Source organism: Hymenobacter wooponensis (assembly GCF_004745865.1).
GTDB classification, from domain to species: Bacteria; Bacteroidota; Bacteroidia; order Cytophagales; family Hymenobacteraceae; genus Hymenobacter; species Hymenobacter wooponensis.
Map to the genome: position 1 here is coordinate 115,344 of NZ_SRKZ01000004.1, position 57,671 is coordinate 173,014.

40 protein-coding genes (2 of these 40 cut by a window edge) are annotated in these 57,671 nt (G+C 54.1%); 23 read left to right on the plus strand and 17 right to left on the minus strand.

Features of this window, described 5'->3' with window-relative positions; all coding sequences use genetic code 11:
• Both EU557_RS14245 and EU557_RS14250 read left to right on the plus strand, forming a co-directional pair.
• A protein-coding gene (locus EU557_RS14245; RefSeq protein WP_135531137.1) for a UvrD-helicase domain-containing protein crosses the window boundary here: on the plus strand, positions 1-1,309 show its 3' end. 2,117 nt of this gene lie to the left of the window's left edge; the window shows 1,309 of its 3,426 coding nt (coding positions 2,118-3,426); its start codon lies beyond the left edge, outside the window; the stop codon is at positions 1,307-1,309.
• Positions 1,310-1,527: 218 nt separating this feature from the next.
• Complete coding sequence (locus EU557_RS14250) at positions 1,528-2,790, plus strand: TCR/Tet family MFS transporter (RefSeq protein ID WP_135531138.1); 1,263 nt, start codon at positions 1,528-1,530, stop codon at positions 2,788-2,790.
• Positions 2,791-2,876: 86 nt separating this feature from the next.
• Here EU557_RS14250 and EU557_RS14255 read toward each other — a convergent pair whose 3' ends face one another.
• On the minus strand, positions 2,877-3,377 hold the full coding sequence (locus tag EU557_RS14255; protein WP_135531139.1) for a vitamin K epoxide reductase family protein: 501 nt from the start codon (positions 3,375-3,377) through the stop codon (positions 2,877-2,879).
• A gap of 176 nt (positions 3,378-3,553) precedes the next feature.
• On the opposite strand from EU557_RS14255, the gene EU557_RS14260 reads away from it, so the two are divergent.
• The 7 genes from EU557_RS14260 (at position 3,554) to EU557_RS14290 (ending at position 11,498) form a co-directional block, all read left to right on the plus strand.
• Complete coding sequence (locus EU557_RS14260) at positions 3,554-6,583, plus strand: PD-(D/E)XK nuclease family protein (RefSeq protein ID WP_245326277.1); 3,030 nt, start codon at positions 3,554-3,556, stop codon at positions 6,581-6,583.
• Positions 6,584-6,673: 90 nt separating this feature from the next.
• Entirely contained in the window at positions 6,674-7,108 is a 435-nt protein-coding gene (locus EU557_RS14265; protein WP_135531140.1) for a nucleoside deaminase, read from the plus strand.
• Between the two features lie 324 nt (positions 7,109-7,432).
• Complete coding sequence (locus EU557_RS14270; RefSeq protein WP_135531141.1) at positions 7,433-7,738, plus strand: hypothetical protein; 306 nt, start codon at positions 7,433-7,435, stop codon at positions 7,736-7,738.
• Between the two features lie 145 nt (positions 7,739-7,883).
• Positions 7,884-8,195, plus strand: coding sequence for a hypothetical protein (locus tag EU557_RS14275; protein ID WP_135531142.1), 312 nt, complete (start codon positions 7,884-7,886; stop codon positions 8,193-8,195).
• Positions 8,192-8,593, plus strand: coding sequence for a hypothetical protein (locus EU557_RS14280; RefSeq protein WP_135531143.1), 402 nt, complete (start codon positions 8,192-8,194; stop codon positions 8,591-8,593). Before EU557_RS14275 ends, EU557_RS14280 begins: the two co-directional genes overlap by 4 nt.
• A gap of 94 nt (positions 8,594-8,687) precedes the next feature.
• Positions 8,688-9,512: a mechanosensitive ion channel family protein gene (locus tag EU557_RS14285; protein WP_135531144.1), complete on the plus strand. Its 825-nt coding sequence runs from the start codon at positions 8,688-8,690 to the stop codon at positions 9,510-9,512.
• Positions 9,513-9,713: 201 nt separating this feature from the next.
• Positions 9,714-11,498: a chloride channel protein gene (locus EU557_RS14290; RefSeq protein WP_135531145.1), complete on the plus strand. Its 1,785-nt coding sequence runs from the start codon at positions 9,714-9,716 to the stop codon at positions 11,496-11,498.
• A 73-nt stretch (positions 11,499-11,571) separates the two neighbouring features.
• Here EU557_RS14290 and EU557_RS14295 read toward each other — a convergent pair whose 3' ends face one another.
• Positions 11,572-12,762: a cation:proton antiporter domain-containing protein gene (locus EU557_RS14295; RefSeq protein ID WP_135531146.1), complete on the minus strand. Its 1,191-nt coding sequence runs from the start codon at positions 12,760-12,762 to the stop codon at positions 11,572-11,574.
• A gap of 100 nt (positions 12,763-12,862) precedes the next feature.
• On the opposite strand from EU557_RS14295, the gene EU557_RS14300 reads away from it, so the two are divergent.
• A complete protein-coding gene (locus tag EU557_RS14300; protein ID WP_135531147.1) occupies positions 12,863-14,110 on the plus strand; it encodes a BaiN/RdsA family NAD(P)/FAD-dependent oxidoreductase in 1,248 nt (415 codons plus the stop codon).
• Between the two features lie 15 nt (positions 14,111-14,125).
• On the opposite strand, the gene EU557_RS14305 is transcribed toward EU557_RS14300, so the two are convergent.
• Entirely contained in the window at positions 14,126-14,395 is a 270-nt protein-coding gene (locus tag EU557_RS14305; RefSeq protein WP_135531148.1) for a hypothetical protein, read from the minus strand.
• A gap of 226 nt (positions 14,396-14,621) precedes the next feature.
• Between EU557_RS14305 and EU557_RS14310 the strand changes: the two genes are divergently transcribed.
• Entirely contained in the window at positions 14,622-16,070 is a 1,449-nt protein-coding gene (locus EU557_RS14310) for a diadenylate cyclase (RefSeq protein WP_135531149.1), read from the plus strand.
• Positions 16,071-16,206: 136 nt separating this feature from the next.
• Here EU557_RS14310 and EU557_RS14315 read toward each other — a convergent pair whose 3' ends face one another.
• Complete coding sequence (locus tag EU557_RS14315; protein WP_135531150.1) at positions 16,207-17,196, minus strand: aldo/keto reductase; 990 nt, start codon at positions 17,194-17,196, stop codon at positions 16,207-16,209.
• Positions 17,197-17,644: 448 nt separating this feature from the next.
• Here EU557_RS14315 and EU557_RS14320 point away from each other — a divergent pair, with 448 nt between their 5' ends.
• The 9 genes from EU557_RS14320 (at position 17,645) to EU557_RS14360 (ending at position 28,305) form a co-directional block, all read left to right on the plus strand.
• On the plus strand, positions 17,645-18,394 hold the full coding sequence (locus tag EU557_RS14320) for a hypothetical protein (RefSeq protein ID WP_135531151.1): 750 nt from the start codon (positions 17,645-17,647) through the stop codon (positions 18,392-18,394).
• 50 nt (positions 18,395-18,444) lie between these two features.
• Positions 18,445-21,219, plus strand: coding sequence for a TonB-dependent receptor (locus tag EU557_RS14325; protein ID WP_135531152.1), 2,775 nt, complete (start codon positions 18,445-18,447; stop codon positions 21,217-21,219).
• Positions 21,220-21,237: 18 nt separating this feature from the next.
• Positions 21,238-22,371 carry a DUF4249 domain-containing protein gene (locus EU557_RS14330; RefSeq protein ID WP_135531153.1) on the plus strand — a complete coding sequence of 378 codons (1,134 nt, stop codon included), beginning with the start codon at positions 21,238-21,240 and terminating at the stop codon, positions 22,369-22,371.
• A 140-nt stretch (positions 22,372-22,511) separates the two neighbouring features.
• Positions 22,512-24,845 carry a hypothetical protein gene (locus tag EU557_RS14335; RefSeq protein ID WP_135531154.1) on the plus strand — a complete coding sequence of 778 codons (2,334 nt, stop codon included), beginning with the start codon at positions 22,512-22,514 and terminating at the stop codon, positions 24,843-24,845.
• Positions 24,846-25,000: 155 nt separating this feature from the next.
• Positions 25,001-25,483, plus strand: a complete 483-nt coding sequence (locus tag EU557_RS14340) for a DUF4112 domain-containing protein (RefSeq protein ID WP_245326278.1) — start codon at positions 25,001-25,003, stop codon at positions 25,481-25,483.
• A 98-nt stretch (positions 25,484-25,581) separates the two neighbouring features.
• The gene (locus tag EU557_RS14345; protein WP_135531156.1) at positions 25,582-25,974 is read left to right on the plus strand and encodes a hypothetical protein; all 393 of its coding nucleotides are present in this window, start codon (positions 25,582-25,584) and stop codon (positions 25,972-25,974) included.
• Positions 25,975-25,986: 12 nt separating this feature from the next.
• Complete coding sequence (locus tag EU557_RS14350; protein ID WP_135531157.1) at positions 25,987-26,682, plus strand: SCO family protein; 696 nt, start codon at positions 25,987-25,989, stop codon at positions 26,680-26,682.
• Positions 26,679-27,119, plus strand: coding sequence for a c-type cytochrome (locus EU557_RS14355; RefSeq protein ID WP_135531158.1), 441 nt, complete (start codon positions 26,679-26,681; stop codon positions 27,117-27,119). The genes EU557_RS14350 and EU557_RS14355 overlap by 4 nt, the downstream gene beginning before the upstream one ends.
• A 223-nt stretch (positions 27,120-27,342) precedes the next feature.
• On the plus strand, positions 27,343-28,305 hold the full coding sequence (locus tag EU557_RS14360) for an enhanced serine sensitivity protein SseB C-terminal domain-containing protein (RefSeq protein ID WP_135531159.1): 963 nt from the start codon (positions 27,343-27,345) through the stop codon (positions 28,303-28,305).
• A 72-nt stretch (positions 28,306-28,377) separates the two neighbouring features.
• On the opposite strand, the gene EU557_RS14365 is transcribed toward EU557_RS14360, so the two are convergent.
• Positions 28,378-28,896: a DUF2062 domain-containing protein gene (locus tag EU557_RS14365; protein ID WP_135531160.1), complete on the minus strand. Its 519-nt coding sequence runs from the start codon at positions 28,894-28,896 to the stop codon at positions 28,378-28,380.
• Between the two features lie 101 nt (positions 28,897-28,997).
• Between EU557_RS14365 and EU557_RS14370 the strand changes: the two genes are divergently transcribed.
• The 3 genes from EU557_RS14370 (at position 28,998) to EU557_RS14380 (ending at position 33,716) form a co-directional block, all read left to right on the plus strand.
• Positions 28,998-29,933: a YihY/virulence factor BrkB family protein gene (locus EU557_RS14370; RefSeq protein ID WP_135531161.1), complete on the plus strand. Its 936-nt coding sequence runs from the start codon at positions 28,998-29,000 to the stop codon at positions 29,931-29,933.
• A gap of 166 nt (positions 29,934-30,099) precedes the next feature.
• Entirely contained in the window at positions 30,100-31,494 is a 1,395-nt protein-coding gene (locus EU557_RS14375) for a DEAD/DEAH box helicase (RefSeq protein ID WP_135531162.1), read from the plus strand.
• A gap of 827 nt (positions 31,495-32,321) precedes the next feature.
• On the plus strand, positions 32,322-33,716 hold the full coding sequence (locus EU557_RS14380) for a glycoside hydrolase family 30 protein (protein ID WP_210116054.1): 1,395 nt from the start codon (positions 32,322-32,324) through the stop codon (positions 33,714-33,716).
• Positions 33,717-34,252: 536 nt separating this feature from the next.
• Here EU557_RS14380 and EU557_RS14385 read toward each other — a convergent pair.
• The 12 genes from EU557_RS14385 to EU557_RS14440 all read right to left on the minus strand — a co-directional run.
• Positions 34,253-35,116 carry a glycoside hydrolase family 16 protein gene (locus EU557_RS14385; RefSeq protein ID WP_135531164.1) on the minus strand — a complete coding sequence of 288 codons (864 nt, stop codon included), beginning with the start codon at positions 35,114-35,116 and terminating at the stop codon, positions 34,253-34,255.
• A 57-nt stretch (positions 35,117-35,173) separates the two neighbouring features.
• Positions 35,174-35,989: a PKD domain-containing protein gene (locus tag EU557_RS14390; protein ID WP_135531165.1), complete on the minus strand. Its 816-nt coding sequence runs from the start codon at positions 35,987-35,989 to the stop codon at positions 35,174-35,176.
• 31 nt (positions 35,990-36,020) lie between these two features.
• Positions 36,021-37,550, minus strand: a complete 1,530-nt coding sequence (locus tag EU557_RS14395) for a RagB/SusD family nutrient uptake outer membrane protein (protein WP_135531166.1) — start codon at positions 37,548-37,550, stop codon at positions 36,021-36,023.
• 27 nt (positions 37,551-37,577) lie between these two features.
• Positions 37,578-40,712 carry a SusC/RagA family TonB-linked outer membrane protein gene (locus EU557_RS14400; RefSeq protein ID WP_135531167.1) on the minus strand — a complete coding sequence of 1,045 codons (3,135 nt, stop codon included), beginning with the start codon at positions 40,710-40,712 and terminating at the stop codon, positions 37,578-37,580.
• Between the two features lie 784 nt (positions 40,713-41,496).
• Complete coding sequence (locus tag EU557_RS14405; protein WP_167855217.1) at positions 41,497-43,371, minus strand: 7TM diverse intracellular signaling domain-containing protein; 1,875 nt, start codon at positions 43,369-43,371, stop codon at positions 41,497-41,499.
• A gap of 196 nt (positions 43,372-43,567) precedes the next feature.
• Positions 43,568-45,445, minus strand: coding sequence for a cellulase family glycosylhydrolase (locus EU557_RS14410; protein WP_135531169.1), 1,878 nt, complete (start codon positions 45,443-45,445; stop codon positions 43,568-43,570).
• Between the two features lie 988 nt (positions 45,446-46,433).
• A complete protein-coding gene (gene bglX / locus EU557_RS14415; protein WP_210116055.1) occupies positions 46,434-48,749 on the minus strand; it encodes a beta-glucosidase BglX in 2,316 nt (771 codons plus the stop codon).
• A 98-nt stretch (positions 48,750-48,847) separates the two neighbouring features.
• The gene (locus EU557_RS14420; protein ID WP_135531170.1) at positions 48,848-50,605 is read right to left on the minus strand and encodes a family 43 glycosylhydrolase; all 1,758 of its coding nucleotides are present in this window, start codon (positions 50,603-50,605) and stop codon (positions 48,848-48,850) included.
• A gap of 195 nt (positions 50,606-50,800) precedes the next feature.
• Positions 50,801-52,168 carry a glucoamylase family protein gene (locus EU557_RS14425; RefSeq protein WP_135531171.1) on the minus strand — a complete coding sequence of 456 codons (1,368 nt, stop codon included), beginning with the start codon at positions 52,166-52,168 and terminating at the stop codon, positions 50,801-50,803.
• A gap of 74 nt (positions 52,169-52,242) precedes the next feature.
• Positions 52,243-53,727 carry a RagB/SusD family nutrient uptake outer membrane protein gene (locus EU557_RS14430; protein WP_135531172.1) on the minus strand — a complete coding sequence of 495 codons (1,485 nt, stop codon included), beginning with the start codon at positions 53,725-53,727 and terminating at the stop codon, positions 52,243-52,245.
• Positions 53,728-53,747: 20 nt separating this feature from the next.
• Positions 53,748-57,056, minus strand: a complete 3,309-nt coding sequence (locus EU557_RS14435) for a SusC/RagA family TonB-linked outer membrane protein (RefSeq protein WP_135531173.1) — start codon at positions 57,054-57,056, stop codon at positions 53,748-53,750.
• A gap of 167 nt (positions 57,057-57,223) precedes the next feature.
• A protein-coding gene (locus tag EU557_RS14440) for a FecR family protein (protein ID WP_135531174.1) crosses the window boundary here: on the minus strand, positions 57,224-57,671 show its 3' end. Its footprint extends 581 nt past the window's final position; only the last 448 of its 1,029 coding nucleotides appear in the window; its start codon lies off the right edge, out of view — the gene reads right to left on this strand; the stop codon is at positions 57,224-57,226.

Consider the following 57,671-nt stretch of genomic DNA (forward strand, 5'->3'; position numbering starts at 1 on the left):
ACTGCCGTTTTTCGACGAGCTGCGTGTCCTGGGATACGACGTACGGGAGCGGGAAACCGGCAACCTAGGCCTGTATGAGCTGACCGAGCGCCTGATTGGGCTGTTCGGGTTGCTAGACCGGGCCGCCGAGCGAGAGTACTTGTTCCGGTTCCTGGATCTGACGCTGGAGTATAGCCTACGCTTCGGCAACAACCTCAACAACTTCCTGGCCTACTGGGACCAGAAGAAGAGTAGCCTCAGCATCAATGCCCCCGCCGGCCGCGATGCCATTACCATCACTACTGTGCACAAGGCCAAAGGACTGGCCTACGGCGTGGTGATAGTGCCCTTTGCCGATTGGTCGTTGACGCCGTACCGGGGTACGCTGCTCTGGGGCCGCCTGAGCGAAGACTCGGAGAAGCCTGTAGCGCAAATGCCGGGCGTAGCGGTGCTACCTCAAACGCAAGCCCTACTACACACCCCGCTGGCCCAACAGTATACAGAGGAGCTGGAAAAGACCTTCTTGGAGGGCCTGAACATGCTTTATGTGGCATTCACCCGGCCGCGCCACCGGTTGTATGCCATCAGCCGGAAGCCTAGGCCAGTGAAGGCGACTAAGGAAGGTGAAGCTCCTGCCCCGGTGGAGCCCGCCAAAACTGTTGCCGAGATTCTGCATCGTTATCTACTCAGCACCAGCCAGTGGGAGGATGAGCAGATGGCCTACGTAGTGGCCGATGGGCAGCACACGGCTCCTCCCATCAACCCGGCTTCTATCAAGCCCAACCACGACCTGCCCCTGACCAACCTTACCAGCACACCTTGGGAAGAGCGCCTGCGACTGAAGCGCCACGCCAACACCGTATTCGACTTCGATGATCAGCAGGAGCTACGCGAGTGGAACCGCAAGCTCCACTATGCATTGCGTCGTACGCACCTAGCTACCGATGTGGAGCGCGTGGCGGCTATGCTAGTGGCAGAGGGCCTAGTAAGCACCAAGGAACGCCCCGAGCTACTACAGAAGCTGCAGGGCGTAGTAGGCCACCCCGATATGGCGCACTACTTCAGCCCTCAGGTGCAGGCGGAGGCCGAGCGAGAAATACTGGTGGGTGGCACCCGCAAGCAGGACTACAAGCCCGACCGGATCGTGTTCGAAGCTGCGCCCGATGGTCGGCGCCAGCGCGTGACACTTATTGATTTCAAGGTTCCCCCCGCAGAACCGCGTCACCGCCAGCCCCTACTAAAGTACGCCGAGCTCTTCAGGCAGCTTGGGTATCAGGACGTACAATGCGTGCTCTATTACTTTGATACGCAGGAGGTAGTAAAGTTCTGACGTGCGCTGGGAGGTCACTACACTGTCATCCCGGCCACGCCATCCTGACGCAGATAGGACTTTCTTGGGCGTGTACGACTGGCCTAGCGGCTTCTGCTGATGTGACACTAACCTGCACATGCTCTGATGGGCTCTCCTACAGCCTAGCCGGCAGATTTAAAGTGCGGAGCAAGCCTGACTAGGCTACCTTTGCTGAATCACCCAGCCTCTTCTCTCCTATGGCAGCTCCTCGCAAGGCCGCGCTTGGCTTCATCTTCCTGACCTTGCTGCTTGATGTTACGGGCATCGGCATCATTATTCCGGTGGTGCCGCGGCTGATCCAGCACCTGACGGGCGGCACGGTGAGCGATGCGGCACGCTACGGCGGATGGCTGGTATTTGCCTTCGCCGTGATGCAGTTCCTGTTTTCACCCGTAATGGGTAACTTATCAGACCGGTATGGGCGCCGGCCGGTGCTGCTGCTGTCTCTGCTGGGCTTTGGCCTCGATTACATTCTGGTGGCCTTCGCCCCGAGTATTGCCTGGCTATTTGTGGGGCGCCTGATTGCGGGCGTCATGGGCGCCAGCTTCACCACGGCCTCAGCCTACATCGCCGACATTTCAACGCCCGAAACTCGGGCCCAAAACTTCGGAATGATCGGGGCTGCCTTTGGCCTGGGCTTTATCATTGGGCCGCTGCTGGGGGGCTTACTGGGCAAGCATGGCACGCAGCTGCCGTTTCTGGTGGCGGCGGGCCTCACGTTTCTGAACGTGGTGTACGGCTACTTCGTGCTCCCCGAGTCGTTGCCCGCGGAGAAGCGCCGCCCGTTTGAATGGGCCCGCGCCAACCCCATCGGCTCCCTGAGAATGCTGCAGCGCTACCCCGTAATTATGGGGCTGGTGGCCTCGCTGCTGTTTATCTACGTGGCCGCCCACGCGACGCAATCAGCCTGGACGTACTACGTAATGGAGAAGTTCAAGTGGGATGAGACCTGGGTGGGATATTCGCTGGGAACCATTGGGCTATTGGTGGCCCTGGTGCAAGGTGTGCTGATCCGGCGCATCAACCCGGCGCTAGGCCAGAAGCGCTCCGTGTACCTGGGCATGTTGCTGTATGCAGTAGGTTTTGTGCTGTTTGCTTTCGCCACCAAAGGCTGGATGATGTTTGCCTTTTTGGTGCCGTATTGCCTGGGTGGCATTGCGGGGCCGGCGCTGCAGGGCATTATTTCGGGCCAGGTGCCCGGCAACCAGCAAGGTGAGCTGCAGGGTGCCCTCACCAGCCTGATGAGCCTAACCTCCATCATTGGGCCACCCCTGATGACCAACTTGTTTGCTTACTATACTGGCCCCAAAGCTCCGCTGTATTTCCCAGGTGCCCCCTTCTTGCTAGGGGCCGTGTTGATTCTCATTAGCTTAGGCCTAGCAGTTCGTTCACTCTCTTCCTATGTAGCACCTGTAGCACCTGCAGAGGAATCAGAGCCCGCAGTTTCGCTAGGTCACTAGAAGCTTGTTACAAGAGGAGGCCGGAGGTCCTGCTTGTGGCAAGCAGGACCTCCGGCCTCTTCTTGTTGTATTGCAGCCTGTACTGATTAGCGGCGCAGCAAGTTTTTTAGCCCTTTGATAGCCTCAGGCACGGCCAGCGCCAGTGAGGCAATGGAGGCTACCGAGGCCACCTGGCAGTAGAAGCATAAGGCTTTATTTTCCTTCCACTCCTCCTGGCCTAGCTTCAGCGTCGTAACAGTATCGAACAGGGTTTTGAGGCCCATGGCTACCGGAATAGCCGGCTGTTTGCTGGCCCGATGTAGGCCACCCGCCCCGGCCAGGCAGGCCGTGAGGCCATAGGTTACAATCATGGGCAGCGCGTCGGGGGTATCCATGCGCTTGTACCCATAGTCGGAGGCATCTACCTTATCGGAGTCGAAGGGGCCAACGGGTGGGTCGGGCAGGTGGTGGATGATACCGGTCTGGTACATGCTCACAATTTGGCCGGCGGCTACGCCCAGCAGGGAGAGGCCAATAATCCAGCGGCGGCGGTTAAGGTCGGGGCTTTTGCCGTAGCGTAGTTCGAGACTTAGTTGAGTAGGATCCATCAGGAATGAACAGTTGCAGTTGAGTTATAGCCACTGGTACGAGCCGCACAGGCTTCAGGGTTAAGGTGGCGCTTGTGCTAGGCCACTCCGTGAACGGCAGTTTTGGAACCGAGTGCCCTCCCAGATTCTTCTACCACGGCAAGACTACCGCCCACTAGCCGTATCTTTACTTCCCTATGATTTCCTTCCCCGCCGCTCCGCTTACCTCCCCTGCTCCTACCGCTACGCTTCCCGCCGCCACGCCTTTCCTCACGCGTATGGCCCGGGAACTGGTGGCGAAATACGGCCCCACGGACGAGCTGTCGGACCTGGTGGTGGTAGTGCCCACGCGCCGGGCAGTGGTGTATCTGCAGAATGAGCTGAGCCTGGCCGCTGAGGCGGGCCGAGCCGTTTGGAGCCCACGCATTGCAGCCATGGAGGACTACATGGTGGAGCTAGCCGGCGTACAGGTAGAGGAGCCTATTGCCCTGCAGCTGCTGCTGTTTGAGATTCTGCGCGACATCGACCCCAAGCTGGATTTCGACCAGTTTGTGGGCTGGTCGGGGTTGCTGCTGCAGGACTTCTCCAGCCTCGATCAGAACCTAGCCTCCCCCAAAAAGATATTTGAGTACCTGTCGCAGGCCAAGGCGCTGGAACGCTGGGAGCTCAGCAACGAGCCTGCCCCACAGAGCACCACGGCTGCTTACTTCCGTTTCTGGGACGACCTAGAGAAGGTGTACCGCCGCCTGCGTCGCCAAATGGAACGCACCCACCTAGCGTATCCTGGCCTAGCGTATCGCTTGGCCGTCAATAAGATTCAGACCCGCCTGGAGGCCGATGAAACGCTGCCCCAGCATGTGTTTATAGGGCTGGGCTCCCTTTCAAAAGCCGAGGAAAAGCTGATCCGACTGCTTCGGAAGGCCCGGCGGGCCGAGGTGCATTTCGATGGGGACACGTTTTACCTGGAACCCGGCTCACCCAACCGCGCCGGTCAGCACATCCGCCGCTACCAGGATATTTTCGAGCTGCCCAATGAGAACCTGGGTGGTCCGGCCGACCTACTGCGGGGCTTGCCGCGCGACATCCGGTTCGTGGGGGTGGCAAACGCCTCTATGCAGGGAAAGGTGGCGGGCCAGCTACTAGCAGAATCACGGCGCGAAAACCCCAGCGTTAAAGTTGCCGTGGTGCTCCCCGACGAAACGTTGCTATTGCCCGTCTTGCACGGCCTCCCGCTCGATGCGGTGCCCGAGTACAACGTGACCATGGGTCTGAGCTTCCAGAGCACTCCCCTGTTCAATCTCGTGGATTTGCTGTTTGAGGTGCACCTGACTGGTGTGCGTGAGGGCTCCGCCGAAACCGGCTACGGCATACCGCGCTACCACCATTTAGCCGTGAGCAAGTTGCTGCAGCACCCGTTTCTGCGGCGCTACCAGCAATGGCTCGATAAGCAACCGGAAGAGAACTACCATGGCCTGCTTGATAAGGTATGCCGCACTATTGTGAAGCGCCACGCCGTGCTGCTCACAGCCGAGGAGCTGCAAGCCTGGGGCCAGCACCACCCCCTTATTCAGGCCTTGTTTACTACCTGGAACAACTGCGACGACATTATTGCGGCCTGCTACACGCTCATTGATTTGCTCAAAAAGGCGTATCAAGATCAGCATTCCGCTATTGAGGCTGAGTACCTGTACTTGTTTTTCACGCTGGTAAAGCGGCTAGACTCGGTATTCGATTGCCGGGAGCAGCGCCTGTCGGTGCGTTCATTCCGGCGGTTCTTATACGAGCAGATGAAAAGCACTCGTCTGCCGTTCAGTGGGGAGCCCATTGCCGATGTGCAGGTGATGGGTTTGCTGGAAACCCGCGCCCTCGACTTTGATCATATCATCATTCTGAGCTGCAACGAGAACGTGCTACCGGCCCCTAAGCGCCACAGCTCCCTGTTCCCGTACGACGTACTCACCACTTTCCAGCTCCCCACCTACGCCGACCACGAAGCCGCCACGGCCCACCAGTTCTGGCGCCTGCTGCAGCGCGCCCGGCAGGTAGACCTGCTCCACATTTTGCCCGGCGCCGAGGGCACCCGCACCGGTGAGCGGAGCCGCTTTCTGCTGCAAATTGAAAATGACCTAGTGCCCCAGAGCCCTGGCCTACGCCTCCAAGACTTAACGGTGACCTCCCCCGCCGATGAGCCCGCTTCCCCGCTGTCGGCTCTCCCGCCCACCACTTCGGCTCATGCATTGACGCTGGAGCGGGAAAAAGAATCACCCGGCGACATTGTACTGGAAAAGGATGCCGGCATGCTCTTGGCCCTGCGGGAGGTGCTCACCAAAGGCCTCTCGCCTACGGCCCTTAACCAGTACCTGAACTGCTCTCTGCAGTTCTATTTCCAGCGGGTGGCCCATTTCCGCGAGAACGATGAGGTAGAAGAAGCCCTTGGCCCCGACGGGTTTGGCACCGTGGTGCACGAGGCCCTGGAGGAGTTGATGCAGCCCTTCCAGCAGCGCCAGCAACCCATTACAGCTACAGATATACCAGGCCTAGTGAAGCTGGCGCCTATTATGGTGGCAAAAGCGCTGCGCAAGGAAGAAGAAGGCCGTCATGCCCGCGCCGACGAGGGCCTCAACCACGTGCTAGGCCAGGTAGCTACTCAATTAGTACGCCGCTATTTAGAGGGTTTATTGGAGCAGCCGGGCGCCTTGCCCCTGCAAGTGCAGAGCCTGGAAGAGGCTTTGCAGGCAACCGTCTACGTCGGCCTACCGTCGGGCGAGAAGCTGCCCGTGAGCCTTATAGGCTTTGCCGACCGTGTTGATCAATTGCCCGATGGCCGCTTGCGCGTAATTGACTATAAAACAGGACTCGTACAGGCCTACGACCTTCGCTTACTCAAGCGCGGCGAAGGCCCCACCGATGCCGTGGAGCATCTAGTTACGGATGCCACCTCTAGCGCCGATAAAGTGCGGCAGCTCTGGTTGTACCGCCTGATGCTGGCTCACGGTGGCCGCCCCGCCGCCGATGCCGCCATCATCTCCCTACGCAACCTCAGCGCTGGCCCCATGACGGCCGATATGACTTTTCTTACGGAAGGCGGCCAGGACTTCGTGCAGCACAGCGAGCAACTGTTAGGCCGCATCGTTAACCGCATTTTGGACCCGCAGGAACCCATCCGCAAGACCGACGACTTAGATAAGTGCCAGTACTGCCCCTACCGCGGTATTTGCGCCCGCTAGGCTACTAAATGCGGTATAAGCCATAAATTGCAGCTCTCTACCTACTCTACCACTGGCCTAGCGCAACGGTTAGGCTCTACTAAAAATACTATGGACAAGTTCATGCAGGCCGCCATTGAGGAGGCACTACAAGGTCGTCAAGAAGGTGGCATTCCAATTGGCTCGGTGCTGCGCCGGGGCGACGAAATTGTAAGCCGCGGCCGCAACAAGCGCGTGCAGGAAGACAATCCCATCAAGCACGGCGAAATGGACGCCCTCTACAACGCCGGCCGCCAGCGCTCCTACCGCGACACCGTGCTCTATACCACCCTCATGCCTTGCTACATGTGCGCTGGCACCATCGTGCAGTTCAAGATACCCAAGGTGGTAGTAGGTGAAGACCAGACGTTTGGCGAATCCCGCGCTTTCCTGGAAAGCCACGGGGTGGAAGTGGAAATCCTGAACCTGCCGGAGTGCGTGCAGATGATGCAGGATTTCATCCGCGACGAGCCTACGCTCTGGAATGAGGATATCATGGAGCTGTAGAGCAAAAGTGAGTGCCACACTTAGCATTTTCCTGCTCAGCGACTGGCCTAGACCGTCTTCACTTTGCCAAGGACGTCATTGAGGATATATTGTAGAGACGCTGCTCCTGGCGTCTCTACATTATAGCACTGGTACGCCCTGCGTTTGAGCGCAGTCAGCAGAATGTGCTGTTTCGGTATTGTCTGAGCTGCTTTGTAACTACTGCGCTCCGATTGGCGTCTTTCCTAAGGAATCTTTCCTGCGCAGCGGCTCCCATTGGTGGCCGGCGTCTTGCCTGTGTAGCCGGGTGCGCCGCCCCCACTGCCCGCGGCCGACCTTTTGCCTATGTCTGATGCCTCCTTTGTTGCCACCAAAAAATGCCCACACTGCGGCCTCTGGACCGAATGGCACCAGCAACCCACCGACCACTGCCAGCACTGCGGGCAGGAGCTGGAGCCCCACCGGGCCGCCAGCGACCAGAGGCGTCAGGAGCAAGCTGAAGCGCCGCTGTCGCCGGTGCTTCTAGTTGAGATCAAGCCGGAGGACAGCCCCGCACTGAAGTTTTTTAAATATATCATTCGGGGTGGGCAACTGGCCTTTGCGGCTATTGTATCGTTTTTTGTGTGGCTTGTGACGGTAGTCGCGGGCTAGTGCTCTGTTCGCTGAACCGAGGAGGGGGCTGGCGGGTTGTAGAGCCAACAGAACGGGGCACATTCGACCCAGGTGGTGTAGGCTGGTAGAGTGGCCTAGGCCCTGCTACCTTTGCACCGGCCGTTTTGCTTGCCCTCCCCTCTTTATGCCCGAAGACAATTCCCTGCTCAGTGCCTCTAAAAAGTGCCCGGCTTGCGGCTTTTGGAGTAATTGGCAGCAGCGCCCCGACGATCGGTGCGAGCGGTGTGGGCAGCTCTTGGACCCGCAGCGCTTGCGTAGTGAGCAAGCCCGGCAGAAGCAGGCCGATGAGCCATTGCCATCGTTTCTGCAAATCCAGATCAACCCCGACGACAGCTCTTCCACTCGCTTTTTCAAGAAGATCATTCGGGGTGGGCAGCTAGCCTTTGCGGCCATGGTGTCGTTTATGGTCTGGCTACTTACGCTACTAGCCGGATGAAGTGGCCTAGGGAACTGCGCCACCCTATATTTCTGCTAGGCGCTGGAGTCTATCTAGTACTTGCGGCCTATAAGTATGGCGGACCGGTATCGGCCCAGTGGCCGGTGCTGCCCAGCCTGATTCGGGCGCATCTGGGCGATGCGCTAGCACTACCCCTTCAGCTTACCCTCATGCTGTACGCCATGAGGCGCTGGTACTTCCGGCGGCCAGGATTTGTGCTGCCTACTTCCTGGATTTTCAGCTTCTGGTTGGTCACCTCGGTGTGGTTTGAGGGCATCTTGCCACACTATGATGCCCGCGCCACCGCTGACCTCCTTGATGTGGTAGCTTACGCTGTAGGAGGCTTGGTTTTCTGGCGCTGGATGAACCGGCCCGACTGGCCTAGCCCTGAACCATAGTCCCACGTTCGTGCGTATACCCTGTGTAAAGCCCCGCTGACCTCGTGTCGCGGGGCTTCTGCATTGGCTCATTGGGCAAGTAACTTTTCTGTGTATGCTAGAGGATTTTCACCGCGTGCTGTCGGCTTACTGGCAGCAGTTTGTCTTTATTCTTCCCAAACTGCTGATTGCCATTGTGCTGCTATTGATTGCAGTTTTTATTGCTAATCGAGCCAGTGGCCTGCTTGGCAGTCGCTTGCGGGCCCGCTCCTCCGACCCGCTACTGCCCGACTTCTTAGCCAACATCAGTAAGTGGGTGGTGGTACTGACGGGGTTGGTTCTAGCCTTCAACATACTGGGGTTTTCGGGTATTGTAGGGAGTATGATTGGGGCGGCCGGCGTGTCGGCTTTTGTGGTTGGTTTTGCCTTTAAGGACATTGCCGAGAATTTTCTGGCCGGGGTTATTCTAGCCTTCAACCGCCCCTTCCACATTAACGACACCGTGCAGGTCCGGGACTTGATTGGGCACGTGGAAGCCCTCAATCTGCGCACTACGCTTATGCGCACCTTCGATGGCAAGCATATCTTCTTACCCAACTCCATGGTTCTGAAAGAGCCACTAACCAATTTCACTCGGGATGGCAACCTGCGCCAAGAGTTTCTGGTGACGGTGGAGCTAGGCGAAGATGTGGTTCCCGATACGGCTATAAACGTGATTCTGGATTACCTGCGCTCCGTGCCGGATGTGCAGCAGTCGCCGCGCAAACCGTACGTTAATCTCGAAAAAGCCACCGCCACAACCGCCGATCTGCGGGTGTACTTCTGGACTGATTCTGAAGACTACCGCCGGGGCGTCATTCAGCAGAAAAGCCGAATCATGCAACAAGTGAAGCTGGAGTTGCTTGGAGCCGGCTTGGGCGTGCCCGCCCTAGGCCAGTAGGTTACATAGTGGCCTAGGGTGGTATAAAGTGCTCTTCCTCCTTCGAGTGCGGCAGAAGAGATATTAAATCTGTCTGCGCAGGAGCTTTTGGAGAAAGTGGCGAGCTTCTTGCGCGCCACGGTGCTTTTGCCGTTGTTACAGCGGGGTTGGCTGACGGCTACGGAGAATTTTCGGGCGGTCAACGGTTTCACTTGCGTGGATATGCCTAAAAATACTATTCATCGGTTACTGAGTCCTCTGTTGTTGTGGCGCTTGCGTCATCTCAACGACCGAGTGTACCTCATTCTGGTGAGCGTACTGGTAGGCGTCTTCGCCGGGCTGGCGGCGGTTATTCTCAAAACCTCCGTGCACGATGCGCAGCACCGGCTCTATGCCTGGGTGCCCGAGCAGTATAGGGTATTTGCCCTGTCGCTCTACCCTATCATTGGGGTTGCGCTAACGGTGCTCTTTACGCGCTACTTCTTGGGTGGCAACTTGGGGCGCGGCATTGGCCCCATTATCTATAATATTGCCCGCCAAGGCAGTGTTGTGCCGCGTAGTAAGCTGTACTCCCAGTTAGTTTCGTCTTTTCTGACGGTAACCTTCGGGGGCTCGGCGGGTTTAGAGGCCCCTATTTCCGTGACGGGCTCTGCCATTGGCTCCAATACGGCCCGGGTGTTGCGCATAGGCCGCCGGGAGCGGCGGCTGCTCACGGGGTGCGGCGCAGCGGCAGGGGTAGCAGCCATCTTTAACTCACCTATTGCCGGGGTACTTTTTGCCGTAGAGGTAATTCTTTCAGAGCTGTCGGCGGCATTTTTCGTGCCGCTGCTTATTTCCTCAGCAACTGCTACGGTGGTGTCAAAGGCGCTCTATGCGGGCCAACCGTTCGTGCTGATTACCACCAGCTGGCCCGTTGATGCTGTGCCGTTTTACCTAATGCTCGCAGGCTTCACGGCTCTCCTGTCGGTTTACATGATCCGGGTATACTTCTGGGCCGATAAGTTCTTCGAGCGCTGGCACGGCACCTACCGCAAAGTATTGGTGGGGGGCTTGAGCCTCGGGCTGCTGGTATTTGTTTTCCCGCCCTTGTATGGCGAGGGCTACAATATTGTGCAACTGCTACTGGGTGGCCACGCCGAGCAGCTCGTGGACGGCTCTCTGTTTGCGGTCTACCGCGACGATAGCGTAGGCCTGTTGCTGCTGGTGGCAGTTGGTAGTATGCTGCTGAAAGTGATAGCTACAACTATCACAATTGGCTCCGGCGGCAATGGAGGTATGTTCGGCTCTTCACTGTTCGCGGGGGCTTTGATGGGGTTTATTTTTGCTCGCCTAATCAACCTGAGCGGCATTTACCCCATCTCTGAAGTCCACTTTATTGTGCTGGGTATGGCCGGCACGCTTGCCGGCGTGGTACACGCCCCGCTAACTGGTATCTTCTTGATTGCCGAAATTACCGGTGGCTATGCCTTGTTTGTGCCGCTTATGGTGGTTACCTCAGGCTCATATCTCATCACTCGGTATTTTGAACCTTACTCGGTGTATACCCGCAAACTCGTGCAGCGCGGCGTATACGTTCACCACGACCGTGACCGGGGCCTACTAGCCCAGCTCGATCTGCACATGCTGGTACAAACCGACTTCATGACCGTGCACCCCGATGATACCCTGGGTGAGTTGGTAACAGCGTTCCGGCACGCCACTCGCAACCTGTTTCCGGTGGTGGATGAAGAAGGCCATCTGCATGGCGTCATAAGCCTAGATACCGTCCGGGACGCGCTCTTCGACGATGAGCACTATAACACCACCCGCGTGCGCGACCTAATGGGCGAGCCTCCGGCCACCGTCCGCCCCGACGATACCATTCAGGATACGTTGCGCTGTATGGAAGAACTGGGCGCCTGGGCTCTTCCCGTCATTGGTAGCGATGAGCGTTATCAAGGCTTCATTCTCAAATCCAGCATTCTGGCGAGCTACCGTCGGCAGCTTATCCGCGAAAGCGAAAGTTGATTTTCCACTGGCCTAGAGTGATGGCTATAGCAAGAGAGTCAGCCATATACTATTGAGGCAGCGCATCACTAAGTTAATACTCACCTATTTCGGGGTCTTTGGGCGCGAGCAGTAAGCCTGCCATCATGAGTAGGCCAGTTAGTAGGATAACTACGAACAGAATGTTCTCTCCTACTTCCCCAATACGGTGTTGCGCCGGAATACTGTAGTAAAGCAGTACCGTAATAAGGCCTTTGGGGGCAATGAATAGCTCCGGAATCAGGTCGGCGCGCGCAATGTAGCGGAGGTAGAAAAAGCGAATTGCGGTGAGAACGGCTACAATCATCACGCCCTGCAGTAGTAGCGAAGCACTCATAAGGCTACTGAGCGTGATGCTGAACCCAAACAGCAGAAAGAAGAACGTTCGAATCAGGAAAGCCGACTCGGCGGTGATACTGCGCAACTGATGGGTTTCCGCCACCAGTTGCTCTGGCCGGAACCACCGCCGCAACAGCGAACCTTTCAAGAATATTTCGGCATTGTTTACTGCCAGGCCAAACACCAGCACAAGCAGCAGCGACGATAGATGCAGCTTTTTGGAAACACTGTACATAAGCACCAAAAACGCCAGAATCAGGAAAAACTTGACGTGCAGCCGGATGCGCCCGAGCAGGAAGGCCAGCATGGCGGTACTCAACACGGCCACCACAAGCACGGCTACTACATCGCGCCCGAAGGTGACCACCGACATGCCTTGGGCAAAGTTATCTTGGAGGGCGAAGTTGAAAGCCATAATCCCCAGGATGTCGGAGAACGTGCTTTCATAAACGATAAATTCTTGTTTCTCCCCTACCAAGCTGGCCACACTGGGAATAGCAATGGCCGAGCTGATTACAGAAAGCGGCACGGCATTTACTAAACACGTTTGAAAACTTACGCCTAGCCAAAGATGTAGTATGGAGGCAATGGCCACTGCTTGCACTACCAAAATAAGCGCAGCAGCCAGAAACGAACGCCGAATAAGTGGGGCCTTATCGCGGGAGAGCTTCAAGTCCAAAGCCCCCTCCAACACTATCATAATCAACCCAATAACCCCGAATATTTCCAATACCACCTTCGGAATGGGCAAGGTAAAATCGAAGTAGTCGGCGGCCTGCCGCAAGGCAATGCCCGTAAGAAGCAGCATCAGCACCGAGGGAATTTTAGTGGCTCGTGCTGCCAGGTCAAATAAGTAAGAAAGTACAATGGCCAAACTCAGGCCAATAAGAATGGAATACGTACCCATACAGTTTCAACAACTAATCAGTACCCCAACGGTACGCAGAAAATAGCTTTTCAACTGGAATTGCTCTTTTCGTGACTAGCCTCCCGACTACCTTTGCTGAATGCAGCGCTTATCTGATTCTGATGCCGTGGTAGCTATAGTTGGCGGGGGACCTGCCGGTTTGCTAGCCGCCCAGCGCTTGGCGGAGGCGGGGCATCGTGTGGTGGTGTATGAGGCGCAGGCCACCGTGGGCCGTAAGTTTTTGGTAGCGGGCCACGGCGGCTTTAACCTGACCAATTCTGAACCTTTACCAGACTTTGCCACCCGGTACGCGCTTCATTCTGTCCGCTTTCACGAGCTCCTAGGCCACTTCTCCCCCGCTGATCTGCGCCAGTGGACCACTGATTTAGGCATTGCTACTTATGTGGGTACCAGCGGCCGGGTATTCCCCACGGCCGAGTACAAGCCCGCACAGTTGCTGCGGGCCTGGGTGGGGCGCCTAGTCGAGTTGGGAGTAGAAATCCGGACGCGGCACCGCTGGTTGGGTTTCGCGGATGCTACTGGCCTGCGCCTGCGCAACGACGCAACCGGCGAAGAAACTACAGTGTGTCCGGCTGCTACGGTACTGGCCCTGGGTGGGGCCAGCTGGAGCAAGACCGGTTCTGATGGCCGCTGGACCGCTGCGCTAGAGCACATAGGCGTGCAGTGTGTGCCCTTCCAGCCGTCTAACTGCGGAGCAGAAATAGCGTGGTCAGCTTTCTTTCAGCAGAAAGTGAAGCGCACTCCCCTCAAGAACATTGCCCTTACCTGTGGCTCCCACACGGTGCGGGGCGAGCTTATGCTCACGGAATATGGCGTGGAAGGCACCCCGGTTTATGCGCTTACGCCAGCTATTCGGGAGGCGCTAGGCCACTCAACCACAGCCACGCTTTTGCTTAATCTAAAGCCTGACTTAACTCCGACAGCCTTGCGTGAGCGGCTGGCACAGCGACGGAGCGGAACATCCTGGGCCTCTTTTTTGGCCAGCGCCTTACGCTTAGGGCCGCCTATTCCGACCTTACTGCGAGAAGTTGGCCCACCTATTTTACCTACAGAGCCGGTAGCTTTGGCCCATTTACTTACGCACTTACCCCTTCCGGTTAGTGGCCTACGCCCCTTGGAAGAAGCCATCAGCACTGCCGGTGGGGTGGCCTGGACTGAGGTGAACGAGCACCTGATGTTGCAACGGCGGCCCGGCACCTTCGTGGCCGGAGAGATGCTTGACTGGGAAGCTCCTACCGGCGGCTATCTGCTCCAGGGCTGTTTCAGCACGGGCGCTTGGGCGGCGCAGGGAGTAACCCGCTGGCTGCGTAGCACCCAGCAGCAATAAATAGTCTTTGAGGGATTAGGCGTCTCGTTCGCGCACTTTTTCTGCTTCTTCAGCCGCGGCCAAAATAGCTTTGGCGTCGTCGAGCAGGCGCTGGCCATGATTCAAGTGGTACTTCAGCACCAGCGCGAACAACAGGCAGAAGGAGACTAATGGCAATGCCCAGCCTAAGAAAAACCAGAGCCAGAACGACCGGCCGTGGCTTTGCGCACAGTGGGCCGTAGTGAAAGCCAGCACCGCCAAGCCCATCATAAGGGCCAGCACCAACAAGGGAGCTACCAGCAGCATAGGACTAGGAATGAGGAAGGCGAGTGGCATAAGGTTATAGTAATATACGCGGATGCTCCCAAACTTACAAGGCCAAATACGGGTCTTGCTGCTCCTGCTATAACGCGCGAGGCACAAGGATGTTTGCGAAAAATGGCCGGAAAGTTGCCGTCTGCCCGACCACCTTCTACTGGCTTTTTCCGTATTTGACGGTTTGCCCCTCACTCCCTCCCCGCCTGCCTACCCTATGTGGGAAAATCAAAGTCTTTTCCGCGTCTCGGCTCAGCTCTTTGCCGATGGCGTGTTCAATTTGCTCGATCGGACATTAAAGCCGGAAGTTTTTCTGTTGGGCTTGGCTTCGGCCCGGGAAGCCGACGACCCCGAAGCTGTAGTTATTGAGCCCGTTACGCATCGGTATCGGCCATCAGATTTTGCAGCGGTTAAGGCGCGGGCGGCTTCTTTGGAGCCTGATGGGCCACGCGAAGTTGTTTACCATCTGCACCCCCTCGACCACGACCGGTACGAGAAGCAGCGCTGGTATGAGTTGCTGCGTCGCGCCACCGAGCATACCCTCAACGACATTGTGGCGAAACACCGGGAAGAGCGGGTTAGCTTTTGCTCCCAGCCGGTAGGGGTGTACAATTATCAGGTGATTATTGTGCTGCAGCTTTCCCTAGAGGCCTACCAGAATTATTACTCGCTGCCAGGTAAGGGGGGCACCCGCTCAACATCCCTGTTGATGGCCACTATTCAGGAGTTTTTGCAGGATGCTTCCCGGGGGCTCCGTGAGTCAGATACCGACGATGACCGCCCGGTGCTAGACCGTGACTACAACGAGGTATTGCGAGCTGCCGGGCGCCGGTTCATGCTGCGGGCCGCCGCAGGCACCCATGGCCTTTACGATGCCTGTAACGGCGTAGCCGCCCTTCGCCATGAGGGCGACGAAGGAGTAGGCACCATGATTGTGTCGCGGCGTAACCACCCAGCCGTGGTACCTATTCTTACCCTCGATTCACCTATTCCGCTGCGAGATTACCGCCGCATCAGAAAGCTGCTAGAGCTTAGCGAGGACCGCAATGCCTTGCTCACTGATGCTACGGATGTGTTTGGCCTTGGCTACCTGGTAGAGCGCACCGACCCGCAGTACGAGCCCCTGTTCACCGTCGATTTCACCAAGCACTACAGTTGGGAGTTGAATCATGATGGGCACATTATGATGAAGGTGGTGTCGAACACTCCCCGCCTACCCCAGGGCACCGTGGATGAAGAGAACTTTGCGCAGGCTATTCGTCGTGTATTTCCGACCGTGGATGCCGCCGGCGCCGCTTACCTCTGGGAGCTCACGCTGAAGGCCACAGCCCAGACCAATGGCACCATCCTCGTTATTTCGGAAGGCGCCGCGCAGGAGGCTGCTCGCCTCACTCGGCAGTGCTTTCGGGTGGCCCCGCGCCTTATGACTCCCTCGGTGCTGCGCTTGGTTACCAACATTGATGGGGCCGTGCTCATTGACCCCGCCGGTACCTGCTATGCCATTGGCGCTATCTTGGATGGCCTAGCTACTGAGAAAGGTGACTCTTCCCGCGGCTCCCGCTACAACTCAGCCTTGCGCTATGTAGAAAGCAGCCGCTATGCGGTGTTAGCCATTGTTGTGAGTGAGGATGGCTGGATTGATCTTCTTCCTCCTGTGCGCCGGTAATTCCGTTAAGGTCCTTATCCCACAAAGAACAGCCCCCGACGTTAGTATTTACGTCGGGGGCTGTTCTGTGTAAGCGGTACTGCGATACCAGAAGCTTCCGAGGTTTTACCCTCAGTACCACATGCAAATGCTAACTTTAGCCGTTTACTGAATTCATCATTTGTTCAGGGTAGCGTAGGCCAGCCGCTGCTTGTTGGGGCGCAATCTGGTCAATGCGCGCTAAGTCCTCCAGGCTAAGTTGAATTTCGGCGGCTCCCACATTCTCCTCTAAGTAAGGCACGCGCTTGGTACCAGGAATAGGCACAATATGCTCACCTTGCGCCAGCACCCACGCCAGCGCCAGTTGCCCTGGGGTTCCCCCCTTCTCTTCAGCCATTTCTCGAATTCGAGCTACCAGATCAAGGTTCTTTTGGAAGTTTTCTCCTTGGAAGCGCGGGGTATGCCGACGGTAGTCATCCTCTGCTAAATCTTCAAATCGCTGAATCTGCCCCGTTAGGAACCCACGGCCCAATGGCGAGTAGGCCACAAAGCCAATACCTAGCTCCTGGCAGGTTTGGAGCAGTTCATCTTCTGGGTCGCGGCTCCAGAGCGAGTATTCGGTCTGCAAAGCCGTGATAGGATGTACCGCCTGGGCCCGGCGTACGGTGTCAGCGGCCGCCTCAGATAGGCCTAGGTACCGGACTTTACCTTCTTTTACCAGTTCGGCCATAGCACCCACCGTATCCTCAATAGGCGTGTTGGGGTCTACCCGGTGCTGGTAATACACGTCAATATAGTCAGTACCCAACCGGCGCAAACTGGCTTCGCAGGCTTGGCGCACATACTCCGGCCGACCATTAATGCCCCGCTTGGTAGGGTCGTTTGGGTCGCGCTGAATTCCAAACTTGGTAGCCAAAACCACTCTATCCCGGCGCCCCTGCAGGGCTTTTCCTACCAGTTCTTCGTTGGTAAAGGGGCCGTACATATCGGCGGTATCGAAAAACGTAACACCAAGCTCCAATGCTCGGTCTAGGGTGCGCAGGCTTTCCGCGTCATTGCGGCCCGCATAAAAATCCGACATACCCATACAGCCCAGACCGAGGGCAGAAACTTGTGGGCCGCGCGGGCCTAATGTGCGTGTTTGCATAGTAAAGTTGGTTAGGGGAGTGCAATAAGGAGCCAGCAACCTTTAGAAAGGCTGCTAGCATGCGTGATAAAACAGCCAACTACCCTTTCGGTTCTCTTGCCCTACTCGATACCCAGAAAAGTCGTTTCTTTAGCTCTGTTATCGTATCGCAATGTTACTTATAGAGTTTGCCTTTGCAGGAGCTATTGCCTTGTAAACTTCCTACACTGAACCTGCTATGTTATAATCGTTATTCCAATCTGAGATCAGAACTGGATAGATAGACGGCCTAAAACGTTTACTTATATATAATTTACCTAAAAGAAGTAAAGATTGTAGTTTGTACTGCATCTTCAACATTCATTCACTGCATAATCTTAGTTTCTGCAAAACGACTACTAGCCGCCCTAGCCCCAACTTGTCAGAGGCTAGTTAACCAATCTACTATTTATCGCACTAGCTACTCTTTATGAACAAGTTATACCTAATAAGCCCAGTAGTTGCAGGGCTCTTAATTTGCCACACTTCTGTAGGTCAGAATTCCGGAGGCGAATCTTCTTTAGTTTCAACATCCTCCACGAATTTTCTACAACAGCATACTGGCGGCGCAACTATTAATTCGCGTTTATATAATGGGCCAGAATATATCTTTTACAACAAATACTATCGCAATAACGTAGGCCACCAATTTTTCAATATTCCTGAAGAGAAGCCAGGAGAAGTTGAATATGACGGTCGTTATTTTACGAATATCCCTTTATTGTATGATACGCACCTTGATCAAGTAGTACTGACACACCCTACTAGTTCACTCAAGTTTCGGCTGGTAAATGAAAAGGTGCAATCTTTTAAACTTCAGGGCCACACGTTTGTGCGTTTGATTGCTCAACCCGTTACAAAACCTATTATTACTACCGGATTTTACGACTTACTTTTCGATAAAGGCTTACAGGTATATGCCAAATGGGAAAAGGAGATGAAAACTAAAGCCGAACAGAATGCCGTTCACGCCATATTTACAGAGCACACTAATTATTACGCCTTCAAAGATAATAACTATTACCACATCAATAGCATAAATGACTTAGCAGATTTATTCCCAGAAAATAAGTCAGATATACAAAAATATGCCCGTAGCAATAAATTGAAATTCAACAAAGCTAATAGAGCCACTACTTTAATAAAGCTAGCTCAATATTCTACTTCGACAACTCATTGATTTTATTTTTTACTTCAATTTCAGTTCCGCTGTATTTCTATTGCCTAACCATGAAGAAATTTTACGTTCGATACTTATTACTTCTCTTATGGCTTAGTGGCTTTTCAAGCTATGGTCAAGTTTCTACCTCTCCTCTGATTAGTTTGAACTTAGACAAAGCTACGTTTGAGCAATTTGCCAAGGAAGTTGAAGCAAAGACATCTTATCGCTTCTTTTTTGACCCGACTAACGTACAGAAAGTAGCCGTTACGGTATATGAAACTGCCATTCCTCTAGATAGTGTGTTGCGACGCACTTTTAAGGGCAGTAACCTTCGCTTCGCAGTTGATATTAGAAACAGGGTTTACATAACAGAAGGCTCATCTATCCGCACGGAGTTACCCATTGGTTACTTCAGGCCTGATGGTGGGCAGGTGGCCTATGAAGACGAGCCTGCTACTGCCACTCAAAGTCCTCGCGCAAAAGCGCGCTCTGGTGGCACGCTTAAGGCTACAGTTGCAGAGATAGGCCTAGCAGGATCCGCAACGGGTAAAACGGCTACTCTGGCTGGCCACGTACGTGAGAGCAAATCGGGAGAGCCCGTAATTGGAGCTTCCGTGTACATTGAGACACCAAACATTGGTACTTCTACCGACCAATTTGGCTATTACTCCCTCACTCTGCCCGTAGGCCGCCACGAGCTTAAAATACGAGGCATTGGGATCAAAAACTCTAAACGGCTGATCATGCTCAACAGCGATGGTAAGCTGGAGCTTGAGATGGAGGAAGATATCAATACGCTGAAAGAAGTAGTAATTGAAGCGGAAAAAGACCGCAATGTCTCGGGGATGCAGATGGGCGTCGAAAGACTTGACATCAAAACCATCAAACAGGTCCCAACTGCTTTTGGCGAGGCGGATATTCTACGAGTAGTACTCACTTTGCCTGGTGTAAAATCAGTGGGTGAGGGCAGCACTGGCCTTAATGTACGAGGCGGCGCTACTGATCAAAACCTTATTTTGTTTAACGATGCGACGGTTTACAATCCTTCGCACTTATTTGGGTTTTTCTCCGCCTTCAATCCTGATATTTTAAAATCGGTAGAGCTATATAAGAGCGGTATTCCAGCCAAATATGGCGGCCGCCTTTCTTCCGTCTTAGATATTGCTACGCGCGATGGGAACAAGAAGAAATTCTCCGGTGCAGGCGGCATTGGCTTACTCACAAGTCGTCTTACGCTGGAAGGCCCCATTATCAAGGATAAAACAGCATTTATTTTAAGTGGCCGCACGAGCTACTCCGATTGGGTGCTGCATAAGCTTCCTAACAGCAAGCTCAAGCAAAGCTCTGCTTCTTTTTATGATGTAAACGCACACATCAGCCACGAAATCAACGACAAAAATTCTGTTTATGTCACTGCCTATAGTAGCCACGACCAGTTTAAGCTGGCCAACGACACACTGTACAAGTATGAAAACCTGAACGGCAGCGTCAAGTGGAAGCACATTTTTAATAATAAGCTTTACGGCGTCCTGACGGGCGCAATGAGCCGCTATCAGTACAACATTACCAGCGAGGAGAACCTGGTTAATGCCTCTAGATTGCAGTATAAAATTGGGCAGACGAGTGCTCAAGCTGATTTTAATTACTTCTACAGTTCTAAGCACACCATTGACTTCGGCGTTAGCTCTATTCTCTACGATAACATGCCAGGAAGCCTGTCGCCCCTCGGTGCAGAATCGTTGATTATTCGTGATGTATTACCGCACGAAAAGGGACTAGAAAGTGCCTTATATGCTTCGGACCGGATAGACTTTTCGCCCCGCTTTTCTTTATCTATCGGGCTGCGTTACTCCCTATATAATGCGCTGGGTCCGCGAGACGTATACCAGTATTTACCGAACGTCTCAAAAAGTGAGAATACTATAACTGATACGGTTTCATATAAGTCAGGGCAAGTAGCTGCCACTTACCATGGCCCTGAGTACCGCCTTTCGGCAAAGTATGCTCTCTCCGATAACTCGTCTGTTAAGTTTAGCTTTAACCGCATGCGACAGTATATCCATATGCTGTCTAACACGGCCTCTATGTCGCCAACTGATACCTGGAAGCTGAGTGATGCGGATATCCGTCCACAGGTTAGCGACCAGATAGCGCTGGGCTACTACCGCAACTTCAAGAGCAATACTATAGAAACATCCGTGGAGACCTATTATAAGGTTATGCACGACTTCGTGGATTACAAAAGTGGTGCTACTCTGCTGCTTAACCACCACATTGAAACGGATGTGGTAAATGCGGAAGGCAAGGCCTATGGTGTGGAAGTGATGGTCCGGAAGCTGACAGGCAAAATCAATGGCTGGGTGAGCTATACCTATTCCCGCTCACTGGTACAAGTTAATTCTCCGGCTACTTCTGATGTAGTGAATGGAGGCAAATACTATCCCAGCAACTTCGATAAGCCCCACGACTTCACCATGATCGGGAATTATCGGTTTAGCCGACGCTTTAGCACCTCTCTTAATTTCACCTACAGCACTGGTCGTCCTATTACGCTGCCGTTGGCTAAATACACCATCGGCAACGCTACGCGGGTGTATTACTCAGAAAGAAACGAGTACCGCGTACCTGATTACTATCGCACCGATTTTGCCTTTAATATAGAAGGCAACCACAAGGTCCAAAAGCTGGCGCACAGCTCCTGGACGCTCTCGGTCTATAACCTAACGGGTCGTAAGAACCCTTATTCTGTGTACTTTAAATCAGTAAATGGGCAGATTAAGGGCTACCAACTGTCTGTTTTTGCGCAGCCTATTCCAAGCATCACTTATAACTTCAAGTTCTAGCCATTTTACTCTGTCGGCATGAAATATCTTTTATTGTTGGGGATGCTATTTGCACTTGGCAGCTGCATTACCCCCTTTGAGCCAGAAGTAACAGAGTCGCAACTAAGCTACCTCGTAGTGGATGGCTTTATCAATAGCCAGGGTATTAGCACTATTAAGCTTTCACAAAGTGTCAATCTACAGAGTAATGCTACTATTCCTGAGCGCAAAGCTATAGTCTATATCGAGCAGGAAACCGGACCGCGATATCAATTACCAGAAACGAATGCTGGCACATATGTTTCGGATCAGTTAGCCTTAAATTCAGCAAAATCTTACCGGCTCTATATAAAAACCGGTACAGGAGTAGAATACGTTTCTGACTATACAGAGGTAAAAACTACGCCGCCTATTGACTCTATAACCTGGAAGGCTACGGATCGAGGGTTACAGCTTTATGTGAACTCACATGATGCTAACACTGCTGCACGTCATTACAGATGGGCTTACGATGAGACTTGGCAGTTTACCTCTGCTTTTGAGTCTTTAATGGAGTACAAGCAAAAAGATATCGTCTTCCGTAAAGATGATATTTATCACTGCTGGGGAACTGAAAAATCGACTGCTATCAGAATTGGTAACACAGTAAAACTTAGTCAGAATATCGTATCGCGCTATCCTTTGCAGCTGTTATTATCAAACTCTGTAAAACTGCGTTATAAATACAGCATTCTGGTTAAGCAGTATGCTCTCACGCAGCAGGAGTATGAATATTGGGAAGCCTTAGGTAAAAACACGGAAAACATTGGGACCCTATTTGATCCCCTACCAAGCCAGGTAACCGGCAATGTACATTGCCTTAGTAAACCAGAAATCCTAGCCTTAGGGTTTGTGGGCGTACAGTCAGAAACTGTTCAAAGAATTTTCGTTGCTCGCAATGAGCTACCGCGCAGCTGGGTTGCTGGAAATGGATATTCTTACCCAGCTTGCTCAGTGCCAGATTCTGTTATAGATGCCCAGAGAGATGAAGCCTTCAAATTTGGTCGGTATATTCCAATACTTCCCATCTATAAAGGTCCGACGAATGAACTTTGGGGCTGGGTAGCTGGCCCCCTTGACTGTGTAGATTGTCGTACTCGTGGAACCAATGTGCGACCCGACTTCTGGAAGTAATTGCCTTATTCTATTATTAATGCATTTACTCCAATAAGGTTTTATACTCTATGCCTTCTCAAGTAAATACAATGTGCATAAGTCGGACGCTTAAGCTTTTATTGGTGTGCGTGTTTTTTGGCCATACGGTATATGCCCAAATGAGCTCTTCTCTCACAAAGCAATTTACCGAATACAGTCAGCAGGCCCTGCAGGAGAAGCTATACCTTCACCTCGACCGGCCCCTGTACCTCAGCGGTGAACTCCTGTGGTTTAAGATCAATGCAGTAGATGGCATTCAGCATCGGCCGCTTGACCTAAGCAAGGTGGCCTACGTGGAAGTACTGGACAAAGACCAGCGGCCGGTATTGCAGACCAAGGTGGAGCTCCAACAAGCCAAAGGCCAAGGCTCTTTAGCCCTGCCCGCTTCCCTGGCATCCGGCAACTATACAATACGGGCCTACACCAGCTGGATGAAGAACTTCCCCGCCGATTACTTCTTCCATAGCACCATTACTATTGTTAATACCCGTACCTCCCTAGGCCTGAAAAGCGCCAAGGATACAGCCTCCTACGCAGCACAGTTTTTTCCCGAAGGCGGGACGATGTTAAAGGACGTACCCAGCAAAGTAGCTTTTAAAATTGTTGATAAAACTGGTAAAGGCATAGCTGCTACTGGTACTCTCCTCGATGAGCGCGGCGCGGCAGTTGCGTCGTTCAGTACCCTCAAATATGGTTTGGGCAGCTTTGTATTCACGCCTAAAGAAGCGGGTGCGGTATATACGGCGGTGCTTACACTACCCTCCAAGCAGGCTTTCTCACGGAAGCTGCCGTCCGTAGCAGCACAGGGAGTTGTATTGCGAGTAGAGGATTCAGGCTCAGATCAACTTAGAGTAAATATTATATCGACGGTAGTGGGGCGTACTTCCGAGGAACTTCTACTGCTAGGCCACTCCCGTCAACAGGTATCCGTATCTGCTATTGCTCGTTTGCAGGATGGCAAGGCCACAGTACTTGTTAACAAAAAGGAGCTAGCTGAGGGCATCACGCACTTCACAGTATTCAATCAGGAGAAGAAGCCTTTGTGTGAGCGGCTCTACTTCACACGTCCGGCGGCCCATCAGTTGACTATTGCCGCGGCTACGTCCCAGAAGACCTACGGCACGCGTGAAAAAGTTAGTCTGCAGGTGGCTACATCTTCTTTGCAAGCTCAACCTATTCCGGCTAATGCATCACTGGCCGTTTTTCGCCTTGATTCCCTTCCTGCCGCGGCTCTGCCCAACATCAATAGCTACCTGTGGCTAACCTCTGACCTGAAGGGAACGGTTGAGAACCCCGACTATTACGTGAATGCTACGGGCCCAGAAGCGGCACAAGCTAGTGACAACTTGATGTTAACTCACGGCTGGAGCCGCTTCCGCTGGACGGAGGTTCTCACTGCCCCTACTAAGCACTTCACTTATTCGCCCGAACTCAACGGGCTAGCTATTTTGGGTAGGATCACCCAGATAGGAACAGGCAACCCAGTTCCGGGAATTATGGCCTACTTGGCCTCGCCCAGCCGGAAGATAGACTTATATAACTCCGTGAGCAATGCCGACGGCATGGTACAGTTTGAGCCTTCGGGGCTGTATAGCACCAACGATCTGATTGTACAAACGAATACCGAAAAAGACAGCATCTATCAAATTGAGCTGTTAAACCCGTTCTCATTACAATACCCCAAGGCGCCACTCGTACCTTTCACTTTTTCGGAACGAAATCAGCAAGATATTCTGAATCGTAGTCTGGAGATGCAAACCCAGAATGCTTATTTCGGAAAGCAACAGTCGCTTTATCGCCGGCCACCACTAACCGATAGCATTGCGTTCTACGGCAAGCCCGATGAGAAATACATGCTTGATGACTACACCCGTTTTAAGGTGCTCGAAGAAGTAATGCGTGAGTACGTCCCAGGGGTACAGGTGCGCATTAGAAAAGACGGCTTCCACTTTATGGTCATGGACCACATAAACAAGTCGATCTTTCAGGAAAACCCGCTTGTGCTGCTAGATGGTGTTCCCGTGTTCAATATCAACAAGATAATGGCCATGGACCCGCTAAAAATTCAAAAGCTGGAGGTAATGACCAGCAACTATTTTCAAGGGGCCGCCCGCTATAATGGCATCGTGAGCTATAGCACGTATAAGGGCGATTTGGCAGGCTTTGAACTTAATCCTCGGGCCCTTATCCAAGAATATGAAGGGCTACAGTACCAGCGGGAATTCTATTCGCCGAGCTACGCCAGCGCGGAGGAAAAACAACGCCGCTTGCCTGATATGCGCAACTTACTTTACTGGAACCCGGAAGTAAATACTACGAGCGCCGGCCCTACTACCCTCGAGTTCTACACGTCTGATCAGCCTGGGACGTATGTAGTAGTGGTACAGGGCTTATCGGCCGACGGCCTTAGTGGATCCACCCGTTTTCAGTTTGAAGTAAAACCAGCTATCTAGGCCTGCCCAGTAGCAGCTTAAATGCCCCCCAGCAGGATGTTCTCTTGCTGGGGGGTTTGCGTTATAAGTGGGCCAACATCTTGTCACTGCTTATACTGCTATTGTTTACTCAGATGCTGAAATGCCGTATGGAGGGTTATCTTTTCCTCCCTACCATGAGCACTTTTGATCAAGACAACCGCCTGCAATGGGTGGAGCGCATTTCTCGCCTGATGGACAGCCAGTTTCGGGTACCTGGTACTAACTGGCGCTTCGGTCTTGATCCGCTGATGGGCCTGATTCCGGTGGTGGGTGGCCTACCCTCGCTGGCTATTTCTGGGGTCCTCATTCTGACTATGATGCGGCACGGAGCTAGCGGCCAGCTAGTAGTCAGAATGCTTCTGAACGTTATCCTCGACACCGTATTTGGCGCCATCCCCGTGATAGGCAACATCTTTGACTTCGCCTATAAAGCCAATGACCGAAACGTACGCCTGCTGCGCCGTCATTACGCCGAGGGCAAGTATCAGGGCAGCGGGCGCGGGCTTCTGTTAGTCGTGTTGCTGGTATTCTTCGCCTTAGGTGGCCTAGTAATATGGGGCGTGTGGGAAGTAGGATCTGCTCTTTGGCACTATCTGGCTCAGCACTCGTGGCAGTAGGCCAGAGCTAGTCCTCAAGTGTCTACTTGTGCTGCTTTGGTTTGTCAGGGCCAGCTCACAGAATACTCACGCCCCAGCCTTACCTTTGCGGCGTGAAAATGCTCCGATACCTTCCGCTGCTACTGCTGTTTTCGTCGTGCTTATCCTTGCAAAGCGATGAGCAGAAGGCAGAAGCTGCTGAGAAAGCCGTGCTAGCTCGCCACGATGAACTGATGGCGCAAATGGACCAACTGTACGCCCTGCGGCAGCAACTGCAGAAATCTGCTCCGACTGATACCGTTGCGGCCAGCCGCCAACGCCGGGCACTATTGGCGGCCGATGCGGGGATGATGTCCTGGATGCACCAATACCACCGCCCCGCCGACACGACTAAGGTGGACCGCCGCTTGGCGTATTACGCCAGTCAGCAGCAGTATATTGATTCGGTAGGCCACCTTTTTCGAACTAGCATCGACTCAGCGCGCTTGTTACTAAAGACTGGTAGTCGCTAATTCCTTTTCTACATGAAGATTTCCTTTTTGCGCAGCGTAGGCCACTTGCTCCTAATTATAGCAGTAGTAAGCGCCAGCCTCACGCTACCCAGCTGCACTCAAAAACCAACCGCAGAAGCCCACCTCCCCTACTTAGGTGAGCCAGAAGTAGTAGCCAGCGCCGGCGGGGCAGCCCCAGATACCGTTCCCTACACTGTCCCTTCCTTTACTCTTACGAACCAAGACAGCCAAACCATCACGAACCAGACTTTCGCTGGTAAGGTCTACGTGACGGATTTCTTCTTTGCTACGTGCCCCAGCATCTGTCCTAAAATGCAGAGTGAACTGCTGCGCGTGTACGAGCAGTTCAAAGGCAACCCCAAGGTGCTGTTCCTGAGTCATACCATTGATCCGGCTCACGACTCCATTCCAGTGCTGCGTGATTATGCGGAGCGCCTGGGCATCAAGGATGCATCGCGCTGGCACTTCGCTACGGCTCCCCACGACACCATTTTTGCTCTGGCCCGCGCCTATATGACGGCCGCGCAGGTAGACAAAGGCGTAGTGGGCGGCTATGCGCATAGCGGCACGTTTGCCCTTATTGATTCTCACCGCCGCATCCGGGGCCTCTACGACGGCATGGAGAAGGCGGAGGTTGACCGCCTCATCAAGGAACTGCCCGAGCTGCTGAAAGAAGAAGCCAACGCCCAAGCTACGGCCGCCAAATGACCTATAGGCTGCTCACCGTTTCAAAGCTCGGAGCAGCAGGACTCGTCCTAGGCCTCACCCTAGCGGCTAGCCTGAGCGGCTGCTTTACGGAACGCCGCAACGAAGGGGCCCAACTGTACGCCACGCACTGTGCCAACTGCCATGGTGAGCAAGGCCAGGGGCTTAAACGCCTCATCCCACCCGTTGCAGCCTCTAGCTACGTGGCCGAGCATCGTACTGAGTTACCCTGCCTTATTCGCCAAGGGATGCGGGGCGAGGTAGTCGTGAATGGAGTGGCCTACAACCAGGTAATGCCAGGCCATGATGACCTAACAGATTCGCAGATTACTAACCTGCTCAACTTCGTGCAGCAGAACTGGGGGAATAAAAATCAGCCGTACACAATCCGCGAGGCCTCTGAGTTACTAGGCCACTGCAATGGCAGCGACGGCCAGTAACAGGCCTAGTAGTAAATGGTGGCCTAGACCTGTTTTCCAAAGTCAGAAGTTTAAACGAAAACCACCTTTTTTAGAAGCAAGTGCGGCTACCTAAGTTCAAAGGGGCACTAATTATAGAAGCTTAGAGTTTTTTATTTGCTTTTAAGGAAGATGAACTCTACTCACAAGACGTGCATCTTCTCGTAATCCTCCTTAGCTTGCAGCTTCATCTGTTTGTTTTGTTATGGGTCTATTTGACTTTCTAAAGAAGAAATCTGAGGAGGACGCACCGGCTCCCGCCTCTACTCCTACGCCCGCCGGTTCGGCCCCTTCCGACGCGACTGACAAGTCTTCCGGCCCGCGCTATAAGGGTTCGAATTATCAAATGCCTGCGGCACCAGCTCCCGCGCCAATGCCGCAAATTCCACCGGCACCGCCCATCCCGATTCCCCAAACGCCCGATTTGGCGTCTTTTGAGCCCCGCAATATACTGGAGCAGCTGTTGCTGCAAGCCGCCACTGACCCTGGTTTCCGGAGCCCATTTTACCAGGCACTGCTTGGTGAAGAAGTTATAGTAGTAATGGCGCCCAAGGAAGACATGGAGCCCGGTGAAATCACGCCTACGGAAGGCATGGAGATTCAGCTTCAGGTGCTGCACGACGGTAAAATTCCGGTTTTCACTTCCGTAGAACGCATCTTCGAAAGTGGCGCCGTCCCTGAAGACTCTGTGACGTACATGCGCCTGCGTGGCCACGATTTCTTCTCCATGGTGCAAGGTGCTGAATGCGCCCTAAATCCTTTCTCACCAGTAGGTAAGCTATTGGCCGCTGAAGAAATCCAGGCGCTGTTGGCAGGTCAGCTGTTTGAAGCACCCAACCCCCAAGATGTGCAGGTAGCCCTGCATCAGCCTGAGGTGGAGCCTGTTGCCCTCAAAGATGCCCTGCGGGAGTATGCGGGTGGTCAAGACCACATCCATGCCATTTATCTGGCAGAAATGCAGATGCAGCACAACCCTGAAGAGCGTCGCCTGCTGCTGGCTTTCCACACCGATCAGCAAGACCCCGCTTTCCTGCAGGAGCTTGGCCCGGTTATTCAGAACAACATCGGTGAGGCACAATTCGTGGACCTGATGCTCATCGACCCTGCCTCAGAAGAGCCCCTCATTCAGTACCTTCTCCAGACTGAGCCCGTGTATCAGCGCGCTTAATGGGCACTGATACCGCCATACAATAAAGGCCTGATGCTTCTGCGTCAGGCCTTTATTTTTTATTTGTCCCTGCTAAGATGCTGCCGGTGGTTGCTGGCGGGCCAATACTCGCCGCAGTACAGGACGCAGAAGAAAATAGAGCAGTGCTCCTACGGGCACTGCCGCAAGCGCCCACAGCAAGAGTCCACCGGCAAAAGCCTTCCAGAGCACTTGCAAGGCGGCTACCCAATCGTGCGAAAACTGATACTTAAGCTGCTGCATAGTCAACGCGGCACTGGCATCGGCTCCTAGCAATTGGCTACCCCAGTGCAGAAACGGAATAAGTAACAGCAGCTGGGCAGGGCTCCAAAGGTGGGCAATTAGTAGTGTGGCGGCCACATTCAGGCGCAGCCGCACGGCAATAAACGTGGCCAATAAAGAGGTAATGCCTAAGACTGGTACCAACCCCAGCACAGTACCTAAGGCCACCGTCAGGGCCAACTGGTGCGGCGTAAGTCCCTGCCGTAGCAAATCCCGTAGTGGGTCGAGGAGGCGGCGCCACCAACTAGCAGGACGGGGCGTGGTAGGCGGCGGAAGAGGTGGCTGAGTCACGAGGAAAGTTTAGAGGAAGGCGGCACAAAATCCAGCGGTGGCGCATTACCTTCGCAAAACGCCCTGAGCTGGCATCGTGCCAAGAGTAGTACGCGCCTCCGATGACAAAAGTACACGACTCGGCCCACCACCGCCGCAACGCCTGGACCGATTTCCTGATTCTGATGCGCCGTGCGGCACGTGAGTTTAGTGCCAACGACCCGCTTCGCTTAGGAGCCGCCACTGCCTTCTTTACTACGTTTGCCCTGCCCCCCATCCTGATTATTCTTATTCAGATCATTGGGTCGCTCTACTCTACTTCGGCTGTGCGCATGCTGCTGCTCACCAAGCTAGCCCATTTACTAGGCGCTTCGGCAGCAGGCCTAGTAGAGCAGATTTTGCAAAACGTTACGAATGTAGAGCGCAGCCGCTGGGTTACGTGGCTGGGTTTTGCCTTCCTACTTTTTATTGCCACTACGCTCTTTGGGGTAATTCAAAACTCATTGAACCAGCTTTGGCAAATCCGGACGCGGCGTAGTACCGGGCGCTTTACCAAAATTTTAAAGGAACGTGCCCGGTCTCTAGGCCTGCTCTTTGCCACTATGGTTCTCTCCGTGTTGGCATTCTTGTTTGATGCCGCCTTGGCCTTATTCGCGGATTATATCCGTGATTTCGATGCAACATTCGTTTATTATCTATTCCAGATTGCCAATCAACTCTCCTCGCTGCTAATCCTGGCTGCGTGGTTTGGAATTACGTTTCGTAACCTCAGCAGTGCTAAAGTACCTCCTCGGGCCGTACTCCGCGGAGCCCTGCTAACGGCTGTGCTTATTGACTTGGGCGAGAACGTACTAGGCTTTCTCCTGGTCCCCCGTAACCTGGGTCCTATATATGGTCCGGCCTCTAGCATGGTGCTAGTGCTGCTGTTCGTGTTCTATTCGGCCATGATATTCTACTTTGGGGCCTGTTTCACGAAAGCCTATGCGCATTATGTGGGCATGGATATTCGGCCGAAGAAATCGGCTATCCGCTACAAAATGGTAGACGTAGAAGAATAAGTGCGCGCCGCAAAGGGCACAGCTAGCGTAACAGAGGTTCACCTGGCCTAGAGCCTCCAAGTTGCCTAGCTAAATACGTATTGTTGCAGTCTTAGAGGTCTATCATGTACCCCTTGCGCCATTCCCGCCTAGCAAAGCGCTACCTTTGCAGGAAATTTCACGCTGTATGACTCCAACTTCTCCCTCCTTCGCCGACCTAGGCCTCTCTCCCGCTCTTCTGCAAGCCCTAGAAGAGTTGGCCTTCGCAGCCCCTACTCCTGTGCAGGAGCAGGTGATTCCGATGGCACTGGCCGGGCAGGATGTGGTAGGCCAGGCTCCAACCGGCTCTGGTAAAACTGCCGCCTATGGCCTGTCGGTACTGCATCAGGTGGATGTGAAGCTGGATGCCGTTCAGATCATTGTGCTGGTTCCGGCCCGAGAACTGGCCCTGCAGGTACGCGATGCCCTAAAAAAACTGGGCAAATTTCTACCAAATCTGCGCGTAGCTGCATTCTACGGTGGCCACGCTTTCCGCGACGAAACGGCCTCTTTGCAGCAGGCTCCTCACATTGTGGTAGCTACCCCAGGTCGTCTGCTCGACCACTTTGAGCGGCGCAGCATTATTCCCAATCAGTTGAAGGTGCTGATTCTGGATGAGGCCGACAAGCTGCTGGAACTCGGTTTTCAGGATGAGTTGGTGGAGATTATTAAGCGCTTGCCCCGCCGTCGCCAGACCCTGCTATTCTCGGCAACTATGTCGGATAAGGTGCTGGATTTGATCCGCAAAAACCTAACCCGCCCCCGGGTGGTCAATGCTGGCGAGGATACCGACGAGCTACCCGAAAACCTGAAGCTTGTAGGCCACTACGGCACAGTTGAGAAGAAGCCTGCGGCCCTACTCCACTTGCTGCAGCAGCCCGAAACCGGCCGAGCCTTGGTGTTCTGCAACACTCGGGAGCGGTGCTCAGAGCTAACCCGCTTCCTGCAGGGCCGCGGGGTAGCCGCAGAAGTATTGCACGGTAAAATGCCACAGCCCGAGCGTGACAAAGCGCTTATGAAGTTGCGCAACGGCTCTAGCCAAGTATTGGTAGCCACCGACGTAGCCGCCCGTGGCATCGATGTAACCGCCCTTGACACCGTGGTACAATTCGATGCCCCCGATAAAGCCGATGCGTTTCAGCACCGGGCTGGCCGCACCGCCCGAGCCGGCGCCGAAGGCACTGCCCATATTCTGGTAACGGATAAGGAAATGGCCCATGTGAAGAAGTGGCCCGTAGCTGCTGGCATTCAGTGGAAACCACTTCATGCGCCTAAGCTACCGCCCGCGGCCCCCAAAACGCCCCGCCCCGAGAATGTGACGCTGCACGTTTCGGCGGGCCGCAAAGACAAAGTTAGCGCCCACGACTTGGTAGGCACGTTTGTGGCCCAAGGTGGCCTAGAGCGTTCTGAAGTAGGCCACATTGAAGTCTTTGATCATTACAGCTACGTAGCAGTGCCGCGCCCTCAGGCAAAGGATATTGCGGAGCGCGTAAGCGGCGCTAAAATCAAAGGCCGTAAAATTCGAGTATCGCTGGTGGAGTAGTCATTCGCTTTACTCTTGCTACACACCAAGGGGCCCCTGTCAAATCCAGTTCTAGGACTGAATTTGACAGGGGCTCTTGTTTTTGAAAAGGCTAGTTAGTTTTAGTTGCCGTGTACTAGATGTGCAAGCTAGGCCTCCCCATGTTTACCCAAGAGTGGTACTGACACACCTACAGTAGACTTAAGTTTCCCTGGCTTAACTCCTGGGCATAAGTATTTGCTTCGAAACACTACAAAGGCGGCAAAATTTTAATTGTTTCTTATCTGCTACCTCCCCGACTAACCTTCTAACAAGTTTCGCTGCAGTCCTTCTGGTAATTGACTTTGCATGTGTGCTGTAAGTGTATAATCGCATCAAAACGAGCCACAGAAGGCTTGTATCGCACTTTTTTCAAGCGCAACCTGCTAATATATTTGGGTTAGCTGCTGAGCTTATCGACTTCGCAGAACAAGCCCGTCGATCCACCTAGACTTGGACTTCTAGGCCCTCTTGCTATTGAAGCAGCATGATGATTCCGCAGCTATTGTACCACTGTTCGGGTGCTCCTGTAGCGTCATAAGTAATACAGCGGATAAGCTCCCTTATTAGTGTAGTGCTTACTGCTGCTCTTCTAACTCATGGCCACCGTCCCTATGGCCCAGCCTGAGTATGAGCTTGAGTCGTCCTATCCATAGTGTCCTTCTAACCTCCTGAGCTGCTCCCTCTAACCAGCTAAGCAGCCTTCTCCTCCCACCTTTTCTTATCTGTTACGCATGCCAAGAATAGTTCTGGCCGCCTTGTTTTTAGCGAGCCTACATAGCGCTACGGCACAAAAAGCATCTCCCCCTATGTCTGCGTCTCCGTCTTACTCAGTTGTAGGCAAGCAGGTGCAGGTGTACACCACCGCTGCCAATACCCAATTACGCCTAGCGGCCACCGACAAACTTACTTTTCAAGCTCAGGGGCAGCCGCTAGAAACCCAGCCCACCGTCTTTGTGGACCCTAACCATTCGTTCCAGACGATGATTGGCATCGGTGGTGCTCTTACTGACGCCGCCGCTGAAACCTTCGCTAAGCTGCCTAAAGCCCAGCAGCAGGAGCTCCTGCAGGCCTACTACAGCCCCACCCAGGGTATTGGCTACACGCTAGCACGCACTAGCATTCATAGCAACGATTTCTCATCGGCACCTTACACATATGTGGCCGATGGCGACAAAGAGCTCAAAACCTTCAGCCTACAGCACGATGAGCAATACCGCCTGCCATTTATCAAGCAGGTCCAGACGGCGGCCGGTGGCAAGCTCACGATGTACGTGAGCCCCTGGAGCCCCCCAGCCTGGATGAAGGACACTAAGAACATGCTACAAGGCGGGCAACTCTTGCCCGAGTACCGCCAGAGTTGGGCCAACTATTTTGTCAAGTTCATTCAAGCCTATGAGAAGGCTGGTGTGCCCATCTGGGGCCTGACGGTGCAGAACGAGCCCATGGCCAAGCAGACTTGGGAGTCGTGCTTGTTCACGGCCGAGCAAGAGCGTGACTTCGTGAAGGGCTACCTTGGTCCTACCCTACAAAAAGCCGGGATGGGCACTAAAAAGCTCATTGGCTGGGACCACAACCGGGACCTGATGTACCAGCGCGCTACTACCTTATTTGATGACCCGGAGGCCAGTAAGTACTACTGGGGCTTGGGCTATCACTGGTATGAGACGTGGACGGGCTCGGGCATGCAGTTCGACAACCTGCGCCGCGTGCACGAGACCTACCCCAACAAGCACTTGATCTTCACCGAGGGCTGCATCGAGAAGTTCCAGTTCAGCAATATCAATGACTGGAAGCTGGGCGAACAGTACGGCCACTCCATGATCAATGACTTCAACGCCGGCACCGAGGCCTGGACCGACTGGAACATCTTGCTCGATGAGACCGGCGGGCCCAACCACGTGGGCAACTTCTGCTACGCCCCGCTCATCGGCGACACGAAGACGGGCAAGCTGCTCTACACCAACATCTACTACTACATCGGCCACTTCAGCAAGTTCATCCGGCCCGGGGCCAAGCGCATTGCCACCGCCGCCAGCCGCGACGTGCTGCAGACCACGGCCTTCCAGAACCCCGATGGCTCGGTAGCGGTGGTGGTGATGAACCAAACGGAGAAGGAGCAGCCCTTCCACCTCTGGATTAAAGGCCAGGCTGCCCAGACCAGCAGCCGCCCCCACTCCATCATGACACTGCTCGTTAAATAGCCAATCTAGGCCACTTACTAAAAGTGCATAGGGCTTGGTGGGTTTTCACGCGTGACATGTGAAAACCCGCCAAGCCCTATCTTTTCACCATTAGTTAAGCTCTAGACCTATATTCCTTCTGGGCAATTAGCAAATAGCAGAAGCAGGCAACCGCGCCACCGTATCCAAGTTACTGGGTACGGTGGCGCGGTTGCCTGCTTCTGGCCTATAAAGATGGGCGGTTGTCCTGCCTTTCTAGGCCACTCAAAAAGAAGGGCCGGCTTGTCCCCCTAATAGACAGCCGACCCTTTATACTCCCGCCTTGGCTTCTAGCTTCCGTAGCGGGATACTTTTGCAATAGTTACGCAGGTAGTGTTAGCAAGACGTTGTCGTTGCGGCGAACAGTTGCCTAGGTATAAACAAAATAGGCGGATGGAGCCCAGTAACCGGACCTAGCCTGTTGCTAGGCCCGGCCCACTCGGGCCAGAAAGCTAATCCCCAAAGCTTTCTGGTCACGCACCTCATCCCACTCGGCATTGCCGGGCCGAGTTCCGGTATTACTTGTACTGGTAGAAGCGCACGTAATCCACCTGCATTTGCTGCGGAAAGGTGGTAGTAGCGTCGGGGTTGCCATCGAAATCCCCCCCCACGGCCACGTTCAAAATCACGAAAAACGGATTGTTAAACGGATAAGGGCTGGCGCTGCTGTCGGTGAAGCGGTAGTACTCGCGCCCGTCCAAGTAGAAACGCATCAGGTTCTTGCTCCGCACCATGCTAAACACGTGAAAGTCGTCGGAGAGGTCGGCGGCCAGTCGTTCGGTGGTGCCAACGTAGCGATGGTCAGCGGAGCTGGTACCGAAGTGCATGGTGGAGAGCATCTCCCGCGGTTTGCTGCCCCGTAGCTCCATTATGTCGATTTCACCACACACTGGCCAGTTGTTCTGGTCAATGTCGGAGCCCAACATCCAGATGGCTGGCCACACGCCTTTGCCTTTCGGTACCTTAGCCCGCACATCGAGGCGGCCGAACTGAAAGCTCTGCTTGCCCTTGGTGATGATACGGCCCGAGGTGTAGGCGTTGCCGCCCAACTGTTGCTGCTTGGCTCGAATAACAAGGTTGCCGCCCTCCGTGAACACGTTCTCAGTCGAGTTGGTGTAGTTCTGAAGCTCTCGGTTGCCCCAGCCGTTACCTCCCTGTTCATATACCCAGTTGGCCTGATTCAGTGCGCCGCCATCAAACTCGTCGCTCCACTTAAGCTCAGTGTATTGAGTAGGTTCGCGGGCCTCTTCGTTTGCTAAGGCAGGTGCCGGGGCCGGAAGCACCTGCGGCTTTGTTTCCGTACAGCTCAGCAAGCACAGGGCCAGCAAGCTGCTGGCCCCGGCTTTTCGGCTGAGGGAAGTACGCGTGAAGATGTTGATCATAAAGTAGATGCCCCGTAAGGGCTAAGGCCAAGTAGCTGGCAGCGGTGGTTCCGGAGACTATTTTGCCACCAGTTTCATGGTGAACACCGTGCCATTTGAGGCGCCGCTGCCGGCCCTGAGGGTCATTTTTTTCTCGTCAATAGCCATGATCCGGTACACCCGCTCCGTAAGCGAGGCATCGGTGGCGCCAATGAAGGTGCCGGCTTTATTGAGTGTGAACTGGCCTAGGCCATTGCCCACGGCCGCCCCAAATACAAACGGCGAGGTATCAGATAAGCCCGTCTGGCACGTATAATCCTTCTGGTTGGCGTAGAAGGTCTCGCCTTTAGAATCGTAAGTGAACCCGTTTGCTGACGAGAAGGTGTACTCGTCATCCGATTGGCAAGCAGGCAGTTCGCCTGCTTTTACGCCCGCAAAATACTGACTTGGGTTGCCCTCCGTACCTACGACGATAGGTGCATCAACGGTATTGTCGAGCATCCAGGTTTTAGAGGAGCCGCCGGTTAGCAACCGGTTTACGGTGCTGAGCGGCGACACTACTACTACTTGCTGGGTAGTAGTATTACCGGTACCACCCCGCCCAGCCGTGAGCAGCTGCACGTTGAACGTACCGCCCTTGGTGTACACGTGCGTTACGGTCTGGCCCGAGCCAATAGTGCCGTCGCCGAAGTCCCATTGATACAGGAACGCGTCGGTGCTGGTGCTGGTGAAAGTTACTTCGGAGGTGAGACCTACTACTTTGGGCGTCGAGGCCGTGAAGCTGGAGGTAGGCTTGGGGCCGCTGATTTCTCCTTGGTCTTCTTTATCGCAAGAGGTAAAAACCATTGCGCTAGCCAGGGCTAGCAGGGCTGTTTTATATCCTATGTACTGCATGATTTTCTGGGCTAAGAGTCGGGTGTGTGGCCTAGTAGCCAGGGTTTTGTTTCAGGCCGGGGTTGGCGTCCAGCTCTGATTGCGGAATGGGCAGCACCAGGTTCTTCTCCGTAGGAATGCCGCGCTGCGTGATGCCCAGCGTACGTAGGTAGGCCGCCTGGGCCGTCATTACCGGAATAAGCTTGCCCGTGCGCTTGAGGTCAAACCAGCGGTCGAACTCGAAGGCCAGCTCGTACTTACGCTCGTTTATCACCGCATCCGTGAAGTTGGCAGTACCAGCCGTGAGGTCGTGGGCCGCAGAGGGCGTATTGATGGGCAGGCCAAAGGCGCGGCGGCGCACTTTGTTAATGGCTTCTAACCCCTCGGGAGTTGGCCCAACAGCCTCGGCCAAAATCAAATACACTTCTGCAAGCCGCATCACGGGCACATTTAGGGGCGAATCCCAGATGTTGGTCACCTCCGGTTTTTTACCCACAAACCACTTCTTGCAGTTGTAGCCAAATGGCGAGCCAGTTGCCTTAGCCGATTGCTTTGCCCCATCCGGGAACACGTCGCCGGGTACCCAAATGGTAGCCGCTTTGCGCGTATCGCCGGCCTCGTAGCCATTCACGAAGTCAGGCTCGGGGATATTGAAACCATAGCCGCTACCAGGTGTCTGGTTGGCACCTCGGGGCCCAAAGAACTCGTTCATGGAGGAACCTACGTTGTTACGGTCATACTGATTTCGACCGTTTACATACTGCACCTCAAACAGGGACTCTTTCTCGTTTTTGTTTTCGTTCGTTACCTTGAAGTTATCGGCGTAGTTATCCCACATGGTCTTACCCGACTTAGTAATCACCTCCCGTGCCCACTGAGCGGCTTCGGGTTTCTTACCCTCGGTGATGTAGACTTTAGCCAACAAGCCAGCAGCAGCCCATTTAGTAGCCCGGCCCAGATCGGTGCCGCTGTACGATGGCTGCAGGTTTTCGTAGGCATCTTTCAGGTCCTGCTCAATCTGCTTGTATACTTCAGCGGCTGGCGTGCGCGGAATATTTACCGCTTCGGGGCTGGCGGGCGGTGCCGTAAACAGGGGTACGTCGCCATAAGCCCGCACCAGGTCGAAGTAGTACTTGGCCCGTAGGAACTGAGCCTCTCCTAGGCACCGCTTCTGAATCACGGGGTCCATGTTAGGAATGCTCGGCACTTTCTGCAGTACCAGGTTGGCGCGCTGTACCCCAATAAAGGAGCCGCCCCACAGCCGGTTCACCACTGTGTTAGTAGATGGAATGCTGAAAGCCTCCAACTGCTTGTACTCGATGCCGTCATTGCCATCGTCGCCGCCCGTTACCGAGATATCGGCCATGATGTCGAAGGCCCACATGGCCAGGTTATACTGCCCTTCCTTGGTCAGTTCACTATAGGCAGCATTCGTGGCCTGAATGGCGTCCTGCTGGGTTTGGTAAAAGTTGGCGTCGGTTACTTGATCGGCGGGAGCTTCTTCGAGAAACTTCTCGGTGCAGCCCACCAGCAGGCCTAGCGAAAGCAGAAAGGCGCTGCACGTGATTTTAGAAATATTCATGAGTAGGTAGGTGGGAATTAGTAAGGATTAGAACCCGATGTTAATGCCGCCCATGAACACGCGCGACTGCGGGTAAATGCCTAGGTCAATGCCGCTGGGGCTTACTTCGGGGTCGTAGCCGGTGTATTTGGTTAGCGTCACTAGGTTTTGGGCCGTAACGTACACACGCAGCTGAGTAGCCGAAATGCGGCTCATCAAGGTCTTAGGCAGGGTATAGCCAAAGGTGAGGTTCTTCAAACGCACATAAGAGCCGTCCTCGATATAGTGCGTAGATACCCGCAGGTTGTTATTTGGGTCGCCGTTGATAGCGCGCGGAACATCGTTGCTGGTGCCGGGGCCAGTCCAACGGTTCAGGATGCGGGTAGTACCGTTCGTGGTACTGTATAGGGCGCTTTCCGTGATATATCGGTTCAGGTTGTACACGTCATTGCCCTGTACCCCCTGAATGAAAAAGCTCAAATCAAAGCTCTTGTAGTTCAGCGTGTTGGTCAGACCAAACGAGAAGTCAGGGTTAGGATTACCAATAAATGTGCGGTCCAGGCTGGTGATAACTCCATCGCCGTTAATATCCTTGAAGCGAATATCGCCAGGGGCAGTGCCGGGCTGCTGAACAGGGGCATTTTTAACCTCTTCCGGAGTCTGGAACAAGCCCTCGGCCACGTAGCCGTAGAATGAGCCAAAGGGCTGATTGATGTCGTAGCGTACAACGGCACCGCTCAGGTAACTTGTTCCGTTATAAGGCACCCCGGCGCCCAGTGATTCCAAGCGGGTTTTAAAGGCCGAGATATTAAAGGTAGTAGTCCAGTCTAGGCCCCCGTTCGAGCCAGTAAAGTTGTGCGAAGTCAGCGACAGGTCGATGCCGCGGTTGTAGGCCGAGGCCGCGTTGGCATTCACCGACTCATAGGTGCCCGACACCAGGGATGGGGGCACACCCGCAATCAGGTTGGGCGAGTTCCGGTTGTAGAGGTCGATGCTGGCCTCAAAGCGGTTGTCGAGGAAGCCCATGTCCAGACCAATGTTGGCTTGGTCGTTGTACTCCCAGCGCAGTTTGGGGTTAGCCAGACGAGTAGGTGCTCCACCCGTGTTAATAGCCCCGTCCGACCCGAACGGATACGTGATGCCGAAGTTAATGGCATACAGATACGCAAAGCGGCCCGCGTTCAGTTCGTTACCTACCCGGCCGTAGCCCGCGCGTAGTTTCAGGTTGCTCACTACGCTGTTTCCTTTCAGGAAATCCTCTTCGGAAATGCGCCAGCCCACCGAAGCACCAGGGAAGAAGCCAAACTTCTCACCGGGCTGGAAGCGGGAGGAGCCGTCGTAACGGGCAATGGCCTGGAAGATGTACTTGCCCGCAAACTCGTAGTTAACCCGGCCAAAGTAGCTGGCTAAGCGGCGGGGTGTGGGGTCAAGCGTGCCGGCGTTAGCCAACAGCGTATTGATGGGGCCCGCATTAATAGTTTGCAGGTCGTTGCGCAGATAGCCCGTGCGGTAGGCCTCTACGTTGCTGTAGTTGAACTCCTGGGCCGACTGGCCTACGAGCAGCGTAACCTGGTGCTTGTCGGCAAACAGTTTATCGAAAGTGGCCGTGTTCTCAATTAGATACGTGGGGGCGTAGCCGGCTGTAGCGGAGGCGCCTGCCGTAATGTAGCGCTGCGTGTAACCGGCCAGTTCAGGGCCGCGCGCGGCGAAGCTGTTAAAGTTCTCGAAGACAAGGTCAGCGCCCACGTTGGTGCGGAAGCGTAACCCTTTCACCGGCTCTAACTCAGCGAAGAAGGTGTTTATAGCCCGGTTGCGAGTAAATCTCTGGTTTACGCGCAGCGCAGTGGCCAGGGGGTTTTCCTCCGTGAAGTTATCATTGGCACTGTTGGGCTGGTACCAGTAGCCATCGGGGCGGTAGGCCTGTACGGTGGGCGGGATGCGCAGCAGCTGCTGCACGGCGCCGTACTCTCCATTGTTGCTAGTTACCTGCCGGTCGCTTGCGTGCGACAGGGCGATGCTAGTTCCAATTTTCAGCATGCGACCAATCTGCACGTCGCCATTAGCCCGGAGGGTGAAGCGCTCGAAGTTGGTGCCTACGATGATACCATCCTGCTGGAAGTATGCTCCTGACAACGCAAAGCGGGCCTTCTCACTGCCCCCGGTTGCGGAAAGGGAATAGTTCTGGATCTTGGCCCGGCGGAACACTAAATCCTGCCAGTCAGTACCTTCGCCCAGTGTGGAAGGATCACGCAGCTTATCGAGAGCAATGGGCTTGCCAGCGGCCAGCAACGACTCGTTGTTGATAGTAGCGTACTCCTCTGAGTTAAGCAGATCGAGTTTGCGCGCTACAGTCTGCACGCCGCGATATGCATCTAGGTTAAACGTAGTCTTTCCAGCCTTGCCGCGCTTGGTGGTGATAATTACTACTCCGTTTGCAGCGCGAACCCCGTAGATAGCCGTGGCCGAGGCGTCCTTCAGGATATCAATGGATTCAATATCGTTGGGGCTAATGGCACTCAGCTGGCTATCACCCCGGTCTGGCAGTGGAAATCCATCCACTACGTACAGAGGGTTGTTATTGCCCGCAGAAGTGATACCTCGCACCCGAATGGCAGTACCAGCTGCGCCACCGGGCGCGCCACCACTGGAAGTGATGGTTACCCCCGAAACTTTGCCTTGGATAGCCTGCGTAACATCCGGGACTGGCTGACGCACAATATCAGCAGCGCCTACCGAGGAAATAGCACCGGTAACGCTACCGCGCTCCTGAGTACCGTATCCTACAACTACTACTTCGCTCAGGGCACGGCTATCTTCGGTTAGGGTTACGCTTAAATTGCTAGAAGCCCCCGTTACGGGCAATTCTTTGCGAGAGAAGCCTACATAGCTGATTACCAGAGTTGAGCCTTCTGGTGCATTAAGGGTAAAGTTACCATTGGCATCGGTGGAAGTTCCTACTGTGGTGCCTTTTACCACAATGGTAACACCAGGGAGTGGGTCACCGTTTGATTGAATAACACGGCCCGATACGGGCACGTCGGCGAAAACGGCACGCTCTGGTGCCAGATTTGCCAGCGGGGAAACGGCAGCGGCAGCGGCCGGAGCCGCTAACACCGGCAGACCGACTGCAGACAGCCATACGGCCCGCCGCAGCAATGCGTTGGTGTAGAAAGATTGGTTCATATGAATGTGGGAATTGTGGGTAAGATCTTAGTAAGGCAGGTTATGGGAAACCTGCACTCAAGCTCAGTGCTTGCCGAAAGCAGAACTATTCAGGGAGGTAAATAGCGTAGTAGATCGGCGGCCGCGTGACGGCACACCTATTGGGCATTGAACTCCTGATTCGATTGAAAAGGATCGGCTACAAACTGGCCTAGGTAAAAGTCAATTTGCGTTTAATAGCTCGACAGCTATAGGTGCTACCATCTCACTGAAACTTCATGTTTGAGCTAATGGTAATCACTGCAGAAGAACGAAGCAGTATTAGATTCTTCTTGGCAACCTGAGTGCTGGCTATCTACTAAGGATAGCGACTTGCATAGTCATGAACTCAATGGTCGAACACTGCAGAAATAGCTACTCGGTCAGGTTGCACACGTAATTTTTGCTGATTCAGAAGCGTGGGAACCGCTGGGGTGCAAATCGCAACATATATAGAGGAGAGAACAGCTCGTATGTGAGCTTCTGTGGTGGGTGGGAAGGGTAGCATGGGGTCGGGGGGAATGCCCAAATATATCCGACCTTGTTTGGGAAATGCAAGAGCAAAATGGGCCTCAGTTTGCCCTAAAAGCATTTTTTCGCGTTGTTAACAACTTAACTATACACTTACTACACACGCAGAAAGCAGTATAGTATGCCTTGTTGTTCTGCTAGTGCCATTTAGCCGAATGACAAGCTTCACGTAAAAAACAATTCAAAAATCAGGGCTTGAGAGTCACTTTTTTGAAAATAATTAACTGGCATTATCCTATATAGCAACCTTTCTTATCGCCGTACTTGGTGCTACTCTTTCTTCTGCCACACTTACTTCTTCTTCGGCTCCTCCGGTGGCATCCAGTAGAATGTGCGTCCAATCCTCATTCTCATCAAAATCAGGCGATTGCCTACGCCGGCGCATGGCTTCTAGCACCTTTTGGCTGAAGCTCCAGCAGGTGCCTTGACGTAGATCGAGCACCCTTGATAGCTCTTGTGAAGTATAGCTGCCCTTGTGGGTATAAATCAGGAAAACAGCATAAAAAGCCTTGATAATAGAGAACTTACACTTCTGCAATAAGGTGTAAGCTGTGGCCGACTCTACGTAGCGGCAGCGGGTGCATCGGCGAGAATGTGGCTCACGACCATCACAATACTTCTCGTGGCCACATTTACGGCATTGGAAGGTATCAGACCACTTCAGGTTAGCTAAGTAAGTTAAGCAAGCTTCCTTATCGGGATAGATCTGGCTAAACTCACCAAAATTCACCTCTTTGGATAGTACACGAGCCGTTTTGGCTTCCTGCAAGTCGCGCTGCAAGTCAGTGTTCAACTTTTCAATTGCTGCCGATTGCAGAGCCAGCAAGCCGTTTGCCTGCAATAGTTCTCGGTTCTGGGCACTGATTGTGTCACTCTGCCGACGCAATTCTTCGGTGCGTAATGCGACCAGACTTTCTAACTCTGTATTGAGCTGATCCTTTAGCTCTTGATTTCGCTTAAGCTGCTCTACTAATCGATCTTGGGCGAGATGTTTCTTTCTGAGTTGTTTTACTACCTTCTCCTGAGCCCTAATAGTCAGGTCTTTAATCCCCTTGATCTTCTCACCCAAGGCATATGAAAGAACTACTACCTCTACTACAAAGGCAGCATTCATACTGTAAACTGTTGCGGTATTGGTGAAGGTGTCAATACCAAGCTTACGCAAAATGAGGAAGCCCACACTCACTGCCACCATAGCGTGGGCTAGCAGGAAGTAGCCGGCAGGCCGGAACCCGCGCTGCCAAATACGAAAAGCGAGGTAGTAAATCATGCCGTATGGCAGCAGATACAGCCAGAACCCCCAGCCGGAGTTAAGCCAGATGGTATCGAGCAGCAGAGCAGCTACACTCAGTAGCACTACTGCTCGTACCCACTGGTCGTAGCGTGGCAGCCGCTGCGGAGCATCCAAGAACTGCCGGGCATAGTAGCTGAACGTTAGCAACAGCAAGATTGGTGATCCTGCTATAATCATCTGATTTAGTGTCGGATAACCTGGCCACAGATATTGAAATCCTAGGCCATCCTCCGATAAAAACATCAGGCTTGAACTCAGCACATACAACACATAGCGTAAGTAGGTCTGCTCGCCGATGAATATATAGAGGCAAAGATTATAGATAACCATAATCAGCAGGATGCCATAGAAACCACCCAGTAGGCCGTATTCTGCCTGAAAGTGAACGGCCAGGGTTTGCTCCGTCCGTAATCGGCTGAGGAAACTGGTTTTGGAGTTTGAGCGCAGCCGCAAGTAGAATACCTGAGTTTGATCGGGCTCCAGCGCTAAGCGAAATAGAAAGTTCTTATACGGAAAGCGACGTGAAGTTAGGGGCTGATCGGCCCCTGTATGAATAATGTTCTGCTTAGCGTCAGCAGATGAAAAGAAGGAGATGTCGTTAAGGTGAGAATCAAACAGTTCGAAGTACCAGTGTTGCGCTAGTCCTCCTTCGGCCCGTACTACCAAGCGCAACCAGTAAGCTGCGCCAGGATGCTCCATGTTAGTGGGCAGCTTGTCGCCACGCTCAAATGCGGCTGCATGAATAGGTTGCTGCACATCAGCAAGGGTAAGTTGTCCCGATGGATCCTCCAGCACGCTGTAAAAGCGAGGTTCCACGAAAAGCTCCTCCAAGTTAGGCCGCACTCGGAGGGTATCGGGCCCGGCTACAGGGGCCGCACCGGCGCTACGAAGAGTAAATAGTAGCGTCACATTCACAAATAGAGCAGTTAGCCAACCACTCCTATACAGAGAGATATTGCGAAAAAAGGGCCTCATCGTACTTTCCAAGTTAAGAAAAAGTAACGCAGTTGCCTTACTGGCCTCCTGCTGAAGAGGCGCCGGTTTGTTCGAAGCGCATCCAACTGATTTGGTTTACTGGCTGCTCCACTAAAAGCCGTAATTGATGCTGTCCTGCTGGAAGTGGCGGCGTTTTCACTGTCACAGTGGCCCATTCTCCTGCTGTAGTGGCTTGGCTTACTGGCACTAACACTAGCTTGCCCCCATCTAATTGTAGACTAACCTGACCTGGAGCACTGCCCTTCTGCACTCGCATGTGCAAAGTGTAAGATCCTGCCGAAGCCACTTTTACTGTATACTTCAGCCACTCACCTGCTGACAAGTGGCCTACCGAAAAGTTTTTATCTGGTGAGTCAGTATTCACTTTTATATCAACCCCATCGTTTCGGTAGGCACCACCTTGATTCCAGGGGGTATTGTCGCGGAAGTCTACTTTCGCCGAGTAATCGTCGTGGTAGGCCACTTCGGCCCTCCCCAGATCATAATCAGCTGCTTGAATGGTTCCCGGAATAGTAAGAGCCGTAATGGGAGCCTGGAACGTGGCCGGCTGAGTAAGCGCGGCTATCACATCGCGGTTAGGTTGACAATTGGCATACTGCACGTTACGCAGCAAAGCAGCCCGTCCTTCAGGAGTTAGTACACTTCCGTAAGGCTTAACCCGAAGCAAACTGGTGGGGCCATCTACCCGCTTCAGGGTCCAGTGACACCAGCCGATATTCTGAGCATTTAGCCCTTGCACGGCCGCCACAAACCATTCATTGGAGTTTTCGCCGGTCTCCCCCACCCACACCGGCACCTGCCACCGGTCGCGGAAGGCAGCCAGATTGTGTAGTAGGTTGATTTGGTTAGGGTTATTATCGGCCGTTTCTGGCGTGTTGGGGCACCAGTAGCGGTGGGCATTGTAGGCCAGGTTAGTCTTGTCTTGAATAGCCAGTTTATCAGGCGTGAGGTTCGTGTACTCATTGCCGTAGCCATTGCCTTCCAGCAGCAGCATGTGCTTATCATTTTGCGCCCGCACGGCGTTGATAAGGCGAGAGTACAGGGCGCTTAGCTCCTGATTGTCTGCCGACATGCCGTTTGCCGCATTTAAGTTGTGTGGCTCATTTATAAGATCGTACATGGCCACTCTCAAGTCGCTTTTATAACGAGCTGAGAGCTTTTCCCAGAGTCGCACGGTCATGTCCTGGTAGATAGGCCTGCCTTTGGCATCGCGCCGTTTCCACAGATCCAACGACACGAAGTTGTCGTTGATGTTGCGGTCGGTGCCTTGCCCACCGGGGGCGGCATGCAAATCCAGAATGACGTATAGCTTATTAGCCGCGCACCATTTCAGCACGTCATCAATAAAGCGGAACCCGTCGAGGTTCTTGGTATCCGTAAAGAGCTGGTTTTGATCGTACCACGTGCTCAACTGCTCAACGTAGCCATCCACGTTTTTGGGGCTCAACATAGCCTGGGTGCGGGCATGACGCTGAGCGGCCGTCAGGAACAAGTCGTAGTGAAAGGGCAATCGTACACAGTTAAACCCCTGCTTCGCAATGAAATCAATATCGGCCTTGGTAATGAAGTTGGCCCGATACTGCTTGTAAAACTCTTCCATCTGCGCTTCCGGCATGGTGCGGAGCATGCCCTGCTTGATGCGCCACTGACAATTCAGGGAATCTGTTTGCAAAATGTAGCTTTCCTGGAGCAGCCACCCACCCACATTAAAACCACGCAGCACTACTTCCTTCCCATTGGCATCAACCATCTGGGAGCCTTTGGCCTGTAGAAAGGGCAACTGTTGTGCTTCAGCGTTAGGAGTAAACAGTGAGGTTGCTGCGACTGTAAGAAAACCAAAGAATATATTACGGAGGATATTATTCCGCTGCGGCGAAGGGCTGGACCCGTTCATAGGAGTTGCTTGCTTGGGGTGGAGGGCAATTCGTCAGCGAAAAAAACGGGGAGGAGATACTCCGCCCCGTTTCCGCCGTTATCACACTTCAATGCACGTATTTATATATAGTCCCTGCTTCATAGCCTTAGCTAAGAAGGAACATAGGGGCTGCCTAGGCCAGTGGTACCTACACGCGAGAGCACTACGTTGCTTGTTAGAACGTGTGGCGCCACTAAGGCAAGACCAAGAAAATTAGGAAGCCTTTACAGGCAGCTACCACGTACGTGCGGAGGCAGTGTCACCATACCTGACCAACAGATTGGTTGAGCCTCCAACCAAGCGGTACATTGAACAGTAGAGCTAGCGTGTGCTCAAAGTGTTGTTACCGATGTCTCTGGTTGGAGCGTACGTGGCCTAGGCAGATATTCTAGCCTGAGGTAGTAGGTATTCTATTCATGGGGGGTGGGATTTGGAAGTAATAGAGTTCGGACGCCACCCACTTTGCCATTTTAGGCGAGGTAAGGTGGTAAGCAGAGCGGAGACCACGGAGCACAAAAGGGTAACTCCGTGAGGCTAGTTGGCAATAGAAACAGAGGGAGTGCTGTGGCAGGTCATCGTTGACCTGAGAACGGGTACCACTCCCTTTGTTGTCATCAAATATATTGGGGCTGGGTAATAAAAAGCAAACTCAAAAATGCTGTCAGTGGCTCCTTATCGAGGTTTTTCATTTACCTAACATGTACCCTATACACTTACTTCACAAGTGCAAGGCCGCCTTTATACGGCCCTACCTGAATAGATACAGCGTATCTATAGCTCGCGGCTACAGATAAGAAACAATGAAAAATCACCGCTAGCCAGAATAAAATCTTCAGACTAGCGGGGATTTTCTACTTGCGACTCTAGTAATAAAAGCAAAACGGCAGACTACCATAGTCTGCCGTTTTCAAGAGAAACTGACATCGAACTAAAAGCGGTGGCTTACTCGCATAGGCCTAGAACAATATTACTGACTCAGTTTGAAGGAGGCCATCTGGACGTCGCGGGAGTTGCCACCTACGAACACTTGAAAGTCGCCGGGCTCAGCCACGAACTTCAGATCTGTGTTATAAAATTTCAGGTCATCTGGGGTAAGGCGGAACGTAAGCGTGCGGCTCTCCCCTTTCTTTAGCATCACCTTCTGGAAGCCTTTCAGCTCTTTTACTGGCCTAGAGATAGACCCCACCATATCGCGGATATATAGCTGGGCTACTTCTTCGCCATCGTAGTTGCCGGTGTTCTTCACGGTAACTTTCACTTCTAGTGTACCCGTGGGGCTCAGGGTAGTTGTGCTGAGCTCAGGCTTGCCATACTGAAAGGTAGTGTAGCTCAACCCGTAGCCAAAAGGATAGAGCGGGTCATTGCTCACATCCATGTAGCGCGACTTGTACTTATCTAGTGCTACCCCGGCGTAGGGACGGCCGGTGTTCTTGTGGTTATAATAAATTGGCACCTGGCCTACGTGCTGCGGGAAAGTAGCCGTGAGCTTGCCCGAGGGGTTATACGCTCCGAACAAAACATCAGCAATAGCATTACCAGCCTGAGTACCTGCAAACCACGTTTCCAGAATAGCATCGGCATTCTGATCTTCCCAGGGCAAGGTCATGGGCCGGCCGCTCATTAGCACAATAACCAGCGGTTTACCGGTTTTCTTAAGCGCCTTCAGCAGCTCTAACTGCTGGCCTGGCAGGCCAATGTCGGCGCGGCTAGCCGCCTCCCCCGTCATACCCTGCGATTCGCCAACAGCAGCTACAATCACGTCGGCGCTTTGGGCCACCTGCACGGCTTCGCGAATCATTTCTTCCGAGCTGCGCTTGTCTACGTTCAGCTCGCCACCGTGAGCGTTGAGGCGGTCAATCATCTGCTGATCATCCGTGAAGTTGGCACCCTGCGCTGTTACAATCTTCACGCTGTTGCCAGCCACATTTTTAATGCCTTGCTCCAACGACACGGCCTGTTTCCAGTCGCCAGCGCCGCTCCAGCTACCAATCATATCACGCTGCCGGGTAGCCAGCGGACCCACCAGGGCAATGGTACCCGCCTTCTTCAGGGGCAGGGCGTTATTGCTGTTTTTCAGCAAGACCATGCTTTTGCGGGAAATGTCACGGGCATCGGCCATGAACTGCTTGTTCATCATGGTCGCTTTTGCCCGCTTCTCATTGGTGTAGAGATAAGGATCTTTGAACAGGCCTAGCTTCCATTTGGCTTCCAAGATGCGGCGGCAGGCCAAATCAATCTGCTCCTGTTTAACGGTGCCATCTTTCAGGTTTTGAGCTAGGTTCTTCAGGAAGATTTCCCCCACCATGTCCTGATCGATTCCTGCGTTCAGGGCCAGCGCCGAAACCTGAGCATCGTCGCCCATGCCGTGGGCCGTCATCTCATTGATGGCAGTGTAGTCGGTGGCTACAAACCCCTTAAAGCCCCACTGGTTACGCAGCAACTCAGTCATTAGCCACTTGTTGCCGGTGGCCGGAACGCCATTAATATCGTTAAACGACGACATCATGGAGCCCGCTCCTGCCTCTACGGCGGCTTTGTACGGTGGCAAGTACTCATTATACATGCGCACCAGGCTCATGTCGGTGGTGTTGTAATCGCGGCCAGCTTCAGCTGCACCATACAGTGCGAAGTGCTTCACGCAGGCCATTACGGTGTTGTTTTTACTCAGGTCGTCGCCCTGGTAACCGCGCACCATTACGCGAGCAATCTGGGAACCCAGATACGGATCCTCGCCCGAGCCCTCTGAGATACGGCCCCAGCGTGGGTCGCGGGCTATGTCCACCATCGGCGAGTATACCCAGTTGATGCCATCGGCGGAGGCTTCCTCGGCTGCAATACGGGCACTCCGCTCCATGGCTTGCAAGTCCCAGCTCGACGCTAGGCCCAGCGCAATCGGGAAAATAGTGCGGTGACCGTGAATGACATCGTATCCAAAAATGAGCGGAATATGCAGCCGCGACTCTTTCACGGCCATTTCTTGGAGCTTGCGGGCCGCTTTGGGCGTAAACGTGTTCAACACCGAGCCTACATTGCCTTTGCGAATGTTTGCGTCGACATCCTTGCTAACTACTGGCCCGGTTACATCAAAGCCTACCGTTATCATGTTCAGCTGGCCGATTTTTTCTTCCAGCGACATCTTCTGCATCAGCTCATTGATGAACTTGGTCATCTTCTGGTCATCATCAGCTAGTACGGTAGTGGCCGCAGCCGATTGAGATGCTTGCAATTGCGGGGTCAGCAGCCCCAACGACATGAGCAGGGCGGTTCGGAAAACTCGTTTCATATGGGAAAGGAAGTATGGAAAGATCAACTCAGGAATGGCCGAGGCGTCTGCAAATCTGCATCCCGCGTGTGCCAACGGCCTATAGCCTTACACCGCACTTACTTCACCGCCGTAACGGCAGTGCGCGATGAAATGCCATTTTCATTGATGGCCTCAATGGTAAAGTAGTATGGCAGGTCCTTGTCCATGCCTTTGAAGTAGTATTCGGAGGCTCCGTGCACTAGTATGCAGCTGTAGAGCTTGTCGGGCGCTATGCCTACATGAATGTTGTAGGCGTAGGCATCATCGGAAGGAGTCCATTTTAACCAAGCGCTGCGCTTGTCCTTCTCGGTGTGCAATACTACAAAACCTTTTACTTGGTTGGGTGCTGCACCACTCCCCCGCCCAAAAATTCGTAGGCCACTCAGCGCAAATTTGCCAGTGGGCATATGTATATTTTCAAGTTTGAGGTAGCGCGTCTGCACTGGCCTAGCTAGCTCAATATAGTCGTGGGGCACGTCGGTCTGGTTGCGGCTTTTGTCGACTAGCAGCTTCCACTTTTTGCCATCTTTCGATTCCCACAGCTTATACTGGTGATAGGTACCATGCTGCTTGCCCAGGAACTCCGCATCCTGATCAGCGTAGTTGATTTGAATGGCGTGCACAGTGCTCAGGGTGCCCAAATCAGTTTGTAAATATTCTCCTTTATCGCCCGTAGCGGCACTCCAATAAGTTTTTATGCTCTCATCGACGGCATAATTGGGTAAGTAGCCGCCAAGCGTAGAAGAAGCTTGCACGGGCTTTTGGTAGTTGAGAAGCATCCAACCCGTGAATCGGCTTTTCAAATGATCTTCGGGTCCGGTGGGTAGGTAATGGGGGTAGTCCCCAAAATCGGTATTGGCATACAACACACCGTCTTTATCGAAGCCGGCCGGCCATAGGCCTAGGCGACGCTCAAAATTGTTCTTTACCGATATTACCATAGTAGAAAGGTGCCACCAGTTGCCCCAGGTATCCTGAAAGGTGTTGCCGTGGCCTGCGCCCCGGGCAAAACCACCAGGTTTATAGGCGAAAGGGTTGTGCTTCTGCGGGGTGAAGGGGCCTAGCGGCTTGTCACTTATCTGCACACCATCGGCATAACCGCTAAATTCGGTACCGGGCGCGCCATATTGCAAGTAGTACTTGCCCTGATACTTAGTCATCCAGGCACCCTCCATGAACGGATCCAGAAACGTGTTATCTAAGTATTCGCCGAAGCGTTGCCAGCCAAACTGTTTGTCGTTGAGCCCAAACATTACCTTGGGTTGACCAATGGGTTGAAAGGTTTTGCGGCTGATTTGCTGCCCGTAGAGCGGAAACTCATTGCTGCTGCCCCAGTACAGGTATAGCTTGCCATCATCATCAAGGAAAAACGCCGGGTCCCAGGCGCCAATCTGGAAGGGCTCCACGGCTTCCTTCCACTCGTTTGCCTTCGGGTTGGTACTCATCCAGATCGGGAAGTCTTTCTCGTGGGTTGAGCCGTATACCAACAGCGTATCGCCCAGCACAAAGACGGCGGGCGCGCACAAGTCGTCATACACCTTGTGCTGGGGCTTGAGGAAGGAGCGCGAGATAAACTTCCAGTTATACAAGTCCTGGCTCCACCAGTAGCCCCACTGGTTGGTGCTGAACAGGTAGTATTCTCCTTTATATAAGGTGATGACGGGGTCGGCGGTAGCGCGGTGTCGGCCTGCTTCCGCAAAGTTGGGGATGGGCGTATAGCCGTAATCCAGGTTCAGGGGGTTGCAGTACGTGCGCTGGCCAGGGCTGGAAGTTGGCTGAGCTTGGCCAGACAGGCCTAGCAGCACAGCAAAAAGCAAGAGCAGGATTCGGAGCATGGAAATCTGTGCAACTAGTCTGCTGAACCATGAGAAACGTGGCACTGGGCTGCGCGCGGCTTCAGTCCGCGCCGCGCCAAGAGTACTAGGCCAGCGAAGAACTGGCCTAGTACTCTTGGCCAACCAACCTTCGCAAAAAGGAAACCCCGAATTGAAGGTTGGCACACCCTAGTGCCGCGTTTCTCCACTGTTCAGCTATTTCTTCACTTGAGGGCTTTCAAAGCCGAGCTTTGTAAGGCCGCGTTGCACATCGGGGCTGCTCATGAAAAGCTTCCACAGTAGGCCTGTCCGATGGTTTTCAATCATAACTACTATGGGGCCTTGGTCGATGGCCAGGTGCGACTTGGCGTACCAGTCGTGCTGCTCGCTGAAGCCATCTACAAACCCGTACTCACTCCAGATCTTGTCGCCGAGGTCGTTGTAGAAATGCTTGAGAGCCGCCATCGACTCCTTTGGCGCGTACGGCATGGCCGATAACGCAGCTGTAGGCGAAATCACTCCTAAGTCCTCGGTAGGCGAATGAGCCGCGTAGCCCTTGTAGCTGTCCGAAGCGGTCAGGCCCCAGTTGTTGGGCCCGTAGCCTTTATACTTCTTGGGGTTATCAACGCAATAGGCGTAGTTGATGCGGGTGTGGGCCTGATTTTGCTGCCAATAGTCGGCGTACTGGTCTTTCAGGCCGCGCGGGTCTAGGCCTAGGAATGAGTAGTGGGAGAAGAATAGCGGCCCGCCGTAGTCAAACCCTAGTGGCAGGGTAGTATTGTAGAACTCCTTGCCGTTTTTGAAGTAGTTGCCGGTAGCCCAGCCTTGGTCGTACACCTTCTTGTCGATGGCATACTTAGGCGACGACGCGGCCAGCACATAGGTAATCAAGCACTCATTCCAGCCATGAATCTGGTGGTTCATGCTCCACCCGTTATTAGGACTCCAGTGCCAATAGAGCACGTTTTGCCCCCCTTGGGTGTGCCAGTTCCACTCCACTCCTTCCCACATCCAGAGAATATGGTTACGCAAGTCCTGCTCGGTTTTGCTGGTACCGGTGAAATACTGGCGGGCGCAAATCAGCCCCTCAAACAGAAATGAGCTTTCTACCAGGTCAGCCCCATCATCCTTTTGGCTGAAGCGGATTACTTTACCCGTAGCCCCATTCAGCCAGTGCGGAAACACCCCGTGAAAGGAATCGGCCTTTTCCAGAAACTTCACGATTTTAAAGATGCGCGTGGCGGCTTCTTCCCGCGAAATCCACTTGCGCTCGGCCGCCACAAGTATGGCCATAATGCCAAAGCCCGTGCCGCCGGTAGTCACCACCTCGTCGCCGTAGTCGAAAGAACGGTTGCTCCGCTCCCGGGCCATACCGGAGACAGGATGGCCAAAATCCCAGAAATAGCGAAAGGTTTGCTTCTGCACCAGATCCAGCAGTTGCTCATCCGTGAGGTTTTTGGGCCGTTGCTTGGGGTTGAAGCTTGCAGTACTGACTGGGGCTTTTTTGGCGGCGGGCTTCTGCTGGGCCCAGAGCAAGCCCGGCAGCAACAGCGCTAGAAAAGAAAATACAACACGATACGTCATGGGCGGGAAAGGGAGGGATAGAACAAAAAGCGCCGGGGCGGCAAGCAGCCCCGGCGCTCTTCTCGTAGCTAGGCCTAGTAGCCGGGGTTCTGGCTGATCAGGCCACCGCTGACATCAATGCGAGCCTGCGGAATGGGGAACACCTCGTTTTTACCATCCACGAAGTTTTTACCAACGGCCCGCAACACAGTGCCGGCTCGGCCCTGGCGCACCAAGTCCCAGAACCGGTCATGCTCCATGGCCAGCTCTAACCGGCGGTCTTGCCAGATGGCTTGGCGCAAAGCCACGCGGTCTGTTACCGTAATATCAGGTAGCGCGGTGGTGCTGGTGCCACGGGCACGCTTGCGTACCAGGTTGAGGTTGCTCAGGGCTTTGGCCGTTTGACCTTGCTCGTTAGCCGCCTCAGCATTCATCAGCAACACATCGGCGTAGCGCAGAATCCGAATGTTTTTACCAGCATCGCCCATGCCGTTGGGCGAGCGAGGGTCGGTGGCGCGCACGTAGGCCTTCTGGTTGTAGCGGGGGTTATCAATCACCGTTGGGATGGTAACCCCGTCGCCCAGGTTTTCACCGGCGTAGATGATGGTTGCGTCGCGCCGCGTGTCGCCGGCTTCGTACGCGCTGTTCAGGTTTTCGGAAGGCGTGTTAAAGCCCCAGCCACCGGTAGGAATAGGAGCCCGGGGGCTTTGCACCTCAGCGTACTGCGAGCCGCCCCCACCTTGGGGCAGAGTAGCCGCCTGCACCTCAAAAATAGACTCGCTGGAGTTTTCGCCATCTAGCGTGAACAGACGGGCGTAGTCGTTGTACAGGCTGTACTGATTTGAGGCAATAACCTGGTCCGTCAGGGTCAGGACCTGGGCCCAGTTATTCTGATACATGTACACTTTAGCCAGCATACCTTGGGCAGCGCCCTTCGTCACGCGGCCCAGGTCGGCGGAGGCGTACGCGGAGCGTTCGGGCAGAGCGGCAATAGCGGCGGTCAGATCCTCAATAATGAAGTTGTAGGTTTCCTGCTTGCTAGCACGGGCCTTAGAGGAGTTGCTACCATCGCGCGGAGGTAGTTCATTAATGATAGGAACGCCACCAAAGGTGCGTACTAGGTTGAAGTAGTAGTAGGCCCGTAAGAACCGGGCTTCTCCAATCAGGCGTGCCTTCAGGGCTTCATCCATTTGTATGGGCGGCACCCGCAGTATCACTTGGTTGGCGCGGGCTATGCCTAAGTAGTGGCCCTGCCAGAACCCATCGAGTAGGCCATTGGCCGCTGTGGCTGTGAAATTATCCAACTCACCCATGGCCGGGGCGTCGCCGGGGGTGCTGCCTTTGTCGGCGTCATCGGAGGCCACGCTCGCAATGCCTACGAAGGAAAAGGTGTGCACCGAGAAGTCGCGCAGCTGATTGTACACGGCGTTAGTGGCCTGCACGGCCCCGTCGGAGGTGGCGAAGAAGTTCTCGCTTAGCTCCTCGCCCAGCGGTTCGGTGTCCAGAAAATCTTTACAGCTGCTGGTAGCGAGCGTTAGCGACAAGCTGGCTAGAGCAATGATATAGTGTTTCGCTTTCATGAGGTAGCGCTGCTTGCTGGTTACAGAGTAATATTGATACCCGCGTTATAGGAACGCGTGACGGGCACCACGTTCAGCTCAATGCCGCGGCTGGCATCGTTGCCCCCTACCTCGGGCGAGAAGCCCGTGTACTTTGTGAAGGTGAAGGGGTTAAATGCGTTGACGTAGAAGCGCACCCCTCCTACCCCGAACGACTCCGTAATACCTCGCGGAATTGTGTACCCCAACTGGATGGTGCGGAAACGCACAAAGGCGCCAGACTCAATAAAGTAGCTCGATACCTGGGGAATGTTGTTGGATACGCGCGGCTCGGTGCTGGAGGGGTTGCTTGGCGTCCAACGGTCTAGGCGAGATGCCTCGAAGTTCTCGTTGGTGAAACGCACGGCTTTTTTGCCGTTATAGATTTTGTTGCCTGATACGCCCTGCACGTCCACTGCCACATCGAAGCCTTTATAGGCCGCGGAGGTGTTCAGGCCATAGGTCAGGTTAGGAATGGGCGAGCCCAGGCTGACCCGGTCCTGCTGATCTATTACCCCATCGTTATTTACGTCGCGGAAGCGCAGGTCACCCAGGGCTTTACCGCCGGGCTGGTTGGGAGCAGCAGCTACTTCATCAGCCGTTTGGAAAATGCCGGCCACATCGTACCCGTAGAACTCGCCAATGGATGTTCCCACCCCACTCCGGGTTACCACATTGCCGTTGTTCAGGCTTCCACCTACAATGGGCTGCCCACCGTTGCCCAACGACACAATGTTGTTCTTGAGCGTGGAGAGGTTACCGTTGATGCCGTAGGTGAAGCCATCTTTGTTGCCACCCTGCCAGCCTAGCGTAAACTCGAAGCCTTTGTTATCAACGGTGCCAATGTTGCGGAACAACGAGCCTACTGCTACTGGCACTTGCGTAACCAGGTCGTTGGTGCGCCGGTCGAAGTAATCTACTTCAAACGTGAGGCGGTTATCAAGCACGCCTACCTCGAAGCCTACATCGAGTTGATTGATTTTCTCCCAGCGAATTTGCGAAACCGTGGGGTTGGTTTCGGTTTTGCCAATGTTCAGCGTTTCGCCTGGGCCAAAAATCGCCCCGAGGTTATTACTGATGCGGGCGTAGTACTGGTAGCTCGGCACGTTCACGTTACCTACTACCCCGTAGCTGGCGCGCAACTTCAGGTTATCGAATAGGCCTAGATTCTTTATGAAGTCTTCCTCCGAAAGGCGCCATCCTAGGCCTAGCGCGGGGAAATACCCCCACCGGTCTCCTTCGGAAAAGCGCGAGGAGCCGTCGGCGCGGAAGGTAGCCGTAACGAGGTAACGATCCTTTAGGGCATAGTTGGCGCGGGCCAGTACCGACTGGAAGGCATACTCGCTGGCCGTGTTGTTGGCTACGTTGCCCTGGGCATTGCCCACGTTCAGGTACCACAGGTTCTCGTCGTAGCCGGGCACGTCGCTACGCTGGCCAAACAAGGACTCTACTTGGTCGCGCTGGGCCGTATAACCACCCAGCAACGTCAGGCGGTGGTCTTCGCCAAACTGCGTGTTGTAGGTCATGGTATTTTCCCACAGCCAGGTAGAGTTGGTAGCCGTTTGGCGGCTCAGGCGGCTACGGTCGTTGCGCTGATTCTGCGACACGAAGTATACCGGTACGTACACCCGGTTTTCGGTGTAGCCCAGGTCGGTACCAAAGCTAGAGCGGAAGGTCAGATTCTTGAGCAGATCGGCTTCCCCGTAGATATTTCCCACCAGGCGGCCGCCCTTATTCCGCTCATTGTTGTAGGCCAGCTGCGCAACCGGGTTGGCCACGCTCTGGTTGTTGGAGTAACTGAAGATGCCCGTGTTGGGGTTGGTCACCAGCTGCGCTGGGTCGGCGTTGTAGGCGTTGCCGAATACCGAGCCTGGGGTAATATTTTCCTTAATGCGGCTCACGGCCAAGTTAGCGCCCACCCGTACGCGGTCCGTCAGGCGATACTCGTTGTTGATGCGGAAGTTGATGCGCTCAAAATCCTGCCCCTTCACAATGCCTTCCTGCTTATTGTAGCCCCCGCTAATGCTGTAGCTTGACCGGTCCGAACCGCCGGTAGCACTCAACTGGTAATCCTGGATAAAGCCCTTCTGCAGGATTTCATCAAACCAGTTTACACCGCTGCCAAAGTCGTAGCCTGGGTCACGGAAACGAGCAGTGGAATTAGGGGTGGTGTTGAGAATGGCCTCGTTGAGGAGCGTCTGGTACTCCGCGGCGTTGGCCATCTTAACCTGCTTGGCTATTTCCTGGTAGCCAGCGTAAGCATTCAGCGAGATGCGCGCCTTGCCTGATTTTCCCTTTTTGGTGGTTACAATGATGACACCGTTGGCGCCTCGCACCCCATAAATAGCCAGAGAAGAAGCGTCTTTCAGCACTTCAATGGAGGCAATATCGTAGGGGCTCAGGTACTGGATGTTGTTGGTGAACATGCCATCTACCACAAACAGGGGCTGGTTGGCGGCTTCATTATCGTCGCCGGATGAGCGCACTGAAGTAACCCCACGGATACGGATGCTGGGCGGAGCGCCAGGGCTCCCCGAGTTGGAAGTGATAGTGACGCCCGCTACTTTCCCTTGCAATGCCTGCTCAGCGTTGGCCACCGGGCGGTTAGCAATTTCTTCCGCCTTCACCGAGCCAATAGCGCCTGTTACATCAGCCTTGCGCTGGGTACCATACCCCACTACTACCACCTCATTCAGCTGACTTTCATTGGCCGCAAACGACACGTCAACCGTTGTACGGCCGCCAATGGGCACTTCTTGAGCCGTGTAGCCCACAAAGGAGAACACAAGTGTGGCGCCTTCCGGAGCGGTTAGGCTATAGCGGCCATCTGCCCCAGTTTGGGTACCAGTAGTAGTGCCTTTCACCACTACGTTTACGCCTGGTAAGGCATTGCCTTTTTCATCTACTACCCGGCCGCTCACGGTAATATCAGCGGTGCTGCTGGTGGCTGGCTTGAGCACGATGCCGTTGGGCAGGGGCTCGTAGGCAATATTCAGAGGATCAAAGAGAGTGTGCAGCACTTTGCCCAGGGGTTGCCCGTCGGCTTGAATCGAGACCCGCCGCCCCGCGCCAATCATCTGGCGGCTATACTGGAAGCGAATGTTGGTCTGATTCTCAATTTTGGTGAGCACCGTGTGCATGGTTTCGTCCTGAGCCTGGAGCGTAATGGGCCGCTCGAGATACTGCTGGGCCGCGGACGACAGCGTGGTAGCAGTGGCAATGCTACTGCTGAGCAGAGTGATGCACAGCGGTTGTAGCAGTGCAGTCCGCGTCAGCTGATTCGGAAAGGGAAAGTGTAGGGGATTTTTCATGCGTAAGGTGGGATTGAGTGAAATGCCTGGAGGCAGCAACAGAACCGCGACGGATAGGCAAACCGGCCGCCGCTAGTAGGCCGGGGAGCCTTGCCGGTACCGCAATGCGGGTTGCAAACAGGTTATCTAGCCATAGGCAAGTGGGCTTGGTGAGAGATGGGCTGCAACTACCGGGGCGCGCAGCCGGCGCTCCGGAACAGAATGTGGGTGTCTTGTTTTTCGTAGGAAGCGCCCAGGGCTTTGCAGAGCACGTCTAGCTTGGCGAAAAGGGACGCGTCTTGCAGGTTCAGGGTCACGTTGCAAGAAGCCAGGGCCGCGGCATCGTACTCGATGTTCACGCCATAGGCCTTTTGCAGGGCGGCTAGCACCTCCGGCACGGGTCGGTCGTCGAAGGCAAACGACTGTGTAGCTAGCTGCACTGGCTGGGCTACCAACTCGCGCTGCAACTTGTGGCGCACCGGCGAATACACGGCTTGCTGATTGGGCAGCACCACAACTCCCGTTGGCAGTTCTGCAACTGATGCTGATGCCTCCGCCAATGGGTTTACCCGTACCCGACCGGTTCGCACCTTCACCACTGCTGGCGCGGAGCCTTCGGGGGCCCGTACTAAGAAG

Coding starts and splice junctions, on each gene's coding strand:
- EU557_RS14250 (WP_135531138.1), top strand. CDS start 1,528: ATGGCAGCTCCTCGCAAGGCCGCGCTTGGCTTCATCTTCCTGACCTTG.
- EU557_RS14255 (WP_135531139.1), bottom strand. CDS start 3,377: ATGGATCCTACTCAACTAAGTCTCGAACTACGCTACGGCAAAAGCCCC.
- EU557_RS14260 (WP_245326277.1), top strand. CDS start 3,554: ATGATTTCCTTCCCCGCCGCTCCGCTTACCTCCCCTGCTCCTACCGCT.
- EU557_RS14265 (WP_135531140.1), top strand. CDS start 6,674: ATGGACAAGTTCATGCAGGCCGCCATTGAGGAGGCACTACAAGGTCGT.
- EU557_RS14270 (WP_135531141.1), top strand. CDS start 7,433: ATGTCTGATGCCTCCTTTGTTGCCACCAAAAAATGCCCACACTGCGGC.
- EU557_RS14275 (WP_135531142.1), top strand. CDS start 7,884: ATGCCCGAAGACAATTCCCTGCTCAGTGCCTCTAAAAAGTGCCCGGCT.
- EU557_RS14280 (WP_135531143.1), top strand. CDS start 8,192: ATGAAGTGGCCTAGGGAACTGCGCCACCCTATATTTCTGCTAGGCGCT.
- EU557_RS14285 (WP_135531144.1), top strand. CDS start 8,688: ATGCTAGAGGATTTTCACCGCGTGCTGTCGGCTTACTGGCAGCAGTTT.
- EU557_RS14290 (WP_135531145.1), top strand. CDS start 9,714: ATGCCTAAAAATACTATTCATCGGTTACTGAGTCCTCTGTTGTTGTGG.
- EU557_RS14295 (WP_135531146.1), bottom strand. CDS start 12,762: ATGGGTACGTATTCCATTCTTATTGGCCTGAGTTTGGCCATTGTACTT.
- EU557_RS14300 (WP_135531147.1), top strand. CDS start 12,863: ATGCAGCGCTTATCTGATTCTGATGCCGTGGTAGCTATAGTTGGCGGG.
- EU557_RS14305 (WP_135531148.1), bottom strand. CDS start 14,395: ATGCTGCTGGTAGCTCCCTTGTTGGTGCTGGCCCTTATGATGGGCTTG.
- EU557_RS14310 (WP_135531149.1), top strand. CDS start 14,622: ATGTGGGAAAATCAAAGTCTTTTCCGCGTCTCGGCTCAGCTCTTTGCC.
- EU557_RS14315 (WP_135531150.1), bottom strand. CDS start 17,196: ATGCAAACACGCACATTAGGCCCGCGCGGCCCACAAGTTTCTGCCCTC.
- EU557_RS14320 (WP_135531151.1), top strand. CDS start 17,645: ATGAACAAGTTATACCTAATAAGCCCAGTAGTTGCAGGGCTCTTAATT.
- EU557_RS14325 (WP_135531152.1), top strand. CDS start 18,445: ATGAAGAAATTTTACGTTCGATACTTATTACTTCTCTTATGGCTTAGT.
- EU557_RS14330 (WP_135531153.1), top strand. CDS start 21,238: ATGAAATATCTTTTATTGTTGGGGATGCTATTTGCACTTGGCAGCTGC.
- EU557_RS14335 (WP_135531154.1), top strand. CDS start 22,512: ATGAGCTCTTCTCTCACAAAGCAATTTACCGAATACAGTCAGCAGGCC.
- EU557_RS14340 (WP_245326278.1), top strand. CDS start 25,001: ATGAGCACTTTTGATCAAGACAACCGCCTGCAATGGGTGGAGCGCATT.
- EU557_RS14345 (WP_135531156.1), top strand. CDS start 25,582: ATGCTCCGATACCTTCCGCTGCTACTGCTGTTTTCGTCGTGCTTATCC.
- EU557_RS14350 (WP_135531157.1), top strand. CDS start 25,987: ATGAAGATTTCCTTTTTGCGCAGCGTAGGCCACTTGCTCCTAATTATA.
- EU557_RS14355 (WP_135531158.1), top strand. CDS start 26,679: ATGACCTATAGGCTGCTCACCGTTTCAAAGCTCGGAGCAGCAGGACTC.
- EU557_RS14360 (WP_135531159.1), top strand. CDS start 27,343: ATGGGTCTATTTGACTTTCTAAAGAAGAAATCTGAGGAGGACGCACCG.
- EU557_RS14370 (WP_135531161.1), top strand. CDS start 28,998: ATGACAAAAGTACACGACTCGGCCCACCACCGCCGCAACGCCTGGACC.
- EU557_RS14375 (WP_135531162.1), top strand. CDS start 30,100: ATGACTCCAACTTCTCCCTCCTTCGCCGACCTAGGCCTCTCTCCCGCT.
- EU557_RS14380 (WP_210116054.1), top strand. CDS start 32,322: ATGTCTGCGTCTCCGTCTTACTCAGTTGTAGGCAAGCAGGTGCAGGTG.
- EU557_RS14385 (WP_135531164.1), bottom strand. CDS start 35,116: ATGATCAACATCTTCACGCGTACTTCCCTCAGCCGAAAAGCCGGGGCC.
- EU557_RS14390 (WP_135531165.1), bottom strand. CDS start 35,989: ATGCAGTACATAGGATATAAAACAGCCCTGCTAGCCCTGGCTAGCGCA.
- EU557_RS14395 (WP_135531166.1), bottom strand. CDS start 37,550: ATGAATATTTCTAAAATCACGTGCAGCGCCTTTCTGCTTTCGCTAGGC.
- EU557_RS14400 (WP_135531167.1), bottom strand. CDS start 40,712: ATGAACCAATCTTTCTACACCAACGCATTGCTGCGGCGGGCCGTATGG.
- EU557_RS14410 (WP_135531169.1), bottom strand. CDS start 45,445: ATGAACGGGTCCAGCCCTTCGCCGCAGCGGAATAATATCCTCCGTAAT.
- bglX (WP_210116055.1), bottom strand. CDS start 48,749: ATGAAACGAGTTTTCCGAACCGCCCTGCTCATGTCGTTGGGGCTGCTG.
- EU557_RS14420 (WP_135531170.1), bottom strand. CDS start 50,605: ATGCTCCGAATCCTGCTCTTGCTTTTTGCTGTGCTGCTAGGCCTGTCT.
- EU557_RS14425 (WP_135531171.1), bottom strand. CDS start 52,168: ATGACGTATCGTGTTGTATTTTCTTTTCTAGCGCTGTTGCTGCCGGGC.
- EU557_RS14430 (WP_135531172.1), bottom strand. CDS start 53,727: ATGAAAGCGAAACACTATATCATTGCTCTAGCCAGCTTGTCGCTAACG.
- EU557_RS14435 (WP_135531173.1), bottom strand. CDS start 57,056: ATGAAAAATCCCCTACACTTTCCCTTTCCGAATCAGCTGACGCGGACT.